This window comes from Streptomyces sp. NPDC001889, assembly GCF_053594535.1.
Window position 1 is genome coordinate 115,344 of record NZ_JBSFER010000006.1, and the last position, 57,671, is coordinate 173,014.

The window sequence follows — 57,671 nt, forward strand, 5'->3', positions numbered from 1 at the left end:
CGCTGGCGCCGGATGGCCCCTCTCTACCGCACCGTGGTCCCGCGCGCCGAGAAGGCGCCGACTCCGGCCCCGCTGGCGGGTCTCGCGCCCGAACTGCGCATGACACAGCGCGAGGTGGCGATCCACGACGCGATGCTCTGTCTGCGGCCGTTCATGGACCCCTCGGTCCGGGAGGCCGTACGGGCACGGGCCGCGGACCACGGACCCCACTCCGAACTGGAGGCCATGGCCGCGATGGTGGCGGTCGCCGCCGACACCGCATCGCTCCACCACGAGGCCCGCGCCCGGGCCCTGGCCGAGGCGACGGCGCGCGGAGCGCTCGACGCGGAGGAGGAGGCGGACACGGCGGCCCGCCGGGCGGTGATCCGGGCGGGGCGGTACATGGCCACCTCCGACTCCCATCCGTACAACGAACTTCCCGACCTCGCCCGGCTGTCCGTCACACTCAGCCGGTCCGCCGCGGTCAGGTCGGCCCGTCACGCCCTGGTGGCACCCGGCGCCTGAGCGCGCAGCCGGCCGCGCCGCCGGTCCCTCCGGGGCCGCTTGTTCCCACCCTTCCCTCCCATCCAGCCAAGGAGCAGTCGCCTTGAGCCACTCTGCCTACACGAGTCAGTTCGTCGATGTCCCCGGCGGGCGCATCCATGTCGTCGAGCACGGCGAAGGACCCCTGGTCGTCCTGGTCCACGGCTTCCCCGAGTCCTGGTACTCCTGGCGCCACCAGATTCCGGCGCTCGCGGCGGCCGGGTACCGGGTCGCCGCGATCGATGTCCGGGGACATGGCCGCTCGTTCAGGCCCGAGGCGCGGGAGGAATACGGCATCCTGCACCTGGTGTCGGATGTCGTGGGCGTCATCGGCGCGCTCGGCGGCACGGAGCCCGCGGTGGTCGTCGGCCACGACTGGGGGTCGGCCACCGCCGCGCACACCGCCCTGTTCCGTCCGGACCTGGTGCGTGCCGTCGGGCTGATGAGCGTGCCCTACGCCCCGCGCGACGAGCACATCCCCTCGGTGGCCTTCGCGTCACTGGCGCCGGAGGGGACCGAGTTCTACATGAGCTACTTCCGGCGGCCGGGCCCGGCCGAGGCGGAGATCGAGGAGGACACCCGCGCCTGGCTGCGCGGCTTCTACTCCGCGCTGTCCGCCGGGACGGGCGACATGGGCGTCTTCCTGGTCCCCGAGGGCCGGCGGATGCGCGACGCGTTCCCCGCCGCGACCCCGGGGTGGCTCACCGACGAGGTACTGGACCGCTGTCTGGCCGAAATGGGGGACGGCGCGGTGACCCCGGCCCTGAACCGGTACCGGTGCATGGACAGCGACTGGTCCCTCACCGGGGCCTGGGCGGGTCTGCCGGTCCGCCGGCCCGCGCTGTACATAGGCGGGGACCAGGACGCTCCGACCCGGTGGATGGAGGCGGCGATCCGCGCCTTCCCGCGGACGCTGCCCGGTGCCCGCACCCACATCCTGGAGGAGTGCGGACACTGGATGCCGCAGGAGAAGCCGGATGAGGTCAATGAGCTGCTGATCGACTGGCTCAACTCGCTTCCGGAGCACACGGGGTGACGGTGCGGCACCGCTGACCCGCCGGGACCGCACCCGCCCGGATCGGCCGCCCCGGCGGCGGCCGATCCGGCCCGGCCCGGACTCCGGACACCCATCAGAATCAGCCATTCACCGGCCGCTCCCCCGCCCGACAGGGCGGAGTCGCGGGGGCCCGCGTCCGAAAGTCGATCTTGTCGCGACACTATGCGGCCCGCATGCTTCCTGACATGGCTTGACAGGCCCATGACCACGCATGAGGTGATGGGACCGCACTCGGACGCATGTCCGGGCCCACCCCACATGGGCCCGCCCCCCACAGCGAGGAAACTGAGTTGAGCGACACACGCCGGCCCCGCCCCGGCCGCACCGAGGAACGGACACCGCCGCCGGCGGCCGTCCCCGTGCCCACCGCCCGCGCTCCGCACACCGGCCGGGAGCGGCACCACCACCGCGCCGCCCGTACCGTGCGGTGATCCGGAGGCGAACACCCGAGGACGCCGGACCCGCGCGCTCCTGAACCGAACCGCTCCCGCGGCGGTTCGCCGGGCGCCGCTCCGACGCGGCCCCGGCCCGCGCGCGCTCCGACCCCCTCCGGGCACCCCGCCCCTCCCCGGCACCCCCGGCTCCTCCCCCGGCGCCGCGTGCCCCGACCGCTCCGTGCCGCGCGTGCCCCGACCGCGCGTGCCCGGTGCGGACGAGCGGACCCGTCCCCGTGGCGGCGGGGCGGCACCACGGGTGCCGCCCCGCCCTCGCGCGCCCCGGCCCGTCGCCGGGGGCGGCTCCGCGCCCATCGCATCGCACTCATGGAAGGAACAGCACCGTGTCCACGAGACTCCCCCTGGGGCCCGCGACGACCCCGTCCGTCGCGATCAGCCGCCCCGCCGTCGTCGTGCCCGAGCACGTGGTGACCCAGGACGAGATCGTCACCGCGCTCGGCGAACTGTTCGCCGGCGTCCCCCACGTCGAGCGCGGGCTCGATCTGATGCGCAGCACGACGGTGGAGACCCGGAACATGGTGGCCGGGCTCCGGGAGACGCTCTCCGCGCGCCCCTTCGGCGTCCGGAACGACTCCTACACCGAGGAGGTCGTCCGGCTCGGCTCGGAGGCCGCCCGACGGGCGCTCGACACCGCGGGCGTCGCCGCGACGGAGATCGACTACTTCGTGTTCGTCTCCTGCACGGGGTACGCGCTGCCCGGTCCGGACGCGTACATCGCCCAGGAGATCGGCTGCCGCCCGACGACGCGCCGCACCCCGATCCAGCAGCTCGGCTGCGCGGCGGGCGTCTCCGCGCTGGCCGAGGCGTTCCACTTCGTCCGGGCCTACCCGGACGCCACGGTGCTGGTGGTCGCCGCGGAGCTGAGCTCGCTGTCGTTCCAGCCGGGTGAGCACACCCTCAGCGACTTCATCTCCAACGGGATCTTCGGCGACGGCGCGGCGGCCGCCGTGCTGCGCCGTGCGACCCCCTCGGCGACGGGGTTCCACATATGGGGCTCCCGGCAGCACCTCCTCCCCGCGTCGCAGTCCGTGATAGCGGGACGCACCAGCGAGCGGGGATTCCACTTCAGAACCGATCCACGGGTCCGCGGCACGGTGCCGAAGGTGATTCCCGAGATCGAGTCCTTCCTGGCCGAGTTCGGCTGCAAGCCCAGCTCCCTGGGCTTCTGTGTCTCCCACACCGGCGGCCCCCTGATCATGGACGGGGTCGAGCAGGGGCTGTCGCTCCCTCCCGGGACCCTGCGGCACAGCCGCGCGAGCATGGCCGAGCTGGGCAACACATCGAGTGTCTCCGTCCTCGACGTGCTGCGGCGCCATCACGACAACGGCTCTCCCGAGCACGGATCGCCCGGGCTCATTGTCGCGTTCGGGCCGGGATTCACCACGGAGATCATCGCGGGGGCGTGGAACGACGCGGCGTCGGCGGCTGCGCCGGGCCGGTGACCGGGGGCACTGTCAGTCCCGGCTGAGACGATCGGCGGATGACGGACACCACTGCCATCACCGCGTACTGGGACGCCGCGGCGGCCCGCTTCGACGAGGAGCCGGACCACGGCCTGTGGGCCCCGGGGACCCACGCCGCCTGGGCGGGGCGTCTCGCCTCCTGGCTGCCGCCGGGGCCGGCCGATGTCCTCGACGCGGGCTGTGGCACCGGTTCGCTGTCACGGCTGCCGGCCGGGGCCGGGCACCGGGTGACCGGTGTGGACCTCTCGCCGCGGATGGTGGAGCGCGCCCGGGCGAAGCTGGCGGCGGCCGGTCTGCGGGCGGATTTCCTGGTCGGTGACGCCGCCGATCCGCCCACCGGCGGCCGGCGGTTCGATGTCCTGCTCGCCCGGCACCTGATGTGGACGCTCCCCGACCCCCAGAGCGCTCTTCGGGAGTGGACCGCCCGGCTGCGCCCCGGCGGCACCCTGGTCCTCGTGGAGGGCCGCTGGCGCGAGTCCGGCGACCAGCGCGCGACGCCGTACGCGGCGGGGGCGAAGGCCCTGCCCTGGGCCGGCGGCATCGGCGCGGACGACCTGGCCGCCGCCGTGCGCCCGCTCGTCACCGGGCTGCGCGTCGAACCCCTGAGCGGCGAGGCCGCCCTGTGGGGCCGTCCGGTCGACGACGAACGCTATGCCGTGGTCGCCACGGCCGGTCCGTGACCGCCGGCTCCGCCGCGACCGCGCCGCCCGCCGGAGCCCGGGGCTCCGGCGGGCGGCGGGCCGTGCGACGTCTCCCGCCGGTACGCGGGGTGGTGCCGCGTCAGGAGGGAACGATGTTCTCCGCCTGCGGGCCCTTCTGACCCTGCGTGACCTCGAACGTGACCTTCTGGCCCTCGGTCAGCTCACGGTAGCCCTGGGTGGCGATGTTGCTGTAGTGCGCGAAGACGTCCGGGCCTCCGCCGTCCTGCTCAATGAAGCCGAACCCCTTCTCCGAGTTGAACCACTTCACGGTGCCAGTTGCCATGTGCTGTCTCCTGCTCGGTGCGCCGGCCGCACCCCTTGGGGGGTGCGCGCCGCGCGAGGTTGTCGGCCGCATGTTCCCGCCGTGAGGCGGGTTTCCACGAGGCACTCGTTACGGCGCGCCGCTCGGAACGGTCCGGGGGACTGTTCTGAGCTGCGCACCTAACGGAAGGTACGAGGCTGGACACCTACCGCGATACGGAGAACCAAGCCACCCATCGGCAGAACTGGCCGAAAACCGCCCATCGATGGCTCCGGGGCCGGTTGGACGGGCACGCCGGACGGGCCCTGGTGCCGTACACCACCAGGGCCCGAAGAGATCTCCGCCCCCTCCGCCGGCCGCCTGGGTCGTCTCTTTCGGATCGTGCCGGGCTCGCGAGCCCCGGCACCGCGCCTCGCCGCGTTGTCGTCAGTCGCCGGCGGGCCGCACGGGGCGGCGCGCGGGACGGCGCGCGGGCGCGGTCACTCCCGTGCGGTCCGGCCGGAGCCGAGCGCGGCCAGGCCGACCAGGTCGTCCGCCTCGGCGTCCGGGACGTCCCGGTCGAACCGGGCGAGGGCCCGCATCCGCAGCGACACCACCCCGAGCACCAGGATCGCGGCGCCGAGCAGCAGATACAGCAGCCCGATGCCCCGGCCGTCACCGGTCCCCAGCACCGCGCCCACGGTGTCGGCCAGACCGCCGCCCGGAGCCATCAGCGGCTCCAGGAACCGGCTGCCGAGCGGGGCGATCAGCAGAAAGCCGACCGGCAGGGTGGACCAGGCGACCATCTGGTTCAGGGCCATCACCCGGCCGTGGAACCGCTGCGGGACCTTCACCTGGACGATTGTCAGATAGATGCCGTTGAGCAGCGAGAGCGAGGCCGACATGCCGAAGACCCCGGCGCCGACCACCAGCAGGTCCGGGCGCAGACCGGTCAGTACGCAGAAGAGGCCCAGCACCGGCACCACCAGCAGCATGCCGCGCATCCGCCGGCGGCGCGGCCCGCCCCAGACACCCATCGCGAGACCACCGGCGAGCGCCCCCGCGCCGCCGGCCAGTGACACCGTGGCCACCGAGGCGAGGCTGGAGAAGCCCAGCACCAGGGGCGAGACGAGCTGGAAGAGCACCGGCAGAAAGAGATTGAGCACGGCGAAGAAGACCAGCATCGCCCGGAATCCGCGCCGGCCGACCACCAGCCTGAACCCCGCCACGATCTCCTGGCGCAGGGTCTCGCGCCGCCGGGCCGCCAGGGTGCGGGGGAAGCGCACGACCGTCAGGACCGTCGCCGCCACCGCGTAGCTGATCACATCGAGCAGCAGGACCCCGCTCAGACCGATCACGGCCAGCATGCCGACCGCCGCCAGCGGGGCGACCACCTGGGCGATACCGCCCGAGACCTGGACGATCCCGTTGGCGTGGCCCAGATACCGCTTGGGCACGAGCTGGGGAATCGCCGACTGGAAGGCGAGCCGCTGCCCGGTGAGCGAGACGGAGAGGATCGCCATCAGCACCCCGACATGCCACGGCCGCAGGCTCCCGAAGGTGTTCAGCAGGGCGAGCACCGCCTCGGCACTGCCGCAGACGACGGTCGAGACCAGCATCACCCGCCGCCGGTCGATCCGGTCGACGAGCCCGCCGAGCACCGGTGCGGCCAGCAGTCCCGGCACGATGCCGAGGACGGCGAAGAGGCCGAACCAGGCGACCGACCCCGTCGAGAGGTAGATCCACAGCGGCAGCGCGAACTCGGTGAGCGCCGAGCCGGTCTGCGAGACCAGCTGGGAGGCGGCCACCGCCACGAACCGCCGGGTGTCGCGCCGGGTGCGCGGCACGGCGTCGGCCGGCTCGCCGGTGGGGGCGGACGCGCGGTGTACGCCGTCGAGCCACCAGGTCGCGTGCTCGGGCCGCCGCTCGCGGGCCAGTTCGGCCGGATCGCCGCCGGCGACCGCCGGGTGGACGGCGGTGACGATCTCGGCCAGCTCCGCCGCCCGGTGCTTCAGGAAGTAGTGACCGCCCTCGTCCAGCACGGCCACGGCGGTGGTGGAGCCGAGGAAGCCCCACTCCCGGAACCGCTCGCGGTGGAACTCGGTGCCGGGGTCCGCCGAGCCGATCACCGAGATCACCGGGGACGCGAGCCCGGAGGCGGGCTGCGCCAGCCGCTCGGTGAAGTACGCCTCGGCGGCCCGTGAGTCCTCGCGGACATTGTGGACGATGGTGGTGAGCTGTTCGGGCTCCAGGCCCTCCAGATCGGCGCCCATCGAGCGGAGCCAGTTCAGATGGAGCCGGCCGCTGCGCCGCCGGTCGAGCACGGAGAAGCGGGAGAGCAGTCCGAGCAGCCCCTCGGTCGGCCGGGCGAAGGGGAAGATCCCGCCCAGATAGACGGCGGCGGGTTCGCGTCCCGCCGCGGCCAGCCGCCGGGCCAGCTCGACGGCGAGTGCCGCGCCCACCCCGCAGTGCCCGTACACCGCGACCGGCCCCGGGACCCCGGCCAGCACCTCGTCGGCGCACCGGCGGGCGACCTCCGCCAGCGGCAGTGACTCCTCGGACATGCCGAGGTCGTGACCGGGGACGGCGACGGCGTGCAGCGCCACACCGTCCGGGAGGGCGTCGGCGAGCGGCTGGTAGACGACGGCGCTGCCACCGCCGTACGGCAGACAGACCAGCGACAGCCTCACGGTGCCGGCCGGCTGCCGGGGTGTCAGCTCATGGAGCAGCCGGCGCGGGCCGCGCTCGTCCTCGGACCGGTCCGCCAGGGCGGCCAGCGCGGCGACGGTCCGCTCCTGGAAGACGTCCATCAGGGTGATTTGGGCCTGTGCGCCGAGCAGGCGGCGCAGCGTGGCCACCATCCGCATGGCGAGCAGGGAGTGGCCGCCGAGGTCGAAGAAGTCATCGTGCGCGCCGACGCGCTCCAGTCCGAGCAGTTCGGCCCAGACGCCGGCGACGGCCTCCTCGGTCGGGGTGCCCGGTGCGGTGTACTCGGCGGCGCCGCCGGGCCCGGCGGCGCCCGGCTCGGGCAGGGCGCGGCGGTCGACCTTGCCGTGTGCCTGCCGGGGCAGTTCGGGAAGGAGGACGAAACGGGAGGGTATGAGGTAGTCCGGCAGCTTCTCGGCGAGCAGGCGGCGCAGCTCGGCGACGGCGGGCGGCGCGGTGTCCTCGGCGGGCACCAGATAGCCGACGAGGGTGAGTTCCCCGGCCGGGCCGCGCGCGGCGGCGACGGCCTGGGCGACGCCGGGCAGCCGGGCGAGGTGGGCCTCCACCTCGCCGAGTTCGACCCGGTAGCCGCGGATCTTCACCTGGTGGTCGCCGCGGCCGAGGAACTCGATGGTGCCGTCGGCGCGGTGGCGGGCGAGGTCCCCGGTGCGGTACATCCGGGCCGCGCCGGGCGCTCCCGGGGTGCCGGGCGCCCCGGCTCCCGCCTCGGTTCCGGTTCCGGTTCCGTCTCCGGCCCCGGCCCCGGCTCCGGCCCCGGCTCCGGTTCCGTCTCCGGTTCCGTCTCCGGGACAGGCGGCCGCGAAGGGGTCGGGCCGGAACCGTTCGGCCGTCAGCCCCGGCCGGCCCAGGTAGCCGCGCGCCAGCCGGTCGCCGCCGATCCACAGCTCCCCCGGCACCCCGGCGGGCACCGGTTCGAGCCGGTCGTCGAGCAGATAGACCCTGGCGCCCGGCAGCGGGCGGCCGATCGGTGTGGTGGGCCCGGCGGCGGGCAGGTCCGGGTCGATCACCAGGGTGGTGGCGCCCACGGTGGCCTCGGTCGGGCCGTAGTGGTTGATCACCCGGCAGCCGGTGCGCGCGCCGGTCGCGGCGAGCCGCCTGCTCCACTCCCAGCCGGACGCCTCCCCGCCGAGGATCAGCAGCCGGCGGGGCAGCAGCACGGCCGGGTCGTCCACCTCGGCGCTCAGCGCCGCCAGATGGGAGGGGGTGAGCTTGACGCAGTCGATGCGCTCCCGGGCCAGGTGGTCCGCCAACGCGGGGCCGGGGGTGCGCGAGGGCAGCAGATGGAGGGTGCCGCCGGTGGTGAGCGAGAGGTAGAGGGTGGTCAGACCGAAGTCGAAGGCGAGCGACTGGAGCAGGGTGTACCGGGCGCCGTCCGGCAGCCCCGCCTCGGCGAACCGCTGCCGCACCCCGGCCAGATAGGTGAGCACCTGGCGGTGCTGGACGGCCACGCCCTTGGGTGTGCCGGTGGAGCCCGATGTGTAGATCACATACGCCAGGTGGTCCGGGCCCGCGCCGCCGGCCGGCGGGGTGTCGGGTGCGGCGGCGAGCCGCTCCCCCGCCTCCTCCAGCAGGACGACGGGTGCGTCCGAGCCGCTGAGCAGGGCGCGGTGGGCACCGGTGGTGACCAGCACGGCCGGCGCGGAGTCGGCCAGCATGTGGCCGAGGCGCTCGCGCGGCTGTTCCGGGTCGAGCGGTACGTACGCCGCGCCGGACTTGAGCGCGGCGAGCAGCGCCACGGCCTGGTCGAGCCCCTGGTCGAGGCAGACTCCGACGAGTGCGTCGGGCCCGGCCCCCGCGTCCCGCAGCAGATGGGCGAGCCGGTTGGCCCGCCGGTCGAGCGCGGCGTACGAGAGCGTCTCGCCCCGGTGCGCCAGGGCGGTCGCGCCGGGGGTGCGGGCGACCTGCCCGGCGACCGCCTCGGCGAGGGTGCGGGCCGCCGGCGGCGCGGTGCCGGAGCCGCCCCACTCGTACAGGAGGCGGTGGCGCTCCTCGGGCGTCAGCAGGTCCAGGGTGTCGACCGGCGCGTGCGGGTCGGCGGCGGCGGCGATGAGCACGCGCTGCCAGTGTCCGGCGAGCCGGGCGATCGTGGCGGCGTCCCACAGATCGGTGCGGTAGGTGAGGAAGGCGTCGAGTCCGCCGTCGGTCTCGGTGCAGTACAGACCGAGGTCGAGATGGACGCCACTGCCCTGGAAGGGGAAGGTCCGCCACTCCAGCCCGCGGGGGCGGAACTTCTGGGCGCGGTGGTTCTGGAGCGCGAAGGAGACCTGGAAGAGGGGTGGTCTGCCGACCTCGCGCGGCAGGTCGAGGGCCTCGACGAGCCGCTCGAACGGTGTCTCCTGGTGCTGCTGGGCCCCGAGCGCGGCGGCGCGGACCCGGGAGAGGACGGTGGCGAAGTCGGGGGCGGCCGGTGCCTGCGCTCCCTCCGTGCCGTCCGGCGGTCCGAGGTCGGCCCGCAGGGGCAGCACCGTGCTGAAGAGTCCGATCAGCCCCTCGGTCTCCTCCGTCTGCCGTCCCGCGAAGGGGGTGCCGACGGCGAAGTCCGACTGTCCCGACCAGCGTCCCAGCACCACCTGGAAGGCGGCGAGCAGCGTCATGTAGAGGGTGGTGCCCCGGGTGCGGGAGAGCGCGCGGGCGGCCTGGTGCGCCGCTGGGTCGAGCCGGAGGTCGAGGGTCGCGCCCCCGGGTCCGGGCAGGGCGGGGCGGGGCCGGTCGGTGGGCAGTTCCAGTGGCGGCACTCCGGTCATCGCGCCCTGCCAGTACCGCAGACCGGCGGCGGCCCGGGGGTCCTCCTGGCGCTCCCGCTGCCAGTGGGCGAAGTCGCCGTAGCTCAGCGGCAGGGCGGGGGGCGCGGGCGGGTCCCCGGCCGCCAGGGCCTCGTAGCCGGAGAGCAGTTCGTCGAGGAGGACGGCGGCCGACCAGCCGTCACCGACCAGATGGTGCTGGCAGATCGCCAGGACGTGGTCCTCGGTGTCCAGACGGAGCAGCAGGGCGCGCAGCAGCGGCCCCTCCGCGATGTCGAACGGCCGGGCGACCTCGGCCTCGACCATCGCGCGGGCGGCGGCCTCCCGCGCTCCGGCGGGCAGGCCGGTCAGGTCGCGCACTTCCCAGGGGACGGTGAAGTCGTCCGCCGGGGCGGTGCGGACGCGCGGGGCGCCGGTGCCGTCGGTGGGGAAGGCGGTGCGCAGCGCCGAGTGCCGGACGGCGACCAGCCGCAGAGCCTCGGCGAGCGCTTCGGGCCGCAGGGGGCCGAGCAGCCGCCCGGCGGTGGGCAGGACGTAGGCGGCGGTGCCGGGGGTCAGCTGCTCGACGAACCAGAGGCGCTCCTGGGCGAGCGAGAGCGGTACGGGGGTGCCGGCCGGCCGGGGGGCGATGGCCGGGGCCCGGCCGGCGGCGGCCGTGCGCTCGCGCAGCCGGCGGGCGAGCAGCGCGCGCTGCTCGCCGGTGAGCGCGGTACGGGTCCGGCGGGCGGCGGGCGCGGGCGGTGCCGGGACCGGGGGCAGTTCGGGTTCCGGGGCGGCCGGGGCGAGAGGGGCGGCGTGGTCCATCAGCTCTCCTGGGCGAGCAGTTCGAGGGTGACGGCGTCCGCGACGGCGGCCACCGTCGGCTCCTCGTAGAACACCTCCAGCGGCACCTCCGCGCCGAGGCGGCGCCGGATGCGTGCCGCGACCTGGGTGATCGTCAGCGAGTGGGCTCCGAGGTCGAAGACATCGTCGTGGAGGCCGATGGCCGGCACTCCCAGCACCTCGCGCCAGATGGCCGCCACCTCGGTGGTCACCTCGTCCCAGGGCTCGTCGGCCGGATCGGGAGCGCTCGGGGCGGCGGCGGACGGCTGCTCGCGGTCCGGTTCGGGCAGGGCCCGCCGGTCGGTCTTCCCGTTGGGTGTCAGCGGGAGCCGGGGAAGGGCGTGGAAGACGCCGGGCACCATCACATCGGGCAGGGTCAGGGCGAGGAAGGCCCGCAGTTCGGCGGTGCCGGGCACGGGGGCGCCGGGGCGCCAGACGGGGTAGGCGGCGAGGAACGGGCCGCCCGGCCCGTCGGCGGAGCCGCGTACGGCGACGGCCGCCGCGGCCACGGCGGGGTGCTCCTGGAGCCGGGCCTCGATCTCGCCCGGCTCGATCCGGTGGCCGCGCAGCTTGACCTGGTCGTCGAGCCGGCCCAGGCAGTCGAGACCGCCGTCGGGGCGCAGCCGGGCGAGGTCTCCGGTGCGGTAGTGGCGCTCCCCGGTGGCCGGGTCGGTGACGAACCGCTCGGCGGTGAGCCGCGGGCGCCCCCGGTAGCCACGGGCCAGGCCCGCGCCGCCGAGCGCCAGCTCACCGGTGACGCCGTGCGGCACGGGGCCGCCGTCCGGGCCCAGGACCCGCGCGGTGGTGCCGGCGATGGGCCGGCCGATGCTCACCTCGCCGGGTGCGGCGGGCACTTCGGCGGCGGTGGACCAGATGGTGGTCTCGGTGGGGCCGTAGACGTTCCAGAGCCGTCCGACGCGTTCGCGCAGCCGGCGGGCGAGGGGCAGCGGCAGCGCCTCGCCGCCGCTGAGCGCGGTCAGGGCGGGGGCCGTGAGCCCGGCGTCCAGCATGAGCCGCCAGCCGGACGGTGTCGCCTGGAGCCGGGTGACGGAGTGCCGTTCGATCAGCGCGGTCAGCGCCCGGCCGTCACGGACCTGGTTCTCGTCGGCGATGACCACCCGGCCGCCGGTGATCAGCGGCAGCAGCAGCTCCAGGGCGGAGATGTCGAAGGAGAGCGAGGTGACGGCGAGCCAGCTGTCCCCGGGGCCGGTCTCCAGTTGATCGCGGAAGGCCAGCAGCAGATGGGCGAGCGCGCCGTGGGGCACCTCGACGCCCTTGGGGCGGCCGGTGGAGCCCGAGGTGTAGATGAGGTAGGCGAGGTCGTCCGGGGTCACGGCGGGCAGCGCGGCGGGGGCGGCGGGAGCGGTGTCGAACAGACCGTCCAGGAGCAGCGTCCGGCCAAACCCCGCGACCCGCCCGGCGGTGCGCCGCTGGGCCAGGACGACGGGCGCTCCCGCGTCGGCGAGGACGAAGGCGGTGCGCTCCGCCGGATAGGCGGGGTCGACGGGCAGATACACCCCGCCGGCCAGGGTGACGGCGAGCACGGCGGCCAGCATCTCCGGTGAGCGCTCGGCGCAGACGGCGACCACCGTGCCGGTAGTCACCCCGGCGTCGGCGAGGCGGCGGGCCAGCCCGCCGGCCGCGCCGGCCAGCCGCCCGTAGGTGAACGCGTCCTCCCCGCCCACGACGGCGACACGGTCGGGGTGGGCGGCGAAGGCGCGGGCGAGCAGGGCGGGCAGGGTGGCGCCCGCGGCGTCGGCGGCGGGCTCCGGACCGCGCACCGGGGCCGACTCCGCTTCGTCCAGCAGAGGGAGGTCGGCGAGCGGGGTGCCGGGGGCGGCGGCGATCGCGGCGAGCAGCTGGCGCAGATGGGCGCCGACGCGCTCGGCCCGTTCGGGGGCCAGGGCCTCCGTCCGGTGCATGAGCAGGACGCCGAGCCGGTCCGGGCCGTCCACGAGGTGCACCCGCAGGGCGCCGCGCGCGGTGCCGGGGAAGAGCACCCAGTCGATCGTGGTGCGCAGCCCCGCGAACTCGACCGGGGCGATACGGCGGCGGTAGGTGAGCGAGACCGGGGCGAGCGCCACCCCGGGCCGCAGCCCGGAGACGGCACGCGCCAGCGGAACCCGGCGGTGCGGGTAGCAGCCGCGCAGCCCGGCGCGGACCTCCCGGGCGAACTCGGCGAAGGGCAGGGCGGGTTCGGGGGCGGTGACCACCGGGAGTTCGTTGACGTGGACACCGATCCGGTCGGTGGCGCCGGGGTCCCGGGTGCCGAGGTCGACGGCGACCGCCGGGCGCTCGTTGCCGTACCGCAGGAGCAGGGTGTGCAGGGCGGCGAGGAGCAGTTCGAAGAGGGTGATGCCGAGTTTCTCGGCGGTGTCGGTCAGCTCGGTACGGAGGCGGGGGTCCAGGTCGAAGGCGACGGCGGCGCCCGGGCCCACGCCGTCGGGGCGCCCGGTGAGTCCGGGGAGCCGCACCTCGGCTGCGGGCAGCGGGCGGCCGGCCCAGTGGGCGCCGGCCGCGGCGAGCGCCCGGGGGTCGATGTCCGGCTCCGGGGCGGCGGGCGGGGCGAGGGGCGCGGGCGCCGGGCCCGCGCCGGTGCGGTGGGCCCAGCAGGCCGCGAGATCGCTCAGGAGGACATCGGTGGAGGTTCCGTCGAAGGCGATGTGGTGCGCCACGACCAGCAGGGTGGAGCGGGTCTCGCCGGTGCGCAGCAGGGTGAACCGGGCGGGCGGGCCGGCCGCGAGGTCGAACGGTTCGGCGCTCAGCCGGAGCAGCTCGGCGGGGAGCCGCCCGGGGGTCGTCGTGCGTACCGACAGCTCCGGGGCGGGCCCGGGGGTGAGCACGGGTACGCCCTGGTCCTCCCGCACGATCAGGGAGAGCGCGGGGTGACGGGCGGCCAGATCGGCGCAGGCGGCGGCGAGTGCTTCCTCGTCCACCGCCCCCTCGAAGTGCGCGGCGAACGGCATGTGGTGGACGGAGCCGAGCGGGGCGAGCCGCTCGTTGACCCAGATGCCCTGCTGGGCAGGGCTGGTGGGGATGGTGGTCACAGGGGTTCCTCAGTCTGTCCGGCGTCGGTCGGGCTGGGCGTGGCGGGGCCGTGCGGGTGAAGCGGGTGAACCGTGTGAAGCGGGTGAGACGGGTGAGACGGGTGAGACGGGTGAGGCGGGCGGAAAAGGGCAGCACGGGAGGGCGGAAGGACGGCGGGAGGGCGGGAAGCGGAGCCGGGCGGCCCGGGTCGGGGCGGGGCGGCGCGCGAGGAGACCGGTCGACAGGATCGGCTGGACCGGCGGAGTCGGAAGGCTGGAGGGCTGGAGGGCTGGAGGAGAGACGGAAGGCCGGGAAGGCTCGGCGGAGGCGGAGGCGGAGGCGAGGTCCGGGGGGGCCGGGGGGGGTCGGGGGGGTCGGGGTGGACCGGTGGAGTCGTGGCGGACCGGCTCAGTGAGCGGCGGCCGTCACGGCGGTGGTGAACTCCTCCGCGAGAGCGGCGATGCCGTCCGCGTCGAAGGCCAGCGCGTTGAACTGAATCCAGCAGTTCAGGCCGCCGTCCGGCTGCTCGACGACGGTCAGCTCGGGCACCCCGAGGTCACCGCCGGGCAGCGGCCAGGGCACGGTGGTGCCGCGCGGCAGTACCCAGGGCTCGCAGAGCAGCCCGGGCAGATGGGCGTCGGCTGCCCAGTTCTCGTACCGCAGCCAGGCCGGGAACGCCACCACGGACGGTTTGAACTCGGCGTACGGATAGAGCTGGTGGTCGAGCGCGCCGGTGGCGGCCGACCTGACCCGTTCGGCCAGCTCGGCGAAGCCGGGGCCGCCGGAGCAGTCCACCCGCACCAGCAGGGACTGCACCAGACAGCCGACCACCCGCTGGGCCTCGGGCCTGGTCCTGCCCGGGACCGGGGTCATCAGCACCAGGTCGGACCGGCCGCTGCGGGCCGCCAGCAGCCCGCTCCACACGGTGGCGACGGCCATGAACGGGGTGACCCCCAGCAGCCCGGCGCGCTCCCGCAGCCGGCCCGCCGGGCCGGCCGCGACGGTGAAGGGGTGCGCGACGGTGTGCACCTGGTCGACGGCGCGCCGGCCGGGGAAGGGGTCGAGGGCGGACGGGGCGCCGTCGAGTGCCGCGGCGAAGTGCCGGCGGCCGGCGGACCAGCGGGAGTTCGCCCAGCGCACCAGGGACTGGTACGGCATGGCCTGTTCGGGCAGCCGGGGGGTGCGCCCGCGCCTCAGCGCGTCGTATCCGAGCCCCAGTTCGTGCAGGACGACCCCGATCGACCAGCCGTCGGCGACCATGTGATGGACCGCCAGCAGGACGGCGTGGTCCTCGGGGCCTCGGCTGACCACCAGCAGCCGGGCCGTGGGGTCCGTGCCCAGGTCGGTGAGGCGGTCGCGCTCGGCGATCAGCAGCTCATCGACCTCCGCGTCGCTCGCGCCGGGCGCGTCCAGCAGGGTGATCCGGGCCCGGGGCTCCTCGTCCAGTACGGTGCGGACCAGCCCGGGCACCTCGCCGGGGACGGGGACGAACCGGGTGCGCAGCGCCGGGTGCCGCCGGACGACCTCGGTCAGGGCCCGGCCCAGCGCCCGCCCGTCCAGCCGGTCGGTCACCCGGAAGAGCGCGGTGACGGCGCCCACGTCCCGCCCCGGCTCCTCGGCCATCCAGTCGAGGAAGTTCTCCTGCTGACTGGTGAGCGGGACGGTGTGCGGCTGGGCCCGCAGCGCGCGCAGATAGGCCGGGATCGCGGGCTCGGCCCCTGCCTCTGCCCCTTCCCCCGCCTCAGGGGCGTCCCCGGCCCCGGCGGCGGGTGCGCGGTCCTCCAGCCAGGCGGCCTGGGCCCGCAGCGACGGGCGGCCGAAGACCAGCGCGGACCCCGCCTCCACCCCGAACCGCTCCGAGACGGCGGCCGCCAGCTGCACGGCCCGGAAGGAGTCGCCGCCGAGCGCGAAGAACTCCTCGGCGACATCGCGCACCGGACGCCCCAGCACCTCCTGCCACAGCCCCGCGAGAAGCAGCTCCGCCGGGCTCGCGGGCGGCCGCGCCACCGGCGGTGTCCCGGGGGTGTCGAAGAGCGGGCGCAGCCGGTGCTTCAGCACCTTGCCGGTGGCGTTGCGCGGCAGATCGTCCGCGAGGAGCACCCGTACCGGGAGTTCGGGGCGGCTCAGCCGGGTGCTGAGGAAGAGCCGCAGCCCGTCGAGGTCCACTCCCCCGGCCGCGGGCACCACCACGGCGGCCGGCACCGCTCCCATCACCGGGTGCGGGATGCCGAGCGCCGCCGCGTCCGCCACCCGGGGGTGCTCGTGCAGGGCGTCCTCGATGCGGAGGGTGGAGACCTTCAGCGCACCGGACTTGATGACATCGCTCTCCCGGTCCACCAGATACAGATAGCCGTCGGCGTCCACCCGTCCGAGGTCGCCCATCCGCACCCAGCCGTCGTGGAAGACCCCGGCCCCGGCGGCCGGGCCGCCGACATAGCTGCGCGGCGGGCCCGGCTGGCGCAGCCAGACGTCGCCGGTCTCCCCGGCCGGCAGTTCCCGGGCGTCCTCGCCGAGGATGCGCAGATCACGCGGTTGGGCGGGACGGCCCACCGAACCGGGCCTGCCCGGGTCGACCACCATGGAGAGCTGTGCGGGCACCGCCTCGGCCGAGGTGTACACATTGACCACGGTGGCCTTCGGCAGCGCCTCGGTCAGGGCCTGGGCGACGGGCACCGGCAGGGCGGCGGCGGAGGAGCTGAGCAGCAGCACACTGGAGAGGTCGCGGCGCGCGGGCACCCCGGAGTTGAGCAGCTCGATGGCCATCGAGGGCACCAGGAAGACGGTCCCGATCCGTGACTCCTCCACGGCGCGGCCGAACTCCTCGGCGTCGAAACGGGGCAGGACGACGGTGCTGGGCGCGCCGGTCAGGGCGCCGAGCAGCATCATCTGACCGGCGTTGGTGCCGATCGGGAAGGCGTGCAGGGCGTGCCGTGAGTGCGCGTACGGGCGGGGTCGCGGATCGAGGCGCTGACCAGCCGTCAGATTGGCGTGGGTGGCCACAACTCCCTTGGGTGTGCCGGTGGTTCCCGAGGTCCCGATGATCTGGGCGCGGTCGCCCGGGGCGGGCCGGCAGGGCGGTTCGCCGTCGCCGGCCGGCACGGTCCCGACCTCGGCGAGCGTGTGGTGGGCGACGTCGGACAGGCCCGGCAGCGCCGGGAGTCCATCGCCGCGCAGGACCGCGCCGGCCCCGCACATCCCGACGAGCCGCTGGGCCTCCGATTCGGCCAGATCAGCCCGGAGCGGTAGCGCCGCGGCCCCCGCGTAGTGCACGGCCAGAAAGGCCACCGCGTACTGGTCCCAGGCCAGGTCGGTGAAGCGCAGCGCCACCAGGTCACCGGGGCGCACCCCCGCCTCCGCCAGCCCCCGGGCGGCCCGGACGGCCCGCTCGCGCCATGCTCCGTAGGTGAGCGAGCCGCCGCCGCACACCTGCACGGCGATGGCGTCGGGTTGGCTCTGGGCCCTGGAATCCAGCAGGTCGGGGACGGTCAACGGAGCATGCGAAGCGTTGATGGTGCCCTCCAGGAGCGGCGGCCGGCCTGGGTGTCGACCCAGGGTTTCGGTGGCACAAGAGACGGTCACGGGCATAGCGCGCAACCCTCGCACTTAGATATGGTCTGGACCATTCGGCGGGGCACGCGAAGAATAGCGCGACTGTCTCGTAACTGTGTTGCATTGCTGGAGAATTCGTGAAGATCGGTGGAGGCCGGTTCGAGAACCGGCCATGAGCCACCGGGTACGCGCACCACGGCACGACCCCTTCTCACGGAGGGCGCAAGCGGGCTTCGGGTGCTCCGGTCACGGGGGCCCGGGCAGCGGTGGCGCCCGACGCACCTCATCCGGCCTCTCGGGCGCTCTGTGCCGCCCGAGCGAGCGAGTAGGAAGAACGCATGCTCTACGCGGGAATCGCCTGGACCTCCGACGGCTACGACGTCGCCGTGCTCGACGCCGCGGGGAACCGGGCCCACGCCCCGACGCACTGGGGCGCGGAGCGGGTGCCCGAGCTGACCCGCTGGCTCGGCGAACGGGAACGGGAGTCCGGGCTGCCGTACGCCGTCGTCGTGGAGAGCACCAACGGGCTGCTGGACGGATTGCTGACGGCGGCCGGGCTCTCCGTCCACCGCGCCGACCCCTGGGTGCTCCCCGAACGCCCCGACTTCGGGTCCGTCCCGGCGCATGTCCTGGCCGACCGGGCGAGAACCGCCCTCGCCTCCCTCTCACCGCTGACGGCGGAGGGCGGCGGACAGACCGGGCGGGACGACGACTACCACGACGGCATCCGCCGCGGCGCGGCGGCGGAGTCCGCGCTCACCCGGGCGGGCCGCTGCTTCCGGCACGGCCCGCGCGACCGCCGGGAGATCGCCCTCACCTTCGACGACGGCCCCGATCCGGTCCACACCCGCGAAGTGCTCGGGATTCTCGAACGGTACGGGGTGCGGGCCACCTTCTTCTGTGTCGGTCTGCATGTGAACGCGCTCCCCGACGAGGTGCGGCGGATCACCGACGCGGGGCACAGCCTCGGCAACCACACCTGGTCGCACCCCTTCCTGCCCGATCTGACCGCCGCCCAGTTCCGGCTCCAGATCGAGCGCACCAGCGAGGCGTTCGAGCGGGCGGTCGGCATCACCCCGGACCTGTTCCGTCCGCCCTACGGCGCGCGCACCCCGGAGAGCCTGGCCGAACTGGCCGCGGGCGGACCGGCGCTGGCGCTCTGGGACGTCGACTCCTGGGACTGGGCCAGACAGGGCCCCGAGAAGATCACCAGAACCGTGCTCGACCACGCGCAGCCGGGCTCCATGATCCTGATGCACGACGGCGGCGGGGACCGCCGCCAGTCGGTGCAGGCGCTGCCCGCGGTGATCGAAGGGCTGCTGGATCGCGATCTCCGCTTTGTGCCGGCCGGTGAACTGCGCTCCGCCGCAGCGCTGGAGGCCGCTACGGAGAGGTCGTACTGAGCGGCCAGCGGCGGAGCCGGTAGGGCGTCCACCACAGATGGCGTCCCGCGCGGTGCAGCAGCCCCGCCCGCTGGTAGCGGCCGGTCACCGCCTCGGCGAGGCCGGTCGCCGGAACACCGCGCAGCAGCGGCTCGATGACCTGGTCGTGCTGGGGGTTGCGGATGACCAGGCGCCGGAACGAGTCCATCCGGTGATCGCGGACCTCGATGAAGCCGGGGCCGTGGCGGTAGCCGCACTTCGCGGCGTGGAACGAGTCGCGCCACTCGGCCGCGATGCCGTCACCCGCTCCGGCCCCGGCTCCGGCTCCCGTTCCGCCGTACACCGCGGCCGGGGGGTGCAGATGGCTGAGCGGCCGCCACTCCGGCTCCCCGGCCGGCAGCCGGATCGTCCAGTCGACGGCGATGCCGTGGCTGGTCAGCTCGCGGACCACGACGAGCGCGGCCACCGCCGCCGCGCCGCCGGCCTCGGCACCCTCCAGATCGACGGGGCCGCCCAGCCGGGCGAACCGGATGCCCCCGGCGGCGAGCCGCGCCACCGCGTCGAGCGGGTCGCCGAGGACATCGGTCTCACCGGCGTACATGCCCGGGAGCCGCATGGCCACCGGGTCGCGGTCGCGCCACAGGGCGAGGCGCACCGGCGGGTCAGCGCTCATCGGGTCCGCCTCCGCGGCTTCGGCGGTTCATCCGGCACCTCCGCGGCCTCCGTGCTCACCGGCGCCCTCCACGGCGGCCAGGGCGGGGACGACCGGACCGTCCGGCCGCGACGGGCGCCGCCGGACCCGCATCAGATCCTGGTTGGCCGAGGCGGGCACGACATGCACGGCGTGGCCGCCCTCGGCGAAGACCAGACCCAGCTCGCGCCAGCGGGCGAGCAGTTCGTCGATCCTCGCCCGGGTGACCCCGCCGTGCCCGGCCGCCGCCCCGCGCAGCAGCGCGTCCGGGCTGCGCGGTGTGTCCAGCAGCCGGAACACGGTGACCTCGACCGGGTCGGTGAGATCCAGCACCCGCCAGTCGAAACCGGGTCTCGTGTCGACGAGGACGATGTGCTCGCCCAGGTCGCAGTGGGTGAGCCGGCTGCGCACATAGCCGTCCGCCCAGGCGTCGACCGCCCGCCGCAGCCGGTCGACGCAGGAGGGGGTGATCCCCCGCCTCGGTGAGTCGAAGATATAGACGAGGTCGGCCAGTTCGGCTTCGGGGAGGTCGTAGACGTACCGGTAGTGCGCTGCGGGGCGCGGGATGCCGAAGCCCAGCTCCGGGCGGTCGAAGTAGGGGCTGAAGCGCTCCACCTTCAGCCGGGTGGCACCGGCCGGCGGGGTGAGGTGGTGCAGCGCGGGGAACTGGCCGATGACGGCGTCGTAGTCCGCGTCGCTCTCACCGGGGAACCCGTAGAGATAGTTCCAGCTCACCTTGGTGCCGACGGTCTCGGCGTCCCGCAGCATCCGTACGTTGAGACACCCCGTCACGCCCTTGTCCATGAGCCGCAACACCCTGCTGCTCAGATTCTCGATCCCGGGCTGGACATGGCTGACTCCGGCCGCGTGCAGGGTCGCGAGCTGGTCCCGGCGGAGGTTCGACTTGATCTCGTAGCCGATCCTCAGGTCGTGCCCGGACTCCGCGAGACGGGGCGCCACCGAGCCGAGATAGGCCATGTCGAGGATGTTGTCGGTGATCCAGATCTGGAGAATCCGGTGCCGTTCGACCAGGGCCAGCAGCTCGTCGACGAAGCGGTCCGCCTCCTTGCTGCGGAACTCCATGAACGAGCCGTTGAGCCCGCAGAAGGTGCAGTGGTGCTTCTCGCCCCACCAGCAGCCGCGCGAACCCTCCATGACGAGCCTCGGCTCGGCCCAGGAACCGGCGGTGGACCGGGCGTGGCGCTCGAAGTAGTCGCCGAAGTCGGGCGCCACCAGCGCACCCGGCGGCAGCGGGGCGGCGTTCATCGGGTTGGCGACACAGGTGCCGTCCGAGGTGCGCCAGCACAGGCCCGCGATCCCGGCGAGGGCCCGCTCGTCCCGTCCGCCGGCCAGGGCGGCCAGCAGCCGGGGGAACGCGGCCTCGCCCTCACCCCGGACGACGGCGTCGACCTGGGGGAAGTTGCGGTGCAGCGCCGCGCCCTGCGGGCCGTCGCAGTTCGCCCCGCCGAACACGGTCGTGACCCCGGGAGCCAGCTCCTTGACGGCGCGCGCCGCCGCCAGCGTCGCGGCGTTCTGCGCGAACATGGTGGTGAAGCCGACGACATCCGGCTCCAGGGCGACGATCCGGGCGGCGGTCTCGCGTACGAACAGCGGTGCCAGCTCGTGCAGTTCCCGGGTTCTCGCCAGCACCCCGTCGGCCACCTTGCCGTCGAGCCGCGCGGTGAACTCCCGCATCCGCCAGCGGGGACGGTCGTTCAGCGCCGCCGAGAAGATCCACTCGCTGAGCCCGGAGAAGTACGAGTTGGCGCAGAAGTCGTACTCCTCCGCGGAGAGTCCGGTGCGGGCGACGAGCCAGTCGGCGTACTCCAGGTTGGCGTGCACGACCGTGACATCGGCGTCCGGGAAGACATCGAGGACCCGGCGCCGGAGGATGCCGAGCGCCAGCGAGGGTGTGTCGATCGACGACCACGGCATGTCCACCAGGACGACGCGCGGGGCGGTCACCAGAGCCCGCGCCGGATCAGTGCGGCGCGGGCGGTGTCGCCCGCGGGGGTCGGGGTGGTCTCGAAGGCCGCGGCCACCCTCGGTGAGACCGTGCCGTGCGCGAACCCGGTGGGTGTGGCGAAGTACGCGTAGGGCACCGGCTCCCCCGTCTCCGGCCCCTCCCCCGCCGGGACGGGCGTGCGGCCGGCCCACCCGGCGACGGTCTCCGGCGGGTAGTGGCGGAGCGCCGCGTGTCCGTGGTCGGTGCGCACGATCCCCCCGGCCTCGATGTCGAACGACAGCGGCTGCTCGTTGAGGAGGGCGGGGAAGAGGGAGAGCAGCAGCTCATGACCCACGGTGCGCCGCAGTCGCGGACGGGCCTCCGCTTCGGGCAGGCCGAGCAGGAACCGGGCGAACGCCTCCTCCGCCGAGAGACCGCGCCCGGCGTAGGGGACCAGCCGGAAGGCACCGAAGTGCGGGGAGGTGAGGAAGGCGTCGATCAGCCCCGGCTCGGTGTGTCCGGCCGCCCGGAGAGTGCGCAGACTCTCCGGGAACGCGGCGGCGAGCCCGCCGTCCCGGCCGAGCCGGCGGATCTGGGAGCGGAGGCGGCGCGCGGCCGAGTCCAGTTCCCCGCAGTCGACCGTCTCCAGGCACTCCAGCTCGCCCGCGCTCTCCGCCACCGCCCCGGCGCCCTCGGCGGCGAGGCGCTCGCGCAGGCCGCCGTCGAGCAGGAGCCGCATGGTCAGCCCGGCGAGCCGCTCCTCGTCCAGCCCCTCCTCGCGCGGCAGCACCGCGCCGAGCGGGACCCCGCCGGGGGACGGGTGCGCGCTCCCGGGGGCGGTCTCCCCGTCCCGCCAGTCGCCGGCGAGGGCCCGCAGCCGCTCGTAATTCCGCCGGGACCGCTCGACCAGCCGGCCGTCCTCGCGGTACATCGGGTCCTCGTAACTGACACCGACGAGGTTCGGACAGCGCGGCAGCAGATACTCGGTCAGCTCCAGCTGCTCGTCGAGCAGGACACCGTGGTGCAGATCGCGGAACTTCCCGCCGACGAGCTGACAGCCCGACAGATGCAGTTCGCGGCAGCGGGAGAGCGGGAGGTCCTCGATCCCGTCGAACATGTTCCGGCCGGTGCGGCCCCGCAGCCACTGGTAGCTGAGCAGATGGCCGATGTCGAGGGTCACCGGCACGTCGGCGTCCTCGGCCAGCCGGGCGAAGTACACGAACGCGTCGGCCCCGCCGAGCCGGAACGAGCCGCCCTCGGTGAAGCCGGGGAACTCCACGTGCAGCGGGAGCGTGAGGCGCCGGGCGGTGTCCGCGGTGTTCCTGGTGGCGATCTCCAGTCCGCGTTCGGTCAGCGGCGGCGGCAGCGGATACGGCAGCGGGCAGCCGCGCAGGCTCCAGATCCCGAGGTCCTCCACCACCCAGGCGAGGTCGTGGCGGGCGGCCAGCTCATTGGTGAAGTCGATGGCGGGTCCCCGGTCGTAGGGCCCGGGGGCGCCCATGTTCAGCTCGGTCTGGTGGAGCGCCCGGAGGGTCCCGGGCGGCAGCTCCCCGTAGAAGCGGTCGTAGGCGGGGGCGTAGTCGGCCACCCGCACCTCGGCGCGCGAGCGCGGCTGGAACGAGGGGCACGCGTACGCGAAGTCGGAGCCGTGGCGCCGGAGGAACGCGCGGACGCGCGGTGAGATGTCCCCGCCGCCGGGCGTCTCCACGAAGCCGACGCCCCGGTTGCCCAGGGTCCCGCCTGCCCACGGCATATCCATGACCAGGCCGAGGCCCAGCCTGGTCGCGGTGGTGGGCGCTGCTGCCGTCACCACGGTCTCCTCCCGTCGTCGGCATCCGCCGTGCCGGTCCCGTCCTTCGCCGCGGCGGCTCCCCGCCACGGCCGGCCCGCCTCGGCTCCCGCCAGCCGGCGCAGCAGCAGCCGCCCGCGCGCGGTGCGCGCCACGAGCAGCCCGTCCGGGCGCTGTTCGACGTCCTGGCGCGGCAGCCCGTAGAACTGCTCCCGTACGAGATCGGCGATCACGATCCGGTCCCGGGAACCGGAACCGGAACCGACCCGGCCGGCCGCGGCCTCCGGGGGCACCGTCCGCACCCACGGGTGGGGCCGTACGCGCCCGGTCTCCCCGGGCTCCCCGGACCCTCCGGCCGCCGGGCGCTCGGGTGCGAACCGGCCCGGCCGGCCCGGGGTGACCGTGCGGAAGACGCGCTCCAGCCGGGCCAGCGCCTCGGCGCGCCCGGGGCCGCCGCCGACCGCCATCGGATAACCGACCCGGCCGGAGAGGTAGTTGAACTCGGGGTTCCCGGTGAGCGGTCCCGAGGTGTCCAGCGCGAGGCCGTACCGCTCCGGCCGGCGGGCGAGCAGGCTGCCGGGCTCGGCCACCAGCAGTTCCAGCGCGTCGATGCCGATCCTCTCCTGGTTCCTCCGGAGGAACCGGAGGGAGGCCTCGAACTCGGCCGGGGTCTCGTCCAGCACATGGCCCATCACCGAGAGCCGCATGGTGATGCCCGCGTCGGCGAGGTTGTCGACGATCCTCTGGTAGTCGGCCGCGCGCACCCCCCGGTCGAGCAGGTCGAGCAGGCGCTGCGAGGTTCCCTCGTACCCGATGGCGATCTGCGCGCAGCCGAGGCCGGCCAGTTCGCGGCAGAACTCCGGGTCGGTCAGGCCGCGCTCCAGCCGGCCGCGCACATCGAACCGGACGCGCACACCGCGCTCCCGGGCCAGCCGCATCGCCCGTGCGATCAGCCGGAGGTTGGTGTTCTCGTCCGCTATCGCCAGCAGACTCACCCCCGTGGTGCGGACGATCCGCTCCACCGCGTCGGCGAGCTGTCCCGCCGTGCCCTGCTGGTACGCGCCGGGGGCGAGGGAGCGGTTGCCGTACGAGCAGAAGGCGCACCGGCCCCAGTAGCAGCCGACGCAGGAGACCAGCGCCAGCTGGGTGGTCTCGGCGAGATACCCGTGGATCGGCAGACCGGAGAAGTCGGGCGGCCCGTGGTCGCGGAAGCGCAGCCGCACCGGAACGGCGGACCTGCGGGCGGGGCCGTCGGGCGAGGGCCAGGTCATACCGGGTACGTCGGCCTGCGGCAGAGTCCCGTCGAGTGCGTCGAGCCAGCGTTCCAGCGGCTCCTCGCCCGCCGTGAAGCAGAGGGCGTCGACGCTCTCGCGCACACCCGCGAGCACCGCGAGGGCCTCATGCCGGAGCATCACCTGCTGGCCGCCGAGGCAGACGCGCGCGCCGGGGCTGAGCCGCCGCACCCAGGCGGCGACCAGCAGCGCCGGGGCCAACTGGCTGAAGAACGCGACGGAGAGACCGACCACCCGGGGCCGGTGCCGGATCAGCAGGGCGGCGACCAGGCGGTGGAGCCGCTCGACCGCGGCACCGGACGCACGGGGCGGTGCGGCGGCGGCCGCGCGGACGGCGGAGTCGAGCTGCCCGAGGTCGTGCCAGGCACGGGTGAGAAGGGTGTCGCGCACCAGGAGTTCGACCGCGTTCCCGGCGAGGCGGAGCGCGTCGGCCGCAGCCGGCTCGTCCGTCGCCCGGACCGGCTCCTTCCGCTCACTGCCGGCCGGGACATGGACACGGAGTCCGGCGGCGTGCCGGGCCACCACATCGGCCATGGTCCGCTGGTACCAGCCGTCCAGGCCGGTGCCGGCGCGGTCGCGGACCGCGCCGGCCAGGACCTCCGGATGGCGCAGTACGTCGTGCAGCAGCCCGATGTTGAGATCGGCCTGATGAACGCGGCGGCCCCGGCGCCGCAGATGACCGGTGAGATACGGCAGGCTCAGATACGGGAAGAATCTGGCCTCGGTCTGCGGCGGAAAGATCAGAAGGGTGTCGACCGGCCCACCGCCGCCCGCTGGTTGGGACGACACTCGCACGCGGCTGCCCGGAGTCCTAGCGCAGGACGTCTTCCTCGTTGCCCGCCGTGATGTACGTGTACGAGTGGTAGGCGCCGCCTATCTTCAGCTCGCTGGATTCGATCACTTCGAGTCCGTCGAGTTCGGCGAAATCGTCCGCTGCCGTCTCCACGGTCGCCTCGGGCCGTACAGCGCTCATGGGGGTCCTCCCTGAATGCGGTGGCTGAGTCATTCGCACGATAGCGCGGGGAATCCTCGTGTCAACGGCGCTGCGGGAATCGGGTCCCGGTATCCGCGAGGAAGCGCTCCACCCACCGCTCCGTGGTCGCGTCCGCCTGCCGCGCGATTCCGGGTGCGGGAATCCGGTCCGGGGCCGCCGCGCCCAGATGGGCCAGACACTCCCGGACGCGCTCGTCGTAGTGGGCGGTCAGATCCTCGTAGACGACGGTATGGGGGGTGATTCCGTGCCGGTCGAAGTACCCGTCCCAGGTCGCCGCGTCATGGTCCAGCATGAGCAGATGGCGCTGGATGCCGTCGCGGTCGTAGCGCGGGCCCGGCCCGGGCGGCCCCTCGGGGAGGTACACCCCGTCCCGTATCCAGACGCCCGTCTGCTCGGCCAGGGTGTACGAGACCGCCTGGCGCAGCCGGTCGCGGCGCTCGATGCGGATATAGCGCGGGGACGACATCAACTCGTGGAGATCGGCTTCCAGCGCGGCCAGATGACCGGCGTGGACCTTGATACCGAAAACGCCGTTGGGGCTGGTGCGGAACCTCATCAGGGCGCGGAGATGACTCGCGGGCAGTCCGTCCGGATCGTCGGCGGTGAATCCCCACCGCTCGAAGCAGTCGAGGACATGGGTGTCGGCGAGATAGTCCTCGGGGAAACCGGCGGCTCCCGTGTGCCAGAGCGCGCGGGCGAGCATATTGCTGCCGCACCGGGGGGTCGACGCCAGAACATAGCGGACCGGTGGCAGGCCGGCGAAGAACGGGAAGTCGAATTCCGGGCCGTTGGTGCGATAGCGAAGCGTCACGGTGGAGGAGGCTCCCATCGGCCCGGCTCGGGGACAAGGGGCCGGGCGGCGGGGAGCCGGCGGCTCGGCGGCGGGCGGACCGGACCGCGCCGGCCGGCGAACGGCCGCCGGACCGGTCGCGGCGGGCGGCGGCGGGCGCCGATGTCGTCGGGTCGGTGCGCACGGGTTCCCCGCTGCTCGGCGCCGCCGGACTCGCGGAGCGGCGGGCCACCACCCACTGGCCTCTCCGGGATCTGCTGCCCCGGTTCGGGGCGGTGCCGGTCGCCGAACGCCGAACGCCCCGCCGAGGACGGGCGCTCCGTCACCGCCGCCGGGGTGCCGGCCCGGCTGAGCGGCTGAACTCCGCCGCTCCCGCGCCGGGGAGGCGGGTCAGGGTATGTCGTGCTGCCAGTCCCATCTGCTTCCCCCGCCGGGGCGCGGACCGTACAGAGCCCGGCCGCCCGGTCCGTAGCGGCCGATCTCGGTGCTCAGGGCCGCGCCGGCTGCCAGCGCCTCCCGTGTCCACCCGGTCACATCCAGCAGCAGTCCGTCCAGGGGCCCGCCTACCAGCTCCGCATAGGTCCTGCCGGGGCGCGGGCCGGGGTCGGGGTCGTCGTGGTCGGCGCCGTAGACCCGGCCCCGCAAGATCTGTTCGTCCATGTGTGCCAGCATTCCAGCCGCCACTGACAGTCGGCCGTGTATCACGTGCATGAGTACGCGTACTCATGCGACCGGGCCGCTCGTCCCCGCAGACTGCGGGTCCGTCACCGAACACCGGGGAGTGGGCATGGGACAGGGAAGACCGGCTCTGACGATGATGGCGGTCGCTGCCCTCGGGCTGGCGGCTCTGGCCGCGGGACCCGTTGCCGCGGCGAGCGAACCGCTGCTGCCCCACCCGGGCCCGGAGGGTCTGGTCTGGGTCGAGGAGCAGCGGGGGGACGGCGGCGTCGTGTCGGGCGGTGCGCATCCGGAGCTGCCGACCGTGCTGACGGTGGCGTGCGAGGGCGGCAGTGTGCGGGTGACGATGGAGTCGCAGCAGAACGAGGTCGCGGCGTTCACCGTCAACTGTCCCGCCGGGGCCTCCGGTGCCGGCTCCCTGACCATGGACGCGGGCATCGTGCGCCCGGGTTCCTTCACCGTGGGGGTCGACGCCTCCGCGCAGACCGTCCGGTGGGCGCTGACGGTGACCCAGCCGGAGTAGCCGGAGTAGTGGCCGGGTCCCCGGCCCCGGGGCACGCGCGCGCTCCGGCCCGTGCGCGGGAGGCGACGGACCGGAGCGGGCACGGCACGGCTACGGCGAGCCGGCCGTCACTTGGTGCAGGAACACGGTGAGGACACGGTGACGCGGACGTCGTCGACGACGGGTCCGTAGGCGCCGCCCACCGTGCTGGCGAAGCCGAGGGTCGTCGACGCCGCGTTGGCCACGAACGTCACCTGCCGCTGCACATAGCCCATGGAGGCGAAGGTCTTCCCGGTGGAGTCGAACGAGAAGTCCTGGAAGTTCTGCCCGTCGACCAGGACCCTGCCGGTCTTCACCGCCGGGCCGCCCGCGGGGTTCGACGCGAGTGCGTAGGTGACGGTGTAGGTCCGCCCCGGGATGGTGGTGAACGTCTGCGCCACCGAACCCGCCGCGCCGGCGTTGAGGTCGACGGACTGATCGCCCTCCGCCGCCTGCCAGAATCCGGCACCGATCAGGTCAACGGCCCCCGAGGTGACCTTCCACGGCCCGATCGACTGCCCGCTGCCGACGGTGGTGAACGAGTTCGCCGGCGCGGTGGGGTACTCGAAACTGCCATCGTCGAACCGGCTGAGGGCGGCCGCGGACGGGGCCGCCGAGACCGCACCCGTCCCGGCCGTGAGAAGCCCCGCCGCGACAGCGGCAACGACCAGGGAACGTACGACTACCATGACTGCCTCCCGAAGAGGGTGGGATCTCCGTACAACACGATCAGCATCCCGGGAGGCCGGAAGGGGTGAGAAGGCGTGAGCCCAGGCGTGCGGAAGTGCCGGACAGGGCGCGTGATCCACGAGCGCACCACCGCGCTCCAACGAGCCGCTCCGACCGCGTCCCCCGGAGTGCCGGGCGGGCGGGGAAGCCGGCCCGCCACCCCGTCGTAGGGGATCTCACCCGTGGACGGTGAGGTTCCGCTCCCGCCGGCCGGACCCGTCGGGGTGCCGGGCCGGTGGCGGCGGGGGCGCGGGGGCCAGCCGGCCGGCGAGATGTCCGAGGGCGAGAAGGGCGAAGGCGTCGGCGAGAGCGGGGACACGGAAGAGGAAGGGGCGCGGGCCGATGGAGTCCGGAACCCCGTCGATGGAACCGTCGGACCGCTGCCGGGCCAGCAGATACGCGGCGCCGCGCCCGGCCGCGCCGGGTGTGCCGCCGTGCGAGCCGAGCACCACCAGGGCGTAGGCGGTGCTGAGCGCGTCGCTCGCCGCGCCGGACGTGCCGCCCCAGCCGCCGTCGGTGTTCTGGGAGCCCGCCACCAGGCGCACCGCGCGCGAGATCACACGGTGGGCCGGGCTGCCGGGTGAGGTGTGGTCCGGGTGGCGGCCCGCGGCGAGAACGGCGCGGAAGACGGTGTGGTGACGGCTGGTGCTCCAGTCGGGCGGGAAGGAGCCGTCCCGGTGCTGCTGGGAGGCGAGGAAGGCGAGCGCCGCCTCCACCTCGGTGGGCTGCCGGTGGTCCTGGGTGCTGAGGGCGTTGACGGCCGCCGCGGTCATACAGGCCTCCGACGGCGCGCCCGAACCGTAGGTGGGGAAGCCGCCGTCGGCGCCCCGCAGGGGGAGGAGGAAGTCGATGGCACGGCCGATCGGCGCCCGGTGGGCGACGGGATCGGCGAGATGGAGGGCCTCGGTCGCCGCCGAGGTGCAGTCCACGTCGGAGAGATGGGCGTCCTCGGAGTAGGACCAGCCGCCGTCGCTCCGCTGGAGGCGCAGGAGACGGCGGGTGACGGCGTCCAGGAGCGGCCGGTCGGCGCCGGCGGTGTGCAGGGCGACTCCGGTGACGGCGGTGAGCCAGGTGTCCTCGTCGCGGATGAACGGCAGCCCGCCGTCGGGGCGCTGGTGTTCCAGCGCGCCGCGTATCCCCTCGGCCACCGTCTCCCGGTGGCCGGGCAGCCGGTCCAGGGCGTGCAGCACGCAGAGGTGGACGAGGAGGTTGCCCTGCCACACCCGGCCGGGGCGCTGGGTGGAGCGCAGCAGCTCCACGTCCCGGGGACCGATCGGTACGGAGCGGCCCCGGGCCCCCGCCTGGATCACCTTGACCGCCGTGACCTGGACGCGCGCCCAGCTCTGCAGACCGTCGAGGCGGTACGCGGCCGGGGGCGGGGGTTCCGCCGTGGCGGAGCCGGCGCCCAGCAGCAGGAGGATGGTGTGCAGCAGGGCCTGTTTGCGGGCTCCGGTGAAGTCCGGCACCCGGGCCAGGAACCCGTCCATGTCGAACGCCCGGTCCGCGCCGGGGCGCCCGCCGAGCGCGGCATCGGCCAGGAACCGGTCCAGTGGTACGGGGGAGGCGCGGTGCGCGGTGAGGTAGCCCGCGACCCGTGCGCGGGCCGCGGGCTCCGCGCGGGTGCGGTCCAGCAGGGAGAGCAGCAGCGCGGATTCCAGCACCCGGCTGTGGCAGGGGTCGTGGACCCGGCCGTCGGGGTCCGTCCGTTCCCGGATGCGGTCCCGGAGCCGGTGGGTGGCCTCCGTCAGGCCCTCCGGTAACGCCGTGCGGGGCCACTGGGGCAGTCCTCCGGAGTGAGCAGGTCTCATCACGGTCCGATCCGGGCGCCCCGGGGACGCCCTCGCAGGGTGGGGCCCGGCGGTGCCGGACCCGGGAACGGGGGGACGGCACCCGGTGCCGCGGCGCTCATCCGGATGTTCTGGCCCGGTCGGCGGCGGGGCCCGGTGCTGTCACCGGGTCCGGGGCGCGCTCCGGTGCAGGCGCCCGGCCCGGAGCGGAACCCGGTGCAGGCGCCCGGCCCGGAGCGGAACCCGGTGCAGGCATCGCGTCCGGGGTGAACCGGCCGGTGATCGCCAGCCAGTGGAGGGTGGCGCTCTGGAACCTCTCCACCAGGTCCACATAGCGGCCCAGCCCGCGGGCGGTGTCCGCCGGCAGACCCGGCACCGCGTCCCGCAGCGCGGACGCGGTCGAGGCGAACAGGGCGCGGCGTTCGCCGATCATCGCGGTGGCCCGGGCCCGGGCCACCGCCCTCGTACAGCGTGACTCCCTCATCAGGACCGTCACCAGGTTGTCCTGTCCGGCCGCCGTGTCGTCCGCCTGCGAGGCCAGGTCGTTCGACCAGCCCGCGATGTCCGCGACCGACCGCCGCAGCGTCTCCACCCCGGCGTCGATCCGCGGGTGTTCCACCAGAGGGGTGTGGCCGGTGGCCTCCAGCACGTCGAGCATCGGCAGCAGGGTGATCGTGCGGCGGCGCAGCCGCACATACTCCGCCGGCGACAGCCGGACCCCGGCCCGCCGTACGGCGGCCTCCTCGTGCGAGGCACTCAGGAAGTCGCCGTAGTCGGCGGCGAAGCGCCGCCGCCACCGGGGCGGCATGCCCACGCGGGTGTGTTCCCACAGGGCCTCCAGGACCGCGGCGTGCGGCGCCTCGGCCCGCCGGGCGGCCGGTGCGAGGACGTGGGCCAGTGGTGCGGTGAAACGTTCCAGCTCACCGGGGGCCGAGCCCAGCCCCTCCCGGTCGATGTGGTCGTCGACCCAGCAGATGAACGCCGCCCACCGCGCGGTCAGCACCACATCCGCCGGGGCTCCGGCCGGCAGGGCACCGGCGGCGAGCACGTCCAGCCGCATCGAGGCGAGTCTCCGCTCCTGTGCTCCGTCCGTCACCAGACCGGCTTTCCGCGCCCAGGCCGGAAGGGCGGAGGCGAGATCCCCTCGTGACACGGGAGATGCGTCCATGGGCCGAGCCTGGCAGAGCGCAATCGAACAGAAGAGTGGTTTCAGCGTCAGATCCGGAGGTCGCCCCTGAGCCAGCGCCTCCCGCGCCCCCGCGCGCCGGGCCACTTCGGCGGAATCCCCTCCACCGGGTGGCCGCCGGTGAGGCGCCGGTGAGGCGCCGGAAAACCGGTGGAGCGGTGGCGCCGGAGGCCACTACCGTGCTGCCGCACCCAGTCGTCCAGGCAAGGACACACCGTTGTACACCCTGTGAGACCTCCCGAGCGCTGAATCGTCGCGCGTCGCGCCTGTGCGCCGCGCTCCTTCCTGCTGCGGACTTCTCACTGGAATCGGTGTACTTCTGTGCTCTTCACCTGGGCCGTCGTGCCCACCCGTCTGCCACTCGTCCGCCGCCGCTGCCACGGGTGCGCGTCCGAGCGCTTCCGGACGAGCGGAAAATTCCGCGTCAACGCACACCACAAGCTCCTCGACGCCTGGCTCCTCGCGCTCTGCGCCAACTGCGGGGACACCACGAAGCTCACGGTCCTGGAGCGCGCGAGGGTGCGCTCCCTGCGGCCCGGGCTGCTGGACCGGCTGCACGGCAACGACCCCGCTCTGGCAGCGGAGCTGCTCCACGATCCGGCCGTGCGGCGGCGCAATCGCGTCTCCCTCGACTGGGCCGGCGCCTGGCGTCTCGACACCGGCGGATCGGATCATCTGGACCGCGAGGCGATCGACGTCTCGGTCCGCTTCACGGCACGGATACCCGTCCGGCCGGTGGGGCTGATCGCTGAGGGCTGCGGCCTTCCGCGAGCCGGGGTCGAGCGGCTGATCACGGAGGGGAAGGCCGTATCGGCGGTCCGGCTGAGCGGCAGGCTCTCCGGCGACTTCACCTTCTCGCTCAAGCGCTGAGCCCTCCCCGGGGCGATCTCGGGGGGTCTGTCCGGCGGTGTCCGCCGGACAGACCCTAAGGGGCCTCGACACCGGCGACCCGGTATCTGCTCACCTCGGCGCCCAGGATCTGCGCCGTCCACTCGGGCTCCGGGCCCGCGCCGCGGAAGCGTTCGAGATCCGCGTCCGACTCCCACCGTTCGTGGACATTGATCCGGTCCGGCCGCACCAGGTCGGCGGAGAGCGCGAAGTCCAGACAGCCGGGGGCGGCCCGGGCCTGCTCGACGACGTTCGCGCACCCGGCCAGACAGGCGTCACGGGTGGCGGGGTCCACGGACAGCGTCCCGGCGATAATGATCACAGCGCTCCTCGGTGCTCTCGGCTGCCGGCCCCGGTGGGGGTCGGCGGCGGCCATCAGCGGCCATCAGCGGGTTGACCCCGGCGGCCCCGGGAACTCATCGGTCCCACGCGGCTCACCCTTCCACGCGTCCTTCGGCTCCCGCTCCCGTGGGATGATCACGGGCCCTCGCGCGTATCCGGCCGGCCACGCCACGGGCCGCGCGGGAGCCGGGCGCCGTCCGCTGCCGTGGAGCGGGGGTGGGCAAAGGGGCGCGGTGACCGTGCTCCGTGCGGCGATCGCGGCACCATCCGGACCGCTGGGTGCCGGCCGGCCCGTCCGGGCGTCCGCCGGGGCCGGGCGCAGGCATAGGAAGATGATCAGTGCACACAGCCACACCGCCGAGGAACGGACCGATGGACGACATGACTCTGCCGCGCGTACTGCTGGACGCGGCCCACGAGGCCCCGGAGCAGGTTGTCGTCCATGTCCGGGGCGACGGAGGGGAGTTGACCGTCACCCTGCGCGAGCTTCTCGACGATTCGCTCCTCGTGGCGGGCGGCTTCCGGGCGGCGGGGGCCTCGCCGGGGACCTGTGTGCCGCTGCTGGCGGACCGCAGTGAGGACTTCCAGCCGATGTTCTGGGGCGCGCTCGCCGCCGGTCTCGTGCCCGTTCCGCTGGCCCCGGACGCCCGGCGGGTGCTGCCGGTCTGGGAGCATCTCGGCCGGCCGCCCGTGGTGGTGGACGCGGCGGCCGAGCCGCTGCTGTCCGGACTCCCCGACGCCGTGGACGCCCTCCGGCTGGAGACACTGCGGAAGGGCCCCGCGCTCCGGGAGCCGTTCTCCGCCGACCCCGGGGACGTGGCGTTTCTGCAGTTCTCCTCGGGCAGCACCGGAAGTCCGAAGGGCGTCGAGGTGACCCATGCGGGGGTTCTGGCCAATCTGGCGCAGATACGGGCCGCCGCCGCGCTCGGCGCCGATGACGTGGTGGTCAGCTGGATGCCGTACTTCCACGACATGGGCCTCATCGGCACCCATCTCGCTCCCCTCGCCGCCCGGGCCAAGCAGGTGAAGATAGGACCGCTGTCGTTCGCCAAGCGGCCCGGTGTGTGGTTCGACGTGGCGGCCCGGCACCGGGCCACCGTGCTGTCCGCCGCCAACTTCGCCCTCGCGCTGGCGGTGCGGCGGGTGCCCGACGAGGACATCGCGCGGCTGGACCTCTCCCGTGTACGGCTGATGCTGGTCGGGGCCGAGCCGATCGCCCCCGCGGTGTGGCGTGCCTTCGCCCGCAAGCTGTCCCCGGCGGGGCTGGACCCGGCCGCCGCCCAGCCCGTGTACGGGCTGGCCGAGGCGACCCTCGCGGTGACCTTTCCGCCGCCGGGGGAGGTGGCCGTCCCCCTGGTCCTGGACCGCGCCGCGCTGAGCCGCGGTCTCGCGGTGGACACCGAACCGGGCGACGGCGCCGTGGAGCTGATGGACGTGGGGCTCCCGGTGGCGGGGTGCGAGCTGCGCGTGGCCGACGAGGACGGCGGCCCGCTCGGCGACCGGCGCGTCGGGCACATCATGGTCCGCGGCCCCCAGCTCGCCCGCGGCTACCACGGCCTCCCCGGCGCGAGCGCGGCCGCGTTCACCGATGGCTGGCTGCGCACCGGCGACCTCGGGTTCCTCCGGGACGGGCGGCTCTGTGTGACCGGACGGCACAAGGATGTGCTGTTCCTCAACGGCCGCACCTTCCACGCCCCGGACATGGAGGAGGTGGCGGCGGCCACACCCGGACTGCCGCCCGGGGCACCGGCGGTGATCGGCTCGACCGACCCGGTCACCGGCGGGGAGCGCGTGGTCGTCCACATCCCCTGGGCCCGGCCCCCGGGCGGCGCGGCCGAGGTCCTCGAACGGGTCGCGGCCCGGGTGCGGGAGGCCCTGGGCCACGACGACGTACGGGTGCTGACGCTGCCGCCGGGCGCGTTCCCCCGGACGACGAGCGGAAAGCTGCGGCGGCAGCGGCTGCGGGAGCGCTACGAGGCGGGGGCGGGGGCGCACCCGGGCCCCGTCGCCGTCGCCGACGGTCCGCCGCCGGGGACCGGCACGGCGCACCCGGAGCCCCCGCCGGTGGCGGCTCCCCGCTCGCGGGCGGAGACCGAGCGGGTCGTACGGGAGGTGTGGGCACGGGTGCTGGGGGTGGCCGACGGCCGGGCCATCGGCCGGGACGAGCGGTTCGCCGCCCTCGGCGGGACCTCGCTCAAGGCGATGGAGGCCCTGGTGGCGCTGGAGGACGCCTTCGCCGTCACGCTCCCGCCGGCGGTGATGCGCGACCACGGCACGGTCGCGGCGCTCACCGACCATCTGCTGTCCGCCACCGCGGCCGGCCCCTCCGAGGTCACGGCGGCGCGCCGGCCCGCTCCCGCGCCCGCCCCCGCCGGCACCCCGGCGGCGCGGACCGCCCCCGCCCCGATCGCGATCACCGGCATGGCCTGCCGCTTCCCCGGAGCCGCCACTCCCGACGCCTTCTGGGAGCTGCTCGCCGACGGGCGCGACGCCGTCACCCCCGTACCGCACGGGCGATGGGACACACCGGCAGGCCCGGGACAGCGGCCCGCCCCCGCGCGCTGGGGCGCGTTCCTCGACGATCCGGCCGGCTTCGACGCCGGGTACTTCGGCATCGGCGACGAGGAGGCCCGCGCCCTCGACCCCCAGGCGCGGCTCTTCCTCGAACTCGCCCATGAGGCCCTGGAACGGGCCGGTCACGCGGGGCCGCGCAGGCGTGGCCGGCGGATCGGCGTCTTCGCCGCCGTCGGGGAGAGCGGCTACCGCGAGATCCTGGACCGGGCGGCGGGGGACGGCTCCCCGCTGCCCGGAGTGCTCACCGGGAACCTGCCGGGCCTCCTCGCCGCCCGGGTCTCCCAGAGCCTCGATCTCGACGGGCCCGCGCTCGCTGTCGACACGGCCTGCTCCTCGGGTCTGGTCGCCCTCCACCTGGCCCGGCGCAGCCTGCTCGACGGGGAGTGCGACCTCGCGGTCGTCGGCGGGGTGAACCTCCATCTCACGCCCACCGGCCACCGGCTGCTGGAGGCGGCCCAGGCCCTCTCCCCCACCGGGCGGGGCCGCGCCTTCAGCGCCGCCGCCGACGGCTTCGTACCCGGCGAGGGCGGCGCGGCCCTCGTTCTGAGGCGTCTGGACGCGGCCCGCCTCGCCGACGATCCGGTACTCGCGGTGGTGCGCGGGACGGCCGTCAACAACGACGGCCGGTCGCTGAGCCTGCTGGCGCCCAATCCGCTGCGGCAGCGCGAGGTCATCTCCCGGGCGTACGAGGAGGCCGGTGTCGACCCCGCGTCGGTGAGCTATGTGGAGGCGCACGGCACCGGTACGGCCGTGGGTGATCCGATCGAACTCCAGTCGCTCGCCCACGCGTTTCCCGTGCGCTCCGACGGGGAGCCCCGGCTGCTCGGCTCGGTGAAGACCAACATCGGCCATCTGCTGAACGCGGCGGCCCTGCCCGCCCTGGTGAAGGTGGTCCTGGCCCTGGGCCGGCGCGCGCTTCCCGCCTCGCTGCACCACACACCGCACTCCCCGGCACCCGGGCGGGCCGGCTTCGCCGTGGTGACCGAGGCCAGGGAGTGGGACGCGCCCGGGCCGCTGGTGGCGGGGATCAACGCCTTCGGATTCGGTGGCACCAACGCCCACGCCATCCTCGAACAGGCCCCGCCGCCCCCGCTCCCCCGCGCCGGGCACGAGCGCGGCCGGGGGCCTCATCTGCTCACCCTCTCGGCCCGTGGCGCGGCGGCGCTGACGGAGGCGGCGGCGGATCTGGCCGACCATCTGGACCGTCACCCGGAGGTGAGCGCGGGCGATGTCTGTCTGAGCGCGAGCACCTCCCGGGACGACGGTCCGCACCGGCTCGCCGTGGTCGCCGACAGCGGCGGCGATCTGCGGGGCCGACTCCGCGCGATCGTCACGGCCGGGACAGCTGCCGGGGGCGAGGGGACGAAGGGGGCTGCCGGGAGTGCCAGGACGACCGGGCCCACCGAGGGCGCCGGGGCTGCCGGGACGACCGGGACCGCCAGGACCACCGGGACCGCCGCGATGACCGGGGCCGTCGGAACGACCGAGGGCGCCGGGGCTGCCGGGACGACCGGGACCGCTGGAACCACCGGGACCGCCGCGATGACCGGGGCCGTCGGAACGACCGAGGGCGCCGGGGCCCCCGGGGCTGCCGGAGCGACCGAGGGTGCCGAGGACGCTGGGGCAGCCGGAACAGCCGAGGGCGCCGGGGCCGTCGGAACGACCGGGACCGCCGGAACCACCGGGACCGCCGCGATGACCGGGGCCGTCGGAACGACCGAGGGCGCCGGGGCCCCCGGGGCTGCCGGAGCGACCGAGGGTGCCGAGGACGCTGGGGCAGCCGGAACAGCCGAGGGCGCCGGGGCCGTCGGAACGACCAGGACCACCGAGACCACCGGGGGCACCGGAGCTGCCGGAACGACCGGAAACACCGGAAACACCGGAAACACCAGGACCGTCGGGCGCACCATCCGTTCCCGGCGTCCGCGCGTCGTCTTCCTGCTGCCCGGGCAGGGCGGGCGGCACCCCCTCCGGAGCCGCGCCCTCCACGGTGCCGCCCCGGTGTTCCGGGACACCCTGGACGAGGCGTCCGCCCTCCTCGGCCCGCTGCGCGGCCGGACCCTCCTGGAGTGGTGTCTCGACCCGGTCGCGGACCTGGACGCCGCGCCGCCCCCCACGGACGTGGCCCAACCCCTGCTGGTCGCCTCCGGGGTGGCACTCGCCCGGCAGTTGCGGAGCTGGGGCGTGGAGCCCGACGCGGTCGCCGGGCACAGCGTCGGGGAGGTCGCCGCCGCCTGCGTCAGCGGGATGCTGACCCTGGAGGACGCGGTACGTTTCGCGGCCGAACGCGGCCGTCTCATGGGCGCGTTCACCGAGCCCGGCGCCATGATCGCCGTACGCGGCGGTGCCGACGCGGTGGCCGACGCGGTCGCGGGGGCGCTCGCCGGGGAGGCCGCCCGCGCCGAGGGGACACTCGCCGTCGCCGCGCGGAACGGACCCGGACTGCTGGTCCTCTCCGGCACCGTGCCCGCCGTGGACCGTGCGGCCCGCGCCCTGGCCGCGCGGGAACTCGCCGTACAGCGGCTGCCGGTGTCCCGGGCCTTCCACTCACCGCTGATGCGGCCCATCGCCGAGGGGCTCGCCGACGCGGCACGGGCGCTCACCCTCCACGCCCCGTCCCTGCCGCTGCTGAGCACGGTCACCGGCGAGTGGGGGCCGGCGCTGGACCCGGCGTATCTGCGCGCCCACGCCCTGCGGCCGGTGCTCTTCGGCCGGGCGGTGGAGCGGCTGGCGGACGAGGGCTACGACACCTTCGTCGAGGTGGGACCGGGAGCGTCGCTGACGGGGGCGGTACGCGCGGCGGCCGAGGGGGCGGGCTCCACCGGGTCCGGCGCCCCCGCCGACGGGCCCGCCGGTGGCCGTGATCGCTCCGGTGACCGGGTGCTGGTGCTGCCCGCGCTGCCGGGCCCCGGTGGCGGGGGCTCCGAGGACGACGCGCCCCGGCGGCTCCTGGAGACCGTCGGACGGCTGTGGTCGCACGGCGTACCGCTGGACCGGACGGCGCTCGACGCCGGTCACCGCCGTGTCGCGCTGCCTCCCTACCCCTTCCAGCGCGCCCGGCACTGGCCCGGCCCTCCCGCGAACGCCCTGCTGCACCGGGTCGCGTGGACGGAGTCCGCTCCGTCCGGTGACCGCCGCGAGGTGCGCACGGTCGCGCTGACCGGTCCCGACGCCGCTTCCGTGAGCGCGCTCGCGGAGCGGCTCGCCGCCGAGGGCATCCGTCCGCACGGCGCGGGTGACGGTCCGCCCGACGCCGTTGTCCTGGTGGCGGGCCCGGCTCCCGACCTCACCGGCCCCGCAGCGCTCGACCGGGCGCAGGACACCGCGCTGAACGCCTTCCACACGGCGCTCGCGCTGCTCGACCGGACCCGGGCGGGCCGGCTGCTGGTGCTGACCGAGGACGTCCACACCACGGGGACGGCGCCCGAACGGCCGCGCCCGGCCCACGCCGTCCTCGGCGGGCTGCTCCTGGCTCTCCCCCGGGAGACACCGGGAGTCGCCGCCACCGCGGTGGACCTCTGCTCGCTCGACACCCCGTCGCAGCGGTGGGCGGCCGTGCTGGCCGAACTGCGGGCGGGCGCCACGGCGACCGGAGCGACGGACGGTCCGGCGACCGGAACGGCGGGTGGCTCCGCCGCCGTGGTCGCCTGGCGCGCGGGGCGCAGGCTGACCCGTGCGGTCAGCCCTCTGACCGGTGCGCCCGGCGCGGCGGCGTCCCCGCTGCCGCCGCACGGCACCTTCCTGATCACCGGCGGCGGCGGGGGGATCGGTGCCGCGCTGGCCCGGGAACTCGCCGGGCTCGGCCGCCCGACTCTGGTCCTCGCGGGCCGCTCCCCCCACCTCCCCCCGGGGCTGGCCGGGGAACTCACCGCGCTCGGCGCCACCGTCCACCACCGGGTCGCCGATGTGTCGGTGGAGCGGGATGTCGACGCCCTCCTCGCCCTCGTCGCCGGACTCCCCCGTCTGGACGCCGTCTTCCACGCCGCCGGGGTGGTGCGGCCGGGGACGCTGCGGAACACGTCCCCCGAGGAGATGGCCGAGGTCCTGGCCGCCAAGACGCGCGGCAGTCTGCTGCTCTCACTGGGGCTGCGGCGGCACGGGCTGAGCCCCTCGGTCTGTGTCGCGTTCTCCTCGGTCTCGGCCGTGCTGCCGGGGCTGGCGGGCGGGCTCGGCGACTACGCCGCCGCCAACGCCTTCCTGGACGCGTTCGCCGCTTCGGAGCGCCGGGCCGGCCGGCCGTGGCAGTCGGTGAACCTCGGCGCGTTCGCCGGGATCGGGCTGGCCGCCGCCCTGGGCGGGGTCCCCGGACCGGCCGTCGGGCGGCCTCTGGCCACCGCCCCCGCGCTGGCCGCGCTCCGGGCGGGGTGCGGGGTCGACGCGGCACAGCTCCTGATCGCCGATCCGACCCCGCACACCCCACAGACCCCACAGACCCCGCGCGAACTGTCCGCCCCGCGCCCGACGGACGCGGCGGCGCCCCTCCCCCTGCCCGGCGCGGCCCCCGCGGCGCCCCCGGCCACCGGACCCGTGCGCGCGGCGCCCGGGACACCGGCCGGACACGACCCGGCACCCCCGCTCCCCCCGGCCCCGGCCGCCCGGACCACCGGCACCAACACCGACACCGACACCGACACCGACACCGACAGGGACACCACCACCGCGCTGCTGCGCCGTCTGCTGGCCGCGGCGCTGCGGCTGCCGGCGACCGCCGACTTCGACGACGAGCCCTTCTTCTCCCTCGGCCTCGACTCGCTCGCCGCCGTCGATCTCGCCCGGCGGCTCGAACGCGAGCTGGGCATCCCGCTGCCCGCCACGCTCTTCTTCGAGTACCGGACCGTCCGCGAACTCGCCGCCCACCTCGACACCTCTCCCCCGCCGGGGACCGCCGGGGGCACCGCACAGCGCGGCCTCCGCCCCCTCTCCCCCGTTCCCGTCCCGGACGGCACCCCGTTCCCGCTCACCCCCGTGCAACTGGCCCTGCACACCGGCGGCCGGCTCCATCCGGACGTACCGCCCCGCGGCCATGTGCGCCAGACCATCCGGGGCCCGCTGGACACCGGTCTGCTCGGCCGGGCCCTCGCCGCGCTCGCCGCACGGCACTCCATGCTGCGGATGCGCATCGAGACCGCCGGGAACACCCCGGACGGCCGGGGCGGCACGACCCTGCCGAGGCAGTACATCGCGCCCCCCGCCCCCCTCTCCGCCTGGTACGAGGTGCGCGAGTGCCCCTCCGGCCCCGAGGAGGCCGAAGCCGCGCTCTGCAACCGGCCGTTCGACCTCTCCGCCGAGCCTCCCCTGCGCGCGGTGCTCGCCCGGGAGAGCGCTGAGGTCGCCCATCTGGTGCTGGTGATCCACCATGCGGCGGGCGACGGATACAGTCTGAGCGTCCTCGGCGAGGAGCTGTGGTCGCTCTACACCGCGCTCTCCCAGGGGCGCGAACCGGCGCTGCCGGCCCTGGAGACGGACTTCGGGCGGTACGCCGCCGCTGCCGCCGCCGAGCGTTCCGGCACCGCCCTCGACGGGGATCTGCGCTACTGGTCGGAGCGGATCGCCACCCGGCGCGAGGAGCTGCGGCTGCCGTACGACGGCGATCCCACCGCCCCTCCCGGCGGTCCGGTCGCCACCCATGGGCGCGCCCTGGACCCGGCGCTCACCGCCGCGCTGGAGGAGCGGGCCGCCGCGCACGGCGTGAGTCTGTTCCATCTGCTGCTCGCCGCCCATGTGCGCTCCCTGGCCCGGTGGACCGGGCAGCGCCGGATCGCCGTCAATGTCGCGCGGGCCCGGCGCGATGGCCGGTTCGCCGGTCTGGACCGGCTCGTGGGCCCGCTCGCCGACACCCTCCCGCTGTTCTGCGACACCGACCCGGACGAGCCGCTGCCCGCGCTGGCGAAGCGGCTGCGGGACATCTGGCTGGAGGGCGAGCGGCACGCGGAGCCGACCGGTCTCGACCTGGCCCGGCTGCTGCCCGGCAGTGCCCACGGCCCCCGGACGGTGAGCCCCGCCGGCTTCAGCCTCGCCCGCTTCCCGTCCGCTCCGGACGGGCCGTGCCCGGTGTCGGTGCGCCCGACCGCCGCCGGGACCGCGACCCCGGCGACCCGGCTGAGCCTGCTGTGCTGGGAGGACGCGTCGGCGCTGCGCTTCTCGTGGAACTTCCCCGCCCGGCTCTTCGCGCCGGCGACGGTGGCCCGTCTCGCGGACGATTTCCAGGACGGACTGGCCGCGCTCGGCGCCACGCGGAGGCCCTCCCCCGAGGAGCCCGCCCCACCCGCGCCCGATGCGCCGGAGACCGGCTTCGCCACGCTGGTCCCCCGGCTGCTGGCCCGGTTCCGCTCCACCCCGGACGCCCTCGCCGTCGACACCGGCGCCACCACCCTGACGTACCGCGAACTCGACCGGGCCTCCCGCTCCCTCGCGGCCGGGCTCCTGGCGCGCGGGGTGGCACCCGGCTCCCTCGTGGGGCTCCTCACCGAGCCGGGCGCCGACACCGTCGTCTCGGTCGTCGCCGTGCTGCGGGCGGGCGCGGGCTGGGTACCGCTGGACGCGGGCCATCCGACCGCGCGTCTGACGGACCAGCTCGCCCGCTCCGGTGCCCGTACGGTGGTCTGTCACGCGCCCACCCGCGCGGCGGCCGACGCGCTCGGCGACGCCGTCACCCTGGTGCCGGTGGACGGACCCGCGCCCACCGCGCGGAACGGCGCGGCCCCCGCGCCCGACGGCCCCGTCGACGCCGGCTCGACCGCCTATGTCATCTTCACCTCCGGCTCCACCGGCCGGCCCAAGGCCGTGCCCATCACCCACCGGTCGATGGAGAACTATCTCGACTGGGCGATCGGCGCCTTCGGCTACGACGCGAGCGACCGCCTCGCCCAGACCGCGTCGATCTGCTTCGACGCCTCGGTCCGCCAGCTGCTCGCCCCACTGCTCGTCGGCGCCGCCGTGGTGGCGGTGGACTGGCGTCTCGTACGCGATCCCGACCTTTTGCTGACCCATGTCGAACGCACCCGGATCACCGTGTGGAGCTCCGTCCCCACGCTGTGGGAGCAGTTGCTGACCGCTGCCGAGGACCGGGTGCGGCGGGGGTCCGCGCAGCCGGATCTGTCGGCGCTGCGGTGGATTCACGTCGGGGGCGAGGCGCTGTCGCCCGCTCATGTCCGCCGCTGGTTCGACCTCTTCGGGACCGGCTCGCGCATCGCGAATCTGTACGGGCCGACCGAGGCCACCATCAACACCACCTGCCATGTGATCACCGCGAGGCCCGGCGACGATGTGCGGCGGCTGCCGATCGGACGCCCCGTGACCGGTGCGGAGGTGCGGGTGGCCGGCCCCGGGGGCGAGACCCTGCCGCCCGGTGAGGCGGGTGAGCTGCTCATCTCCGGAACCGGTCTGACCCCGGGGTATCTGGGCGAACCGGAGCTGACCGAGGCCGCGTTCACCGTACGCGGAGGGCGGCGCTGGTACCGCAGCGGCGACCGGGTCAGGTGCTCCCCGGACGGCACCCTGGAGTTCCTCGGACGGCTGGACGACCAGGTGAAGATCCGTGGACACCGGATCGAGCCGGGTGAGACCGAGGCGGTGCTTCAGACGCATCCGCACGTCGCGCACGCCGTCGTGCTGGTCCGGGACGGCCGCCTCGCCGCCTTCGTCACCGCCAGGCCCGGGGCGCCCCGGCCGGACGCCGCCGCGCTCCGGCGCCATCTGGCCGCGACCCTGCCGCCGTACATGGTCCCGGCCCGCGTCACCCCGGTGGAGGCGCTGCCGCTGACGGGGACGGGCAAGGTCGACCGCCGCCGGCTGCTGGCCCTCGAAGCCGCCGGCGGCGCGCCCTCCGGCGCACCGGGCACGGCGGCCGGCGGCCCGGCGGACCCGGACCGGCGCACACCTCCGTCGACCCCGACCGAGGTCCGGCTGGCCGGGATCTGGTCCGCGCTGCTCCGGACCGGCGAGGTCTGCCGTGAGGACGACTTCTTCGCGCTGGGCGGCGACTCGCTGCTCGTCCTGGAGGTGTTCGCCCGGCTGGAGCGGCAGGGCGGAGCGCTCCCCCGGCCGACCGTCGTCTACCGGCACCGCACCCTCGCGGCCCTCGCCGCGGCCATCGACAGCGCGGCAGCCGACGCCTCGGCACGGACGGCGGACGAGGCTCCGGTGGGTGACCGGGAGGCAGTGGGTGACCGGGAGGCGGTGGGCGGCGCCGAGCCGCACTCGGCCGGGCCCGCGCCGTTTCCGCTCACTCCGGGCCAGCGGGGCTTTCTGCTGGCCGAGGCCATCGCGCCGGGCGCCGGATCGTCCTGGCTCACCCGGCTGCGCCTGTACGGGCCGCTGCGCACCGACCACTTCCAGGCGGCGGTGGATCTGCTCGTCGCGCGCCATCCCATGCTGCGCACCGTCTTCCCCGCCGGGGCCCGCCCGGCCGTCCAGCAGGAGCTTCCGCCCTCCCTGCGGCTGCCGGTCGAGTTCGAGACCCTCACCGGGCCGGACCGGCTGGACGAGCGTGTCGCCGCCGAGCGGGCGCGCCGCCTCGAACCGTGGGCGTGGCCGCTGCTGCGTCTGCGGGTGCTCACCGTCGCGCCGGACGAACACGTCCTGGTGGTGCACGCGCACCACATCATCGGCGACGGCTACAGCGCCGCCCTCCTGATACGGGAGCTGATGGCCGGGTACGACGCGCTGACCCGTGGGGAGCGGCCCGAACTCCCCGCGCTGCGGACCACCTTCCGCGACTGCGCCGCCCATCTCGCCCGCCGGGCGGAACAGCGCACGGACCACCCGGCGGAGGCGGCCGGCGGCGAAGAGCCCGGCGCCGGCCGGTGGGCGCGGCTCGGCGCCCCGTACCGGAGGCCGGTGCTGCGCCCGGACGGCGCGGACGGCCGGGAGCCGGCGCCGTTCCACACCCAGGGGTTCGTGATCGAGGCCGACCGGGTCGGGGAGCTGCGCGCGCTGGCGTCCCGTGCCGGTGCCACGCTGTACGCACCGCTGCTCACCGCCTACTACCGGGCGCTGGTGGCGGCGACCGGCCGGGCGGATCTGGTCCTCGGCCTGGCGGTGTCCGGCCGGGACCATCCGCTGCCGGATGTGAACCGGGTGTTCGGCCCGTTCGCGGACGCCGTGCCGCTGCGGCCGGGCGGTCCGGGCTCCGGGCGGCCCGCCGATCCGGGGTTCGGCGACGATCTGCGGCGGATCGCCGCCGAGGCCGTCGCGGCCCGGACCCACGAGGGCCCGGTGCCGCCGCTTCCGAGCGGGCTGCCCCTGGCCTCGCAGTTCTTCTTCACCCTGCTGGACTTCTCCGCCCTGGGGCCCCGGAGCGGAGAGACGCTGACCGTCGCCCAGGACGACAGCGCCGGCGAGTTCACCCCGCCGGCCGGTACGGATGTGTTTCTGGCGGCGCGTCTCGACGGGGAGCGTCTCCGGGTCACCGTGCGCGGGTCCGGGGCGGCGTTCTCCGCCGGGGAACTGGCGGGTCTGGCGGACGCGGTACGGGACGGGCTGGCCCGCGCGGACGCCGCCCGCCCGGCGCCTTCGGCCGGGGCGCGGCCGGGGACGACAGCAGCGGAGGGCGAGCGGATGGACGCCGCGCTGATCGGCTATCTGCCGTCCCCGGCCCATCTCGCGCGGCTGGCGCGGCTGCCGGAGTCGGCGCTGCCGCGCGAGGAGTTGCGGAGCCTGCTCTTCCCCGACGGCGGGCCGCGTCTCCTCGAAACGCTGAGCACCCCGCTCGGGCGGTCGGGGTTCGTGTGCGCGCCGGTCTTCGCGGACGAACTGGCCCCCGGTGCGGAGTTGCTCCGCCATACCGGCCGGGGAGTGGCTCTCGCCTCCTCCCTCGGCGCGCGGACCGTCTCCCTCGCGGGGATGATCCCCTCGCTGACCGGTTACGGATTCGATGTGCTCCGTGCCGGTGGCGCCGAGGGCGCGGGTGCCGCCGTCACCACCGGGCACGCGATGACCGTCGTGTCCGTGGTCAGGACGGTGCGCGCGGCGCTCGGCGCGACCCGGCGGGAGCTGGGCGGGCTCACCGTCGCGTTCGTGGGGCTCGGTTCGATCGGTGCCTCGTCGCTGGAGCTGCTGCTGACCCGGGCCGTGGCCGAGGGCCGGCGCCCGCCCGCCCGGCTGCTGCTGTGCGATGTGCCGGGGAGCGGGCCTCGGCTGAAGGAGATGGCGGAGAGCCTGTGCGCGCGGGGGCTCGCGGATGCCGTGGAGGTGCTGGAGTCCGGCGGCGGGCTTCCCGGGGCGGTGTACGGGGCGGGTCTGATCGTGGCCGCGGTCAGCGGCGGCGGGGCGCTGCTCGACATCGGCCGGCTGAGGCCCGGCACGACGGTGGTCGATGACTCCTTCCCGCACTGCTTCGACACGGACCGCGCGCTCGCCAGGATGCGGGAGCGGGCGGACGTCCTGGTCGTCGGCGGCGGGCTGCTGGCCGTCGGCGCCGTCGAACGGCGGGTGGCCGAAGGGCTGCCGGAGGCCGCGGCCGCCGGGTATCTCGCCCAGCCGTGGCTGCCGGGCACGGTCGCCTCCTGCCGGCTGGAGTCGCTGCTGCACGCCTCCGGCACGGGTGTCCCCCTGGTGCGCGGCCCGGTCGACGGAGCGACAGGGCTGGCCCACTGGGCGGCGGCGGATGCGGCCGGTGTGCGTGCCGCGCCGCTGCATCTGCTGGGCCACGCCGTCGACCCCGGCACCCTCACGGGGTTCGGGCGGGGGGTCTGACGACACGCCGGTGCCCGGACACGGGGATGACATTGAAGTTAGGTCAGGCTAGCCTAAGTTCACGCACTTCCCGGTGGGCGTCTCCTTCCGGGAGGCGCCCCAGGCATCCCACCCAGAAGGGCATTGCATGCGCACGCACCTGCCCGGTGACGGCCCGGCCACGGCCGGCCGCCCCTCGCGAACGGAAGGAGCGGAGCCGGCCGTGGTCCTGTCCACGGACACCGGCCCCCGCCCCGGAATCCCGGCCACCGGCGGTGCCGGGGCGGCGAGACGGCTGCGCTCCGCCGCCCTGCGGGTGATCCCGGGCGGAGACCGGGCCATGGGCACCGAAGGCGGGACGGGGGGCGGGGGGCGCCCCCGGACGAGAGCGGCACCCCGTGCCGTCCGGGGAGCCGCCGCGTGAGCCGCGCGGACAGCGCGAACCGCACCGACCGCGGGCGCCGCACCGGCCGTACGAGCCGTGTCCGCCCCCCGAAGGGGGACCCGGGCGGCCCGGGTCCCCGTCGGGCGGCCGGCCTCACCGTCCGGCCGCTCGACCCCCTCGCCGACGCCGGACTGGTCCACGGGTGGGTCACCCACCCCAAGGCCGTGTACTGGATGATGCAGGACGCCCGGGTCGAGGACGTCGAGCGGGAGTATCTGATGAAGGCGGCCCATGAGCACTACGACGCCTTCATCGGCCTGGCCGGCGGAGAGCCCGCCTTCCTGATGGAGCGGTACAACCCCCGGTACGTGGATCTGGCCGGGCTCTACCCGGCCGAACCGGGGGATGTGGGGCTGCACTTCCTGGTCGCTCCCACCGACACCCCGGTGCACGGCTTCACCCGTGCGGCGATCACCAGGGCGATGACGGAGCTGTTCGCCGACCCGGGGACCCGCCGGGTGGTGGTCGAGCCGGATGTCCGCAACACCGCCGCCCGCAGGATCTTCGAGTACGCCGGGTTCACCGTCGTCCGGGCCATCGAGAAGCCGGGCAAGGACGCCTACCTCTGTGTCTGCCCGCGGGAGCGGTTCGAACAGAGCGCCGCCGGGAGACCGGTGGCCCCCTAGGTCGTCTCTTCCGGATCGTGCCGGGCTCGCGAGGCCCGGCACCGGGCCTCGCTCACCGATCCGGCCCGACCCGAGAGAAACTCCCCAGACGGGGCGGGCACATGGGAACCGGTCCCTCTCATGTGCCCGCCTCTCCCGCTCCTCGCGGTAACCCGCCGCCCCGCCCCGGGGCCCGCCGCACCGGCTCGCGCCGGCGGGTCCCGGGGCGGACATCCGCGGCGGGCCCGGATGTCTCAGATCCCGAACTCCGCCGGGGACAGCCCCAGAGCCGCACACACCTCGCGCAGGATCTGCTCCTCGGCGGGCTGGATGTAGCCGTCGGCGCCGGCCACCACGATCCCGGTCTGGACGACGGCACGCGCCTCGGCGGGCTTCTTCGCCGCCTTGGCCACCTCCTGGAGCGCCTCGGCCCTGCCCCGGGCGAAGTCCGTCATCAGCACGTCGACATGCTTGTTGAACCGGCTCCGCAGCTGGTCGGCCGGGAAGTTCTGGAGCACATTGTTCGAGAGGATCAGGGATTCGACATTCTGCCGCTCGGTGGGGTCGACATGCCCGTCGGCCGCCGCCACCAGAGCGCAGGTGGCCATGCTGGCATCGCGGTACGCCCCGCTCTTCAGCTCGGTCTTGAGCGAGTCGAGCTGACCCTTCAGCATCCCGACCAACTGCGCCTTGGACCCTCCGGAGCCGGAGCCCTGGCCCGAGCCGGGGCGCACGGCCCCTCCCGTACCGGGCCGCGCGTGCCCGGACGAGCCGCCCGCCCCCTGGCCCTGCTGCTGGAGGGCCTTGGCCTGATCCTTGATCCGGTCCCACATCGGCACTGGTACCACCTCGACTATCTCTTGTTCCCTCGGCACAACACGCTGGGTCGCGCCCGCCTGGGGAACGCCCGGGCTCCTCGTGGAGTTCCGGGCCCGCCGGAACGGGACGCGCCGAACACGTACCCCTAAGGTCTGGGTTACCCAATATGCCAGGAGGCACGCGATGGCCGAGGATCAGCACGGACCGGCGGACGGCGCGGAATCCCCCGCGGCGGGCCCGCCGCCCCAGGCCGTCGTGGGCCGGCTCGTCTTCGGCCGGATGGCCTCCGAGGTCCTGGGAGTGGCGACCCGGCTGGAGGTCTTCGACCGGATCGGCGCGGGCGACGTCACCGCCGACGGCCTCGCCCGCACCCTCTCCACCCACCCGCGGGCCACCCTGCGCCTGCTCCGCGCCCTGGCCGGACTCCAGTTGCTCGCCGAGCCCGCGCCCGGGGTCTTCCGCACGACCGGGGCGGGCGATCTGCTGCGCTCCGACAGCCCCGGCTCCATGCTCGCCATGGCCTCGATGTTCACCGAGCCCATGATGGTCCGCGCGTGGGAGCTGCTGGGCGAGGGAATCCGTACCGGCGAGACCACGTTCCGCACCGTCTTCGGAACGGACTTCTTCGGCCATCTCAAGGAGCACCCGGAGCTCTCCGCCGTCTTCAACGCGGCGATGAGCCAGGCCACGCGGTCCACCGCCGAAGCCGCCCCGCACCACTTCGACTTCGGGCGCTTCACCACCGTCGTGGACATCGGCGGCGGGGACGGGACGCTGCTGAGCGGCATTCTCCGGGCCCACCCCGGTCTGCGCGGCATCCTCTACGACACGGCCGAGGGGCTGGCCCAGGCGGCCGGGCGCTTCGCCGCCGAAGGGCTCACCGAACGCGTCACCCTCCGGACCGGCGACTTCTTCGCCTCCGCCCCGGACGGCGGAGACCTCTATCTCCTCAAGAGCATCATCCACGACTGGAACGACGAGCAGTGCGCCACGATCCTGCGGCACATCCGCGAGGTCGTCCCCGACCACGGCGCCCTGCTGATCGTGGAGCCCGTACTGCCCCCGACGGTCCCCGCCGACCAGTACAGCGGTGTCTACCTCAGCGATCTCAACATGCTCGTCAACGTCGGCGGCCGCGAACGCACCGAGGACGACTTCGCCGCCCTCTGCGCCGCCTCCGGCTTCACCCTGCGCGCCGTCACCCCCCTGCCGGCCCCCAACATCTTCCGGCTCATCGAGGCGACCCCCGGCACGAGCGGTTCCAGGCAACCGAGCTGAGCGGTCCGTGGAGGAATCGCCCCCGCCAGGTGTGGATGTCATGGGCGCGGGCAGGCGCAGATCCACACCTCCGCTCGAAGGGAGCCTGGCCGCGATGACGAGCGTCATACCCGCCCCGTACCGTGAAGGCGCCACACACGAGCGCACCACGGGCCCCGCCCCGACCGGTGATCTCCCCAGAGTCACCGAGCCGCTCCGGATGGCGCCCAAGGACGCCAAGGGCGTGTCCAAGGTCTTCTTCGACCGCCTCCAGATCCTGGAGGAGGGCACACCCGAGTACCAGTACGCCCGCAACACCCTGATCGAGATGAACCTGTCCCTGGTGCGGTTCGCCGCGGGCCGGTTCCGCAACCGCGGCAGCGGGGAGATGGAGGACATCGTCCAGGTCGGGACGATCGGCCTGATCAAGGCGATCGACCGGTTCGACCTGAGCCGTGAGGTGGAGTTCACCACCTTCGCCATCCCCTACATCGTCGGGGAGATCAAGCGGTACTTCCGCGACTCCTCCTGGGCCGTCCATGTCCCGCGCCGGCTCCAGGAGCTGCGCACCGAGCTGGCCAAGGCCCGCGACGAACTCGCCACGGTCCTGGACCGCGACGCGACCGTCGGGGAGCTGGCCGAGTTCCTCGACCTGAGCAAGGACGAGGTCATCGAGGGCATGGTGGCCTCCAACGGCTACACCGCCGGCTCCCTCGACCTCCCGACGGCCGAGTCGGACGAGTCTCCCGCGCACTCCTCGGGAGGCCGGTCGTACGGCGATGTGCTCGGCGATGTCGACCCGGCGATGGAGCTGGTGGAGGACTTCCGCGCGCTCGCGCCGCTGCTGGAGAAGCTGGAGGACCGCGAACGGCGCATCCTGGAGATGCGTTTCGGCCAGGAGATGACCCAGGCGGCCATCGGGGCCGAGCTGAACCTCTCCCAGATGCATGTCTCCCGTCTCCTGACCCGCACCCTGGGCAGGCTCCGCGAGGGGATGCTCACCGAGCACTGAGGGACGGGCGCGGGTGGGGCGCGGCAGCGGGGCCGCGCCGGTCCGCGCGGCCGGAATGGCGCGCTCCCCGTGCCTCGCGCCGGGCGCTCCCCTTGCCTCAGCCGAGCGCCCGGAGGGCGTAGAGGGCGCCGATCGCGGCGGCGAGCCCGCCGAGGAGGAGCCGCAGCGCCGTCTCGGGGAGATACGGCTGGACGCGGGCGCCGAGGTATCCGCCGACCAGTCCCCCGAGGCCGCAGGAGAGCCCCAGACACCAGTCCGGTGCGATCTCCCCGCCGCCGGTGAGGGAGAGCAGGGCGAAGGTGGCGGCACCGACGACCGAGGTGGCGAAGGTGGCGGCGAGGGCGGCCGGCGCGACACGGGCGACCGGCATCCCCCTGCCCACCAGAACGGGCCCCAGGAGGGAGCCGCCGCCGATGCCGTAGATGCCGCCGACCACGCCCACGGCGACGGCGAGCCCGGTGACCGTCCGCGCCGCCGGCTCGGCCGCCGGCCGGTGCCGTACCGGCCGCAGCGTGCGCAGGCACAGCCACAGGCCGAGCGGGAGCAGCAGACCGGCGATGAGGAGCCGGAAGACCGTGGGGCCGGGAAGCGCGAAGACCCGGATCGCCGCGCCGGCGACCACACCCGGGAGGGTGCCCAGGACCAGGCGCCGGGTGAGCGGACCGCGCAGGGCGCCCGTCCGCCGGTGGCGCCACAGGGCGCCGGGGCCCGCGACGACGTTGAAGAGGAGATTCGTCGGGGTGACCGCCGGGTTGGGCACGGCGAACACGCTCAGCTGCACCGGGAGCAGGAACACCGCCCCGGACACCCCGACCGGTGCGGTCACCACCGATATCAGCAGGCCGGCGGCCAGCCCGCCCAGCCCCGGCCACCAGTCCACCGCTGCCCCCGCCCCGGAATCGTCCGGCCAGTATCGGCCCGTCCGGCCCCGGTGCGGCGGACCGGAAACACGCTGTTCACGAACGGCGGGCACCGGCGCCTTCGCGGACGGGGCCGGGCGCGTCCTGGCGGGCCGGGCGGGAGGCCGTGGCGGCGGGCCCACCCGCTCGTACGACCCATTGCCGGGCCGCCCGGGTGCCCCGGTCGCGCGGACGCCGTTCCGTCGCCCTCCCCCGTGGACCGGACCGGGTTCCACGGCCACGGTTCCGGTGACGGAAGGGGAGTTCGCTCGTTGGGCGAGGTGCGGCCCGGGTTCGTTCTGCCGGGCCGGTCCCACGGGTGCCGCGCGGCGGCGCCGACCGAGGAGGAACACGATGGGCCTGGACATGCGGAGCACAGGTGGCGGCGCGGGGCGTGCGGGTGTGCGGGCGGCGGTGCTGGGCGCGGTGGCCGGGGCGGCGCTGCTCCCGGCGGGCGCCGCGCACGCGAGCGTCATCGGCATCGGGAACGCGGCCTTCGGGAACGCCTGTGCCAACCAGGGCGCCGCGCAGTCGGCGGGTGCCACGGCGGCCGGCAGCGGGGCGGCGAGCGGCAACCAGGCGGGTCTGCCGCTGAGTCTGCCGCGCAACAACTGCGGCAACAGCGGCATCGTCTGCACCGCCATCATCCGGCCCAGCGTGTGACGGGGCGGCGGTGAGCGACGGGCGCCCGGCGGGCCGGGTGGAGGCGCCGGTGGCGGAGCGGGCGGTGACCGAGCTGCTGGCCCTGAGCGGGCGGGCGCTGCCCCTGCTGCGGGAGTGGGTGGCGTCGGACCCGGGGTGCGGGGTGGCCCGTGCGCTGCTGACCCTGGTGGTCGGCGACAGCCTGGACGACACCACGCTGAAGGAGGAGCTGTCGCTCGCGCACCGGGACGCGCTGGGCGCGGGTGAGCGGGAGGCGAGCCTGGTCTACGGGGTCTTCCTCCATACGCACCGGCAGTACCGGCTGACGGCCGATCATCTGGTGGCGCACTTCGCGCGGTGGCCCGCCGACGAGGAGGCGGGGCTGCTGCTGGGCGCCTTCCCCTCCTGCGAGGAGGCCGCCTACCGCACCCAGGGCGAGGTGCTGATGGAGCAGCAGGCCGCGGTGGCCGGCCCGGACAGCTGGCCGTGGATGAGCTGGCTGGCCGCGACCCGCGCCGAGCAGGGCCGGGTGCGCGAGGCGTACGAGCTGGCCGTGCACACGCTGGGGCTCTGCCCCCGCTCGGGCACGGCGGCGCACGCCCTCGCACACGCCGAGCACGAACTGGGCGGCGGCTCCGACTCCGCCCAGTTCCTGGACCGGTGGCTCGCGACCGACCCGCAGGCGGTGCAGTCGCGGCATCTGAACTGGCATGCCGCGCTGCACTCCATCGCCTGCGGTGACTTCCCGGACGCCCGCCGGCGGGCGGACACGGCGCTGGCGGTCACGGATGTGGGCATGCGGGCCGCGACCAACTGGCGGCTGCTGCTGGCGGGGCAGACACCGGCGGGCCGGAGCGACCCGGCGCGGGTCCGGGAACTGCTCGCCGCGCCGGGCGGGATGGCGGAGGTCTTCCACACCTTCAATCTGGCGCTGGCGCTGGCCGTGGAGGCCGCCACCGACGATCTCCTTCTCCTCGCCCGCCGGGCCGCCGGCGACCCGCGCCCGGACTACCGCGATGTCCTCGCCCCGGTGGTGCGGGCGCTGGCGGAGATCACCGCGGGCCGGCCGCGCGCCGCGGTAGAGCTGCTGGAGGGCCTGGGCGGACGGACGGAGCGGATCGGCGGGGTGCGGGTGGAGCGGGAGATCGTTCAGGACACCCTCGCCCGCGCCCTCGTCGACGCCGGTGAGCCCGCCCGCGCGGCCGGGCTGCTGCACCACCGCACCACGACCCGCCGGCACCACGCGTACGAGGACCTCCTCCTCGCCCCGCGCGGCCCGGCGGTGCTGCCCCGCCCCCGCTGACCCGCCCGGGGCGCCGGCCGGCTCGATTCCCGGGTGCCCGGCCGGGAGGCCGCCGGTGCCGGACCCGCCCGGACACGGGGCCCGGTCCGCCGTCCCGGGAGCGGTGCCCTCCCCCGTCCTCCGGTCCGGGGGGGTACGGCTCCGGGAGCCGTCGCGCCGTGCGCGGAGCCGGGGTCACGGCCAGGGACTCCGTCCACGCGGTTCCGTGCCGGGAATCCCTTTTCCGTCCCGCGCGGGGACCGGGGGCGCACCTCCCGCGCATGTGAGCACGGACACAGGAATGCGTGACCCGATCCGCGGGGTAAATGGACGAGCGCACCGCATAATCCAGCGGCAGTTCCCGACAGGTGACCGGTCGGTCAGAGGAATAGGGCCGACCGTCCGCCATGTCGTACGCTGCGCATCACGATCGCATGATCGCATCAAACGACCCTCAAGGAGTGGCCATGGTCGCGAAGCAGGATAGTTCGGCCAGGCTGGTGACCCTGCTCTCAGCAGGCGCGGAGGAACACGCTGCCCAGTGGGTTTCCCATGTTTCCCAGGGTCTGGTGGGCCGGATCAGCAAGGCCGAGCTCGACCGGGAACTGCGCGAGCTGTACGCCGCCCTGGTCGAGGCGCTGCGGGCCGGCGCCCGGGACGCCCTGGGCGAGGAGCTGTCGGAGCTGCGGGCGCTGCTCACGGAGCTGTCGCGCAACCGGGCCCGGCAGGGCTTCACGCCCAGTGAGACCGCGCTGAGCGTCTTCGCGCTCAAGCGGGTCCTGGAGCCGGTCCTCACCGACGGGACCGCCGCGGATGTCCAGGCGTATCTGCGGCTGAGCGGCCTCCTGGACGATCTGGGCCTGTTCACCATCGAGACGTACACGCGCGCGCGTGAGGAGATCATCGCGGCGCAGGCCGATCAGCTCCTCGAACTCTCCACCCCGGTGGTCAAGCTGTGGGACGGGGTGATAGCCGTGCCGCTGGTCGGCACCCTCGACTCGGCGCGGACCCAGGTGGTGATGGAGAAGCTGCTCCAGGCGCTGGTGGACACCGGCTCCGAGCAGGCGATCATCGATATCACCGGTGTTCCCGCGGTGGACACCCAGGTGGCACAGCATCTGCTGAAGACCATTGTGGCGGCCCGGCTGATGGGCGCCGAGTGCACGGTTTCCGGGATACGCCCGCAGATTGCGCAGACCATCGTGGCGCTGGGAATCGAATTCGGCGACATCGTGACAAAGGCGAGCCTCGCCGACGCCCTTCAGCTCGCGCTGAAGAAGGCCGGTGTCGAGATGGTCTCCCGCAAGGACACGCTCCGATGACGGAACGCGTGCCCATCCTGCGGATCGGCGAGGTCCTGCTCGTCTCCATCCAGGTGGACCTGGACGACCAGACCGTGCTGAACCTCCAGGAGGACCTGGCGGAGCAGATCGTCGCCCGCTCCGCCCGGGGCGTGGTCATCGACATCACGGCGGTGGAGATCGTCGACTCCTTCGTCGGACGGATGCTGGCGACCATCGCCGCCATCTCGCGCATGCTGGACGCCGAGACGGTCGTCGTGGGCATGCGCCCGGCCGTCGCGATCACCCTGGTGGAACTGGGTCTGTCGCTCGGGGGCGTACGGACCGCTCTCGACCTGGAGAAGGGACTCGCCCTGCTGGGGCGGAGCAGCGCGGGCCGGGCATGAACAGTTCCTGGGCTCCCGAAGGCGAGCCGCAGACCATGCCGATCGCGGCGAACGACGATGTCGTGCGGGTGCGACGGCTCGCCCGTGAGCTGGCGCAGCGCTGCAAGCTCTCGCTGGTCGATCAGACGAAGTTCATCACCGCCGCCAGCGAACTGGCCCGCAACACCCTGGTGTACGGGGGTGGCGGGGTCGTGCGGGTGGGTCTGGTGCGGGGCATCGGACGGACCGGCGCGTGGGCGGTCTTCGAGGACTCCGGTCCGGGCATCCCCGACGTCGATCTCGCTCTCACGGACGGCTGGACCTCCGGTGGCGGGCTGGGGCTCGGGCTGAGCGGCGCACGCCGTCTCGTCGACGAGTTCCGGCTCGACACCGAGGTGGGGCGGGGCACGACCGTGACCCTGGTCAAGTGGGCACGGTGAGCGCGCCGACCGTCCTGGAGTGCGAGGACATCGCCTGGTTCCGGGACGATCCCGCGCTCCCCGCCGCCGCTCGCGGTGCCGCCGCCGCCCTGGCCCGCCGTATCGGCCTCAGCGCCCATCGCGCCTCCGAGGTCGCCCTGGCGGTCACCGAGGCGGCGACGAATCTCCAGCGGCACGCCGTCGACGGCGGGCTCCTGCTGCGGGTGCTGCGCACGGACACCAGCGCGGCGGTGGAGTTCATCACGGTGGACGCCGGTCCCGGGATGGCCGATGTGTCGACGGCCCTCTCCGACGGGGTCTCCAGCGCGGGCACGCTCGGCATCGGCCTGGGGGCGGTGGCCCGGCTCGCGGATGTCTTCGATCTCCACTCGACTCCGGGCAGGGGCACGGTCATGGTCGCCCAGTTCTGGCCCCGTGCCGGCCGGGATGTGCTCACCCCGGTCCGGCCGGACCCCGTGGCGGCGGGTCTCACCCGCCCCATCAGCGGGGAGACGGCCTGCGGCGACGCCTGGGCGGTACGGATCGACGACGGCGCCCGGGACCCGGACACCGGTCCGGCGCTGCTCGCGATCCTCTGCGACGGTCTCGGCCACGGACCGCTCGCCGCGCGCTCCAGCGAGGCCGCCATCGGCACCTTCCGCCGCACCACCGCGCGCGATCCCGAAATGATCATGCGCGAGGTCCATGGCGCGCTGCGCGGCACCCGCGGCGGCGCGGTCGCCGTCGCCCGGGTGGAACCCGGGCGGAAACGCGTGCTGCTCTGCGGGGTCGGCAATGTCAGCGCCTTCGTCGTCGGCTCCGGCGCCCGGCGGAGTCTGCTGTCCGCGCCGGGCATCGTCGGGCACCAGATCCGTACCTTCCGCACCTTCGAACAGCCGCTGGACCCGGGCGGCGCGCTGGTGCTCCACACCGACGGGCTGACCGAGCGCTGGAGCATGGACGCGATGCCGGGTCTGCTCCACCGGGGTCCGACGGTGATAGCGGCCCAGCTGCTGCGGGAGGCGGCCGTACGACGTGACGACGCGGGCATCGTCGTCGTCAAGGGAGCATGGTGAGGTGAGGACCGATGACCCCCGGCACCTCCTGACGGTGCCCATCACCTCCGTCCAGGACGTCTTCTCGCTGAGACGCAGCGGTCAGGAGGCGGCCGAATCGCTGCGGATGGAGCGGCAGGACCAGGTCCGGCTGGCCACCGCGCTCAGCGAGCTGGGCCGGGACAGGCTGGGCGCCGGCGAGCTGACCGCCGCGTTCGGGCTCCAGGAGGAGGGCGGGCCCGCCCTGGTGGTGACGTTCCAGTGGGCGGCGGGCGCGGAGCCCGCGCCCGCCGCCCTGGAGCTGGCGACCCGGCTGGTGCACCGGGTCCGCCATGAGGCCGGTGTGCCGTACAGCCGGCTCGTGCTGGAGCAGCCGGTGCCGGCGGGCGTGGCCGCCGCCGACGGCCGGCGGGCTCTGCGGGAGGCGCTGCGGCGCACGGCTCCGGCCACCATGGCCGAGGACCTGCGCGCGCAGACCCGCGACCTGATCGCCACCCTGGAGGAGACCCGCGCCCAGCGGGAGGAGCTGCGCCGGCTCAACGAGGAGCTGGAGGAGACCAACCGGGGTGTCCTCGCTCTCTACACCGAGCTGTCGCAGGAGCTGGAGACCACCAACAGCGGTGTGGTCGCCCTCCACACCGAGCTGGAGGACAAGTCCCGGCAGCTGCGGGAGGCGAGTGAGGCCAAGACGCGGTTCTGGACCCATGTCAGCCATGAGCTGCGGACGCCGGTCAACGCGGTGGTCGCGCTCTCCCGGCTGCTGCTGGAGCCCGAGTCGAACGGGCTCGACGAGGAGCAGCACCGGCAGCTCTCGCTGATCTCGTCCTCGGGACAGACGCTCCTCTCGCTCGTCAACGATCTGCTGGACGTCGCCAAGGCGGAGTCCGGGCAGCTGGAGGTCCGGCTGGAAGCGGTGGATCTCCACACGCTGGTCGGTCAGCTCGGCGGGGTGCTGCGCAGCATGGTGCGCACGAGCCATGTGGTGGTGAAACTGCCCGATCTGGAGACCTTCCCCGAGGTTCAGGCGGACGAGGTGCTGCTGACCCGGATTCTGCGCAATCTGCTCTCGAACGCGCTGAAGTTCACGGAGGAGGGCGAGGTGAGTCTGACGGTCGGCACGGTCGAGGAGCCGGACGGGTGCCGGCTCGCCTTCACCGTCACCGACAGCGGGATCGGCATCCCGCAGTCGGAGCAGCGGCGGGTGTTCGAGGAGTTCTACCAGGTGCCGGGGGCCCATCAGCGGGGCCGCCCGGGCACCGGGCTCGGTCTGCCCTACGCCCGTAGGCTGACCGAGCTGCTCGGTGGCACGCTCGATCTGACCAGCGCGGAGGGCCAGGGCACCCGGGTCGAGGTGCGGCTGCCGTATCTCGCGTCCGGCCCGGACACCGGCCCCCTGGACACACCGCCGGGGGCGGGTGTCCGGGTCTGCCGCCCCGTCCCCCACGGCTCGGAGCCCCGGCTGGAGAGCGGCCCGTGAACCCACTTCCGGATGACGACGCGCCGGCCACGGTCCTGGTGGTCGACGACGACGCGACGACCCGCTATGTGCTCGGCAGCTGGCTCCGGCGCGCCGGCCACACCGTCCTGGAGGCCGCCGACGGGACGGCGGGGCTCGAACTGCTGGAGCTGCCGGGGGCACCGCTCCCGGAGGCCGCGATCATCGACATCAATCTGCCGGACATGAGCGGTTTCCAGCTCTGCGCGGCGATCAAGGCGGACCCCCGCACGGCGGGTGTGCCGGTGATCCATGTGTCGGCGGTCATGCTGGGCGCCGACGATCACGCCCGGGGACTCCAGGGCGGGGCGGACGCCTATCTCAATCAGCCCATCGACCGCGACGAGCTGCTGGCCACGCTGATCGCCACCCTCCGGTACACCCGGGCCCGGCAGCGCGCGGAGCGGCTGGCCGTCCGGCTGCGGACGCTGAACCAGACGACCCTGGACGTGTACCGGGCGGTCGGTTTCCACTCCTTCGCCGCCGCC

The 57,671-nt window shown here is 74.9% G+C and carries 37 protein-coding genes (2 of these 37 cut by a window edge); 20 read left to right on the plus strand and 17 right to left on the minus strand.

The genetic code is table 11. The annotated features are described in order from the left end of the window. The 5 genes from ACWCRA_RS08385 to ACWCRA_RS08405 form a co-directional block, all read left to right on the plus strand. Positions 1 to 504: the end of a DUF6545 domain-containing protein gene (locus ACWCRA_RS08385; RefSeq protein WP_351559028.1), read on the plus strand. It extends 759 nt beyond the left edge of the window; 504 of the gene's 1,263 nt are visible here — the last part of the coding sequence; its start codon lies beyond the left edge, outside the window; it ends in the stop codon at positions 502 to 504. Positions 505 to 586: 82 nt separating this feature from the next. Next, complete coding sequence (locus ACWCRA_RS08390) at positions 587 to 1,558, plus strand: alpha/beta fold hydrolase (RefSeq protein ID WP_351559026.1); 972 nt, start codon at positions 587 to 589, stop codon at positions 1,556 to 1,558. 311 nt (positions 1,559 to 1,869) lie between these two features. Continuing rightward, a complete protein-coding gene (locus ACWCRA_RS08395) occupies positions 1,870 to 2,010 on the plus strand; it encodes a hypothetical protein (protein ID WP_351559024.1) in 141 nt (46 codons plus the stop codon). Positions 2,011 to 2,357: 347 nt separating this feature from the next. Beyond that, positions 2,358 to 3,476, plus strand: a complete 1,119-nt coding sequence (locus ACWCRA_RS08400; RefSeq protein WP_451067086.1) for a type III polyketide synthase — start codon at positions 2,358 to 2,360, stop codon at positions 3,474 to 3,476. 38 nt (positions 3,477 to 3,514) lie between these two features. Then, positions 3,515 to 4,177 carry a class I SAM-dependent methyltransferase gene (locus tag ACWCRA_RS08405; protein ID WP_451067087.1) on the plus strand — a complete coding sequence of 221 codons (663 nt, stop codon included), beginning with the start codon at positions 3,515 to 3,517 and terminating at the stop codon, positions 4,175 to 4,177. A 100-nt stretch (positions 4,178 to 4,277) separates the two neighbouring features. Here ACWCRA_RS08405 and ACWCRA_RS08410 read toward each other — a convergent pair whose 3' ends face one another. The 4 genes from ACWCRA_RS08410 to ACWCRA_RS08425 all read right to left on the minus strand — a co-directional run bounded on the left by ACWCRA_RS08410 (position 4,278) and on the right by ACWCRA_RS08425 (position 17,341). Next, positions 4,278 to 4,481, minus strand: coding sequence for a cold-shock protein (locus ACWCRA_RS08410; RefSeq protein WP_351559020.1), 204 nt, complete (start codon positions 4,479 to 4,481; stop codon positions 4,278 to 4,280). A gap of 458 nt (positions 4,482 to 4,939) precedes the next feature. Then, complete coding sequence (locus tag ACWCRA_RS08415; RefSeq protein ID WP_451067088.1) at positions 4,940 to 10,711, minus strand: amino acid adenylation domain-containing protein; 5,772 nt, start codon at positions 10,709 to 10,711, stop codon at positions 4,940 to 4,942. Continuing rightward, positions 10,711 to 13,776, minus strand: a complete 3,066-nt coding sequence (locus ACWCRA_RS08420; protein WP_451067089.1) for a non-ribosomal peptide synthetase — start codon at positions 13,774 to 13,776, stop codon at positions 10,711 to 10,713. Before ACWCRA_RS08420 ends, ACWCRA_RS08415 begins: the two co-directional genes overlap by 1 nt. Before the next feature lie 388 nt (positions 13,777 to 14,164). Further along, positions 14,165 to 17,341, minus strand: a complete 3,177-nt coding sequence (locus ACWCRA_RS08425) for an AMP-binding protein (RefSeq protein WP_451067090.1) — start codon at positions 17,339 to 17,341, stop codon at positions 14,165 to 14,167. Positions 17,342 to 17,643: 302 nt separating this feature from the next. Between ACWCRA_RS08425 and ACWCRA_RS08430 the strand changes: the two genes are divergently transcribed. Further along, positions 17,644 to 18,708 carry a polysaccharide deacetylase family protein gene (locus tag ACWCRA_RS08430; protein ID WP_451067091.1) on the plus strand — a complete coding sequence of 355 codons (1,065 nt, stop codon included), beginning with the start codon at positions 17,644 to 17,646 and terminating at the stop codon, positions 18,706 to 18,708. On the opposite strand, the gene ACWCRA_RS08435 is transcribed toward ACWCRA_RS08430, so the two are convergent. The 7 genes from ACWCRA_RS08435 to ACWCRA_RS08465 form a co-directional block, all read right to left on the minus strand. Further along, on the minus strand, positions 18,689 to 19,360 hold the full coding sequence (locus ACWCRA_RS08435) for a DUF5825 family protein (protein WP_351558468.1): 672 nt from the start codon (positions 19,358 to 19,360) through the stop codon (positions 18,689 to 18,691). The two genes, ACWCRA_RS08430 and ACWCRA_RS08435, sit on opposite strands and share 20 nt — an antisense overlap. Positions 19,361 to 19,387: 27 nt before the next feature. After that, a complete protein-coding gene (locus ACWCRA_RS08440; RefSeq protein ID WP_351558466.1) occupies positions 19,388 to 21,343 on the minus strand; it encodes a RiPP maturation radical SAM C-methyltransferase in 1,956 nt (651 codons plus the stop codon). After that, entirely contained in the window at positions 21,340 to 23,133 is a 1,794-nt protein-coding gene (locus ACWCRA_RS08445; protein ID WP_451067092.1) for a multinuclear nonheme iron-dependent oxidase, read from the minus strand. Before ACWCRA_RS08445 ends, ACWCRA_RS08440 begins: the two co-directional genes overlap by 4 nt. Then, entirely contained in the window at positions 23,130 to 25,193 is a 2,064-nt protein-coding gene (locus tag ACWCRA_RS08450; protein ID WP_451067093.1) for a B12-binding domain-containing radical SAM protein, read from the minus strand. The genes ACWCRA_RS08445 and ACWCRA_RS08450 overlap by 4 nt, the downstream gene beginning before the upstream one ends. Before the next feature lie 22 nt (positions 25,194 to 25,215). Beyond that, positions 25,216 to 25,377, minus strand: a complete 162-nt coding sequence (locus ACWCRA_RS08455; RefSeq protein WP_351558460.1) for a hypothetical protein — start codon at positions 25,375 to 25,377, stop codon at positions 25,216 to 25,218. A gap of 61 nt (positions 25,378 to 25,438) precedes the next feature. Further along, on the minus strand, positions 25,439 to 26,209 hold the full coding sequence (locus ACWCRA_RS08460; protein ID WP_351558458.1) for a Stf0 family sulfotransferase: 771 nt from the start codon (positions 26,207 to 26,209) through the stop codon (positions 25,439 to 25,441). Between the two features lie 369 nt (positions 26,210 to 26,578). Next, on the minus strand, positions 26,579 to 26,848 hold the full coding sequence (locus tag ACWCRA_RS08465) for a hypothetical protein (RefSeq protein ID WP_351558456.1): 270 nt from the start codon (positions 26,846 to 26,848) through the stop codon (positions 26,579 to 26,581). A 127-nt stretch (positions 26,849 to 26,975) separates the two neighbouring features. Here ACWCRA_RS08465 and ACWCRA_RS08470 point away from each other — a divergent pair, with 127 nt between their 5' ends. Continuing rightward, positions 26,976 to 27,389 carry a hypothetical protein gene (locus ACWCRA_RS08470; protein ID WP_451067094.1) on the plus strand — a complete coding sequence of 138 codons (414 nt, stop codon included), beginning with the start codon at positions 26,976 to 26,978 and terminating at the stop codon, positions 27,387 to 27,389. 107 nt (positions 27,390 to 27,496) lie between these two features. On the opposite strand, the gene ACWCRA_RS08475 is transcribed toward ACWCRA_RS08470, so the two are convergent. The 3 genes from ACWCRA_RS08475 to ACWCRA_RS08485 form a co-directional block, all read right to left on the minus strand. Further along, positions 27,497 to 28,096: a choice-of-anchor C family protein gene (locus tag ACWCRA_RS08475; protein ID WP_351558452.1), complete on the minus strand. Its 600-nt coding sequence runs from the start codon at positions 28,094 to 28,096 to the stop codon at positions 27,497 to 27,499. 216 nt (positions 28,097 to 28,312) lie between these two features. Then, a complete protein-coding gene (locus ACWCRA_RS08480) occupies positions 28,313 to 29,944 on the minus strand; it encodes a prenyltransferase/squalene oxidase repeat-containing protein (protein ID WP_351558450.1) in 1,632 nt (543 codons plus the stop codon). A 97-nt stretch (positions 29,945 to 30,041) separates the two neighbouring features. Continuing rightward, the gene (locus tag ACWCRA_RS08485; protein ID WP_451067095.1) at positions 30,042 to 31,091 is read right to left on the minus strand and encodes a terpene synthase family protein; all 1,050 of its coding nucleotides are present in this window, start codon (positions 31,089 to 31,091) and stop codon (positions 30,042 to 30,044) included. A 339-nt stretch (positions 31,092 to 31,430) separates the two neighbouring features. Between ACWCRA_RS08485 and ACWCRA_RS08490 the strand changes: the two genes are divergently transcribed. Then, entirely contained in the window at positions 31,431 to 31,979 is a 549-nt protein-coding gene (locus tag ACWCRA_RS08490; protein ID WP_351542744.1) for a DUF1062 domain-containing protein, read from the plus strand. Positions 31,980 to 32,034: 55 nt separating this feature from the next. On the opposite strand, the gene ACWCRA_RS08495 is transcribed toward ACWCRA_RS08490, so the two are convergent. Then, entirely contained in the window at positions 32,035 to 32,319 is a 285-nt protein-coding gene (locus tag ACWCRA_RS08495; RefSeq protein WP_351542747.1) for a putative quinol monooxygenase, read from the minus strand. A 392-nt stretch (positions 32,320 to 32,711) separates the two neighbouring features. On the opposite strand from ACWCRA_RS08495, the gene ACWCRA_RS08500 reads away from it, so the two are divergent. Both ACWCRA_RS08500 and ACWCRA_RS08505 read left to right on the plus strand, forming a co-directional pair. Continuing rightward, on the plus strand, positions 32,712 to 45,608 hold the full coding sequence (locus ACWCRA_RS08500; RefSeq protein ID WP_451067096.1) for an amino acid adenylation domain-containing protein: 12,897 nt from the start codon (positions 32,712 to 32,714) through the stop codon (positions 45,606 to 45,608). Positions 45,609 to 46,007: 399 nt separating this feature from the next. After that, on the plus strand, positions 46,008 to 46,658 hold the full coding sequence (locus ACWCRA_RS08505; protein WP_451067097.1) for a GNAT family N-acetyltransferase: 651 nt from the start codon (positions 46,008 to 46,010) through the stop codon (positions 46,656 to 46,658). A gap of 233 nt (positions 46,659 to 46,891) precedes the next feature. Here the strand turns inward: ACWCRA_RS08505 and ACWCRA_RS08510 are convergent, their stop codons facing one another. Then, a complete protein-coding gene (locus ACWCRA_RS08510) occupies positions 46,892 to 47,470 on the minus strand; it encodes a tellurite resistance TerB family protein (RefSeq protein WP_451067147.1) in 579 nt (192 codons plus the stop codon). A gap of 169 nt (positions 47,471 to 47,639) precedes the next feature. On the opposite strand from ACWCRA_RS08510, the gene ACWCRA_RS08515 reads away from it, so the two are divergent. Both ACWCRA_RS08515 and ACWCRA_RS08520 read left to right on the plus strand, forming a co-directional pair. After that, the gene (locus tag ACWCRA_RS08515; protein ID WP_451067098.1) at positions 47,640 to 48,734 is read left to right on the plus strand and encodes a methyltransferase; all 1,095 of its coding nucleotides are present in this window, start codon (positions 47,640 to 47,642) and stop codon (positions 48,732 to 48,734) included. A 94-nt stretch (positions 48,735 to 48,828) separates the two neighbouring features. Continuing rightward, positions 48,829 to 49,725: an RNA polymerase sigma factor SigF gene (locus ACWCRA_RS08520; protein WP_351542762.1), complete on the plus strand. Its 897-nt coding sequence runs from the start codon at positions 48,829 to 48,831 to the stop codon at positions 49,723 to 49,725. 97 nt (positions 49,726 to 49,822) lie between these two features. Here the strand turns inward: ACWCRA_RS08520 and ACWCRA_RS08525 are convergent, their stop codons facing one another. Beyond that, the gene (locus ACWCRA_RS08525; protein ID WP_451067099.1) at positions 49,823 to 50,605 is read right to left on the minus strand and encodes a TSUP family transporter; all 783 of its coding nucleotides are present in this window, start codon (positions 50,603 to 50,605) and stop codon (positions 49,823 to 49,825) included. A gap of 373 nt (positions 50,606 to 50,978) precedes the next feature. Between ACWCRA_RS08525 and ACWCRA_RS08530 the strand changes: the two genes are divergently transcribed. From ACWCRA_RS08530 to ACWCRA_RS08565, 8 genes are all read left to right on the plus strand, one after another. Next, entirely contained in the window at positions 50,979 to 51,287 is a 309-nt protein-coding gene (locus ACWCRA_RS08530) for a chaplin family protein (RefSeq protein WP_351542768.1), read from the plus strand. A 10-nt stretch (positions 51,288 to 51,297) separates the two neighbouring features. Next, entirely contained in the window at positions 51,298 to 52,569 is a 1,272-nt protein-coding gene (locus tag ACWCRA_RS08535) for a hypothetical protein (RefSeq protein WP_351542771.1), read from the plus strand. Between the two features lie 446 nt (positions 52,570 to 53,015). Then, positions 53,016 to 53,870, plus strand: coding sequence for an STAS domain-containing protein (locus tag ACWCRA_RS08540; protein ID WP_351542774.1), 855 nt, complete (start codon positions 53,016 to 53,018; stop codon positions 53,868 to 53,870). After that, entirely contained in the window at positions 53,867 to 54,235 is a 369-nt protein-coding gene (locus ACWCRA_RS08545) for an STAS domain-containing protein (protein ID WP_351542777.1), read from the plus strand. The genes ACWCRA_RS08540 and ACWCRA_RS08545 overlap by 4 nt, the downstream gene beginning before the upstream one ends. Continuing rightward, the gene (locus ACWCRA_RS08550) at positions 54,232 to 54,654 is read left to right on the plus strand and encodes an ATP-binding protein (RefSeq protein ID WP_351542780.1); all 423 of its coding nucleotides are present in this window, start codon (positions 54,232 to 54,234) and stop codon (positions 54,652 to 54,654) included. The genes ACWCRA_RS08545 and ACWCRA_RS08550 overlap by 4 nt, the downstream gene beginning before the upstream one ends. Then, entirely contained in the window at positions 54,642 to 55,709 is a 1,068-nt protein-coding gene (locus ACWCRA_RS08555; protein WP_351542783.1) for an ATP-binding SpoIIE family protein phosphatase, read from the plus strand. The genes ACWCRA_RS08550 and ACWCRA_RS08555 overlap by 13 nt, the downstream gene beginning before the upstream one ends. A gap of 1 nt (position 55,710) precedes the next feature. Next, entirely contained in the window at positions 55,711 to 57,165 is a 1,455-nt protein-coding gene (locus ACWCRA_RS08560; protein WP_451067100.1) for a sensor histidine kinase, read from the plus strand. Continuing rightward, positions 57,162 to 57,671, plus strand: partial view of a fused response regulator/phosphatase gene (locus ACWCRA_RS08565; RefSeq protein WP_351542789.1) — the 5' end (the start) only. 1,095 nt of this gene lie beyond the right edge of the window; the window shows 510 of its 1,605 coding nt (coding positions 1-510); the start codon lies at positions 57,162 to 57,164; its stop codon lies beyond the right edge, outside the window. The genes ACWCRA_RS08560 and ACWCRA_RS08565 overlap by 4 nt, the downstream gene beginning before the upstream one ends.

What these genes read in the sequence shown, in the direction of transcription:
- ACWCRA_RS08405 (WP_451067087.1), top strand. Translation starts at nt 3,515, where the DNA reads ATGACGGACACCACTGCCATCACCGCGTACTGGGACGCCGCGGCGGCC.
- ACWCRA_RS08410 (WP_351559020.1), bottom strand. Translation starts at nt 4,481, where the DNA reads ATGGCAACTGGCACCGTGAAGTGGTTCAACTCGGAGAAGGGGTTCGGC.
- ACWCRA_RS08415 (WP_451067088.1), bottom strand. Translation starts at nt 10,711, where the DNA reads ATGGACCACGCCGCCCCTCTCGCCCCGGCCGCCCCGGAACCCGAACTG.
- ACWCRA_RS08425 (WP_451067090.1), bottom strand. Translation starts at nt 17,341, where the DNA reads ATGCCCGTGACCGTCTCTTGTGCCACCGAAACCCTGGGTCGACACCCA.
- ACWCRA_RS08430 (WP_451067091.1), top strand. Translation starts at nt 17,644, where the DNA reads ATGCTCTACGCGGGAATCGCCTGGACCTCCGACGGCTACGACGTCGCC.
- ACWCRA_RS08435 (WP_351558468.1), bottom strand. Translation starts at nt 19,360, where the DNA reads ATGAGCGCTGACCCGCCGGTGCGCCTCGCCCTGTGGCGCGACCGCGAC.
- ACWCRA_RS08455 (WP_351558460.1), bottom strand. Translation starts at nt 25,377, where the DNA reads ATGAGCGCTGTACGGCCCGAGGCGACCGTGGAGACGGCAGCGGACGAT.
- ACWCRA_RS08465 (WP_351558456.1), bottom strand. Translation starts at nt 26,848, where the DNA reads ATGGACGAACAGATCTTGCGGGGCCGGGTCTACGGCGCCGACCACGAC.
- ACWCRA_RS08470 (WP_451067094.1), top strand. Translation starts at nt 26,976, where the DNA reads ATGGGACAGGGAAGACCGGCTCTGACGATGATGGCGGTCGCTGCCCTC.
- ACWCRA_RS08475 (WP_351558452.1), bottom strand. Translation starts at nt 28,096, where the DNA reads ATGGTAGTCGTACGTTCCCTGGTCGTTGCCGCTGTCGCGGCGGGGCTT.
- ACWCRA_RS08480 (WP_351558450.1), bottom strand. Translation starts at nt 29,944, where the DNA reads ATGAGACCTGCTCACTCCGGAGGACTGCCCCAGTGGCCCCGCACGGCG.
- ACWCRA_RS08485 (WP_451067095.1), bottom strand. Translation starts at nt 31,091, where the DNA reads ATGGACGCATCTCCCGTGTCACGAGGGGATCTCGCCTCCGCCCTTCCG.
- ACWCRA_RS08500 (WP_451067096.1), top strand. Translation starts at nt 32,712, where the DNA reads ATGGACGACATGACTCTGCCGCGCGTACTGCTGGACGCGGCCCACGAG.
- ACWCRA_RS08510 (WP_451067147.1), bottom strand. Translation starts at nt 47,470, where the DNA reads ATGTGGGACCGGATCAAGGATCAGGCCAAGGCCCTCCAGCAGCAGGGC.
- ACWCRA_RS08515 (WP_451067098.1), top strand. Translation starts at nt 47,640, where the DNA reads ATGGCCGAGGATCAGCACGGACCGGCGGACGGCGCGGAATCCCCCGCG.
- ACWCRA_RS08520 (WP_351542762.1), top strand. Translation starts at nt 48,829, where the DNA reads ATGACGAGCGTCATACCCGCCCCGTACCGTGAAGGCGCCACACACGAG.
- ACWCRA_RS08530 (WP_351542768.1), top strand. Translation starts at nt 50,979, where the DNA reads ATGGGCCTGGACATGCGGAGCACAGGTGGCGGCGCGGGGCGTGCGGGT.
- ACWCRA_RS08540 (WP_351542774.1), top strand. Translation starts at nt 53,016, where the DNA reads ATGGTCGCGAAGCAGGATAGTTCGGCCAGGCTGGTGACCCTGCTCTCA.
- ACWCRA_RS08545 (WP_351542777.1), top strand. Translation starts at nt 53,867, where the DNA reads ATGACGGAACGCGTGCCCATCCTGCGGATCGGCGAGGTCCTGCTCGTC.
- ACWCRA_RS08550 (WP_351542780.1), top strand. Translation starts at nt 54,232, where the DNA reads ATGAACAGTTCCTGGGCTCCCGAAGGCGAGCCGCAGACCATGCCGATC.